The organism is Rathayibacter sp. AY1C4 (assembly GCF_002932195.1).
In the GTDB taxonomy this organism is placed as follows: Bacteria; Actinomycetota; Actinomycetes; order Actinomycetales; family Microbacteriaceae; genus Rathayibacter.
This window is the reverse complement of record NZ_PSWE01000026.1, coordinates 1-50,516: the sequence shown is the minus strand read 5'-3', so window position 1 is coordinate 50,516 and position 50,516 is coordinate 1. Positions and strand designations below refer to the sequence as shown.

The following is a 50,516-nucleotide window of genomic DNA, read 5'->3' as shown; positions in this document are numbered from 1 at the left end:
CGCCGTCGTGCGGGCTCCCCGTCACAGTGCCGTCCCGCTCCCGCCCGCGGTCTCCCGCGCAGCCTCCTCGAGCGGCGTCCTCGCCGAGACCGGCCCCGTCGAGCCGACCGCCGTCGCACCCTCGCGCCGCCGGCCGATGGGCGACTCCGGCCACGACCTCTTCCCCTTCGTGCTCGACGCGGCGGCCCTCGGCCGCGACGACGGTGCCGCGCTGCTCGAGCGCTACGCGGCGTGGGGCGGCAACGGCGTCGTCGTCACCGACTCGAGCCTCGCGGAGGGCGTCGGCGGCTGGCCCGCCGGACACCGCGACCGGGACCGCTTCCTCCTGATCGGCCGCTTCGCCGCTCCGGTCGGCGCGCCCGCGACGCCGCGTGCGCTGGTGGACCGTGTCGAGGGGGCGCTGCGCCGCCTCCGCACCGATCGCCTCGATGTGCTGGCGGTCCGCCCCGACGGGGCCGGACGCCTCGACGAGCTCCTCAGCGCCGTCGACGTGCTGCTGGCGCGCGGGCTGGTGCGGTCGGTGGTCGCCTCCGGGTTCTCCCCGGAGGAGCTGTTCGAGGCGCGCGTCCTGGCCGCCCACGGGCTGCCCCGCCTCGCCGGCGCGGAGGTCCGCTGGAACCTGCTCGAGCGGCCCGGCTCGGAGGGCGATCTCGGCCTCGTCGCCGCCGGCCAGGGACTCGCCCTGCTCGCGACCGTCCCCCTCGCCCACGGGTTCCTCCGCGGCGCCGAGCGCACCCGCCGCGAGCTCGGCCGCCTGCCCGACGGGGCACTCGCCGCCGCCCACCTCGGGCGCCGCGGACGCCGGGTCCTCGCCGTCCTCGACGCGATCGGTGCCGAGCTCTCGGCCGCTCCCGCCGCCGTCGCCCTGGCCTGGCTGCTCGGCCGGCCGCGGCTGACCGCCGCGACGGTCGCCCCGCGCTCACCCGCCGACGTGGACGCGCTGGTGCGCGCGGTCTCGCTCGAGCTCGACCCCGGACACCTGGCCGCGCTGGAGCGCGCGCGCCGCTGACCGCGCCCGTCCGCGACGCCCCCTGCACCTCTCCCGCCACGGCGCGACAGCCCGGCTCGGGCCGCCGTCGCGGTGGCCTAGGGTGGGCACGATGAATCACGGAGTCGCACTGCCCCTCGACCAGCCGGAGACGTCAGTCCGGGCCGCAGGCGGATCCACGGTCCGCCGCTCCGTCCTCCCGAGCGGTGTCCGCATCCTCAGCGAATCGGTGCCCGGCGCCCGCAGCGCCACGATCGGCTTCTGGGTCGCCGAGGGTTCTCGCGACGAGCGGCCCGGCCGCCCCGCGACCGCGGGCGAGCCCGCCGTGCCCTCCAACGTCGGCTCGACGCACTTCCTCGAGCACCTGCTGTTCAAGGGCACGCAGAAGCGGTCCGCCCTCGACATCGCCGTGTCCTTCGACTCCGTGGGCGGGGAGCACAACGCTCTCACCGCCAAGGAGTACACCTGCTACTACGCCAAGATCCAGGACCGCGACCTCCCGATGGCTGTCGAGGTGATCGCCGACATGGTGACCTCGAGCCTGATCGATCCGGACGAGTTCGAGACCGAGCGCGGGGTCATCCTCGAGGAGCTGGCGATGGCGGACGACGATCCGGCCGACGTGGCGGGCGAGAAGCTGTTCGAGGCCGTGTTCGGCGACCACCCGCTGGGCCGCCCGATCGGGGGCACCGCCGCGACCATCGGCGAGGCCACCCGGGACGCGGTCTGGGCGCACTACCGCGCCGCCTACCGCCCGCGAGACGTGGTGATCACCGTCGCCGGCGCCGTCGACCACGAGGCGCTCGTCGCGCTGCTCCAGCGGGTCCTCGTCGCCGACGGCTGGGACCTCGGCACGGCGGCCCCGCCCGTCGAGCGGCGCGTCGGCGGCCGTGCGTCCTACACCCGCGGCAGCGCCCTGTCGGTGGTGCACCGCCCCACCGAGCAGGCGAACCTGCTGGTCGGCTTCCCCGGTCTCGCCGCGGGCGACGAGCGGCGGATGACGATGGGCGTCCTCAACTCGATCCTCGGCGGCGGCATGTCCTCGCGGCTGTTCCAGGAGGTGCGCGAGAAGCGCGGCCTGGCCTACTCCGTCTACTCCTTCGCCCCGTCCTACTCGGACGCGGGCCTCTTCGGGCTCTACGCCGCGTGCACCCCGGCGAAGGCGGGGACGGTCGCCGAGCTCCTGCTCACCGAGTTCCACCGCCTCGCCGAGGACGGCGTCACCGACGACGAGCTCGCCCGCGCCCGCGGCCAGCTCTCGGGAGCGGCGGCGCTCGCGCTGGAGGACTCCGACACCCGGATGTCGCGCCTCGGACGCGCCGAGCTGACCTTCGGCGAGTTCGTCGACCTCGACGAGAGCCTGCGCCGACTCGCCCTCGTCGGCGCGGAGGACGTCCAGGCACTCGCGGCAGACTTGGCCCGGGGGCCGTCGTCGATCTCGGCCGTCGGCGCGGTCGACGAGTCGGCCTTCGCCGGGATCGCCGGGATCGAGAGCGCCTCCGCGATCTGATCCGATCGTCGAACGCCCGCTGACCGCGCACCGCCGCGCCGCACCAGGGAGGACCCCGTGTCCCACTACATCTACCTCGTCCGCCACGGCGAGCAGCAGGACGCCGAGCACGGCATGCCGGACGGCCCGCTCTCGGCCCGTGGTGAGCGCCAGGCGAGGCTCATCGCCGAGCGGCTCGGCGGAGTCCCCTTCACCGGAGCGTGGCACTCGCCGCTGCGCCGGGCCGAGGAGACGGCCGCGCGCTTCCAGACGCTTCTGCCGAGCCTGCCGCTCCAGCCGTCCTCGCTGCTGTTCGACTGCATCCCCTCGGGGCCGACCCCGGACATGCCCAAGGCGTTCGAGCCCTTCTTCGGCAGCGTCACCGCGGCCGAGATCGAGGCGGGGCACGCGCAGATGCAGGACGCGGTGGCCGAGTTCCTGGCGCCGTCGCGCGAGGACCGCCACGACCTCCTCATCACCCACAACTTCGTGATCGGCTGGTTCGTCCGCCACGTGTTCGACGCTCCCGACTGGCGGTGGCTGGGCCTCAACCAGGCCAACTGCGGGCTGACGATCATCCGCGTCCGCTCCCGCAAGCCGCCGGTGCTCGTCGTGCACAACGACCTCTCGCACCTGCCCGTGGAGCTGCGCACCGGCCTGCCCGAGGCCCAGCCGTACTGAGCCGCGGGCTACGCTGAGTCGGTGACTACCTCCGTCGCCGTGGTCGGCGCGTCCGGCCGACTCGGCTCGTTCACCTGCTCGCTCATCGAGGCGTCGAGCGAGTTCTCGCTCGTCGCGCGGCTCGGCTCGCGGAGCGATCCCGCCGAGATGCTCGCGGCCGACGTCGTCGTCGACATGACCGTGCCGGCCGTCAGCCAGCAGATCGTCGACTTCGCCGTGGCCAACGGGAGGAAGGTGCTCGTCGGCACCTCCGGCTGGACCGGCGACCGGATCGCGGCCCTCCGGCGCAGCGTCGCCGAGCAGCCGGAGGCCGGCGTCGTGATCATCCCCAACTTCTCGCTGGGCTCGGTGCTCGCGACCGCGCTGGCCACCGTGGCCGCGCGCTTCTTCGACGCCGCCGAGATCGTCGAGACCCACGGCGCCCGCAAGGTCGACTCGCCCTCCGGGACCGCGGTCCGCACAGCCGAGCTGCTGCTGCGCGCCCGGGCCGAGCTCGGTCCGGTGCAGGCTCCGCACACCGACCAGCGGGCCCGCGGCCAGCAGGTCGCGAGCGTCCCGGTCCACAGCCTCCGCCTGCCCGGAGTGGAGGCGCGCCAGGAGGTCGTCTTCGGCGGCACCGGCGAGACGGTCACCATCCGGCACGACACCACCTCGCAGGCGTCCTACGAGCAGGGCGTCCTGCGCGCTCTCGACGCGGTCCGGACGACCACGGGCGTGGTGGTGGGCCTCGACGCGCTGATCGACCTGCGCGCCGCCTTCGACGCCGCGCCTCTCGACGAGCGGCCGGTCGACGAGCAGCCCGTCATCGACCGGGCTCCGTCCGGCCAGGCCGCCGCAGCGACGAGCACCCCGTGAGGACCCGCATCGGCGTCGTCCTGATGGCGGTCCTGCTCGCCCTCTACCTGTTCGTCTGCCTGCAGTACTCCGTCGTCGCCTTCGCCGCGGCGACGGTGCCCGGCATCGTGATGGGCGTCGGCCTGCTGATCCTCGGCGCCGTCGGCGTCTGGGGGCTCGTGCGCGAGCTGCTGTTCGGGCTCCGCGCCGAGAAGCTGGCCCGTCGGCTGGAGGGCGAGAACGCGCTGCCGCAGGAGGTCCTCGACTCGCGGGCCAGCGGGCGTCCGCTCCGGGAGGAGGCGGACGCGCTGTTCCCGCAGTACGCGGAGGAGGTCGACGCGCAGCCCGGGAGCTGGCGTGCCTGGTACCGCCTCGGCCTCGCCTACGACGCCAGTGGCGACCGCAAGCGCGCCCGAGGCGCCATCCGCCGGGCCATCGCGCTGGAGCACGAGGCTCCGGCCTGACCGCTCGGCCGCGACTCGAGCGCGGCTCTCCGGGCGAGGACCGCTCAGGCGGCCGGGATCAGGCGAGCACCCACTCCAGCGCCGCGCCGACCGTGCGGTGGCGGAACTCGAAGCCGTCGTCGAGCAGCCGCTGGGGGACCAGGCGCTGGCTCGAGAGCAGGAGCTCGTGCCCGGCGTCGCGCAGCGCGAGCTCGATGATCTTCTCGGGGACGGCCAGCTTGAACGGGCGGTGCAGCTGCTCGGCGAGGGTGCGCATCACGTCGTTCGCGGTCGCCGGCACCGGTCCGGCGAGGTTCACCGGGCCCGAGAGCGAGGACGTGAGCAGGTGGCGGATCGCCGCGGCCTCGTCGTAGAGGCTGATCCAGGGCCAGGCCTGGTTGCCGCTGCCGAGGGGTCCGCTGAGGCCGAGCTTCGTCAGGGGCAGGAGCGGCTTGAGCGCGCCGCCGTCGCCGAGGACGAGCCCGGTGCGAGCGGTGACCACCCGCGTGGCCTCGGGCGCGAGGTGGGCGGCCTTCTCCCAGCGGTCGACGACGTCGGCGAGGAACCCGTCGCCGCGCGAGGACTGCTCGGTGAGCTCCTCGCCCGGGCGGTCTCCGTAGTAGCCGACCGCGGAGGCGTTGATCAGCGTCGTCGGCGGGGTCGAGGACATCCGCATCGCGTCGGTGAGGGTCTGCGTGGACTGGATCCGCGAGTCGAGGATCTCCCGCTTGTAGGACGCGGTCCACGGCAGGCGGCTGATCGAGGCGCCGGAGAGGTTGATCACGGCGTCGACGCGGTCGAGCACGCTGAAGTCGAGCATGTGCGAGGTGGGCGCCCAGTGGAACTCGTCCGGGCTCGACGGCGCGTGGCGCACCAGGCGCAGGATCTCGTGCCCCTCGGCGCGCAGCTGGCGGGTCAGCTCGGAGCCGATCATCCCGCTGGCGCCCGAGATCAGGACGCGGAGCCGGGGAGCGGACGCGTCCGGCCGGGCCGAGGGCAGCTCGGACGGCGTCGACACGTGCTCGCCCGGCGTGCGCGCGGCGCGTCGCGGCGAGCCGGAGTCCGTGGTCCCGTCGTGGTCGGAGTGCCGTGCGGATGAGTCGCTCATGGTGCCTCCCGGAGCCGGTCGCGGGCCGCCCGCGAAGCGGACCCAGCCTAGAGCCTCACGCCCGGGAGCCGGCCGAGCGCCCGACCAGGCCGGCCCGCGCGAGCACGAGGTAGAGCTCGCAGCCCAGGCAGAGGCCGAACACGGCGTTGAGGAAGGCGGCGAGGAAGGCGACGGCCGCGGCGACCGGAACCGATCCCGGGACGCCGGCGACGTGCAGGAGGACGCCGGCGCCGGTCACCACCAGGCCGATCAGCTGGGCGAAGCGCGGCGGGCGGGCGTCCTCCCACTCGCGCGGCGGTGCCAGGTGCGGCCGGACCACCCGGCGGAACAGCACCGCCCAGGGGCCGGAGCCGACGCCGCGCGCGGCCGACCAGGCGAAGAGGGCGGCGAGCGCGAGCAGCAGGAGGAAGCCGGGCTGGGAGAGCCGGCCGTCGAGGTCGGCCCGGGCCGCGGCCGCGAGCCCGAGGCCCACGGCCGTGAGGAGGAGTGCGGCGGTGACTCCGGCGGCGACCCTCGGGCCGCGGGGATCGACGGTGCCGGACGGGGGAGTGGCGCCGGTGGTGGAGGGGGAGCGGGTGCTCATCATGTCTCCTGGAGTCGGTCGAGCTCGATGGTCAGGGCGGCGCGGGTCGGAGCGCCGCCGATGCGGCTGCGCGGCACTCCGTCTCGATCGAGCAGGAGGAGCGTGGGCGTCTGCCGGACGCGGAAGCGCGCCGCGAGGTCGGGGCGGTGCGTCAGATCGACGTCGAGGTGCGCCAGCCCGGGCCGCTGCTGGGCGAGCTCCCCGAGCATCCGTCGCACTGCAGGGCACCGCGTGCAGACGTCGGTCGAGAACTGCACGACTGTGGCCCGGGTCCCGAGCACTGCGCCGGGGACGAGCTCGCCGGGGTCGATCGCGGGGTCCTGGCGCGAGGGGGCGCTCGCGACGCGCCCGGAGCGGGCCCGATGGACAGCCCCGAGGACGACGCCCAGCACGACGAGGCCGAGCAGTGCGGCGAGGATCGTCACGGGCTCCATCCGGGAAGCGTAGGTCGGCGCGGGCGCTGCGCGGACGACTGTTTCGGGATGTGACGACGGCCGCGGTCGGAGCGTGGTCTAGGTTCGATCCGTGACCGAACAGAGCAGCCTCAGCGCAGACCCGAGTAGTCCCGTCTTCCGCAGTGATGTCGTCGTCGAGCTGGTCCGCGCGAGCGCCCACGACTCCGACGTGCTGTTCGCGGCCCGCGTCTCGACCCAGGGCGAGAAGACGCTCGCCGAGGCGCTCGACGGCGAGGAGTCCGACGCCGAGCTGCAGCGCAAGCGCGACCGCGGCCTGATCAACTACCTCATGCGCGACCGCCACGGCTCGCCGTTCGAGCACAACTCGATGACCTTCTACGTGCAGGCGCCGATCTTCGTCTTCCGCGAGTTCATGCGGCACCGCATCGCCTCCTACAACGAGGAGTCGGGCCGCTACCGCGAGCTCCGTCCGGTCTTCTACGTGCCCGGCCCCCGCCGCAACCTCGTGCAGGTCGGCAAGCCCGGCGCCTACTCCTTCGAGCCCGGCACCGCGGAGCAGGCCGAGCTCGTCGCCGAGGAGACGCGCCGCGTCAGCACGCAGGCCTACGAGTCGTACCGGCGGATGCTCGGCGAGGGCGTCGCCCGCGAGGTCGCCCGGATCGTCCTCCCGCTGAACATCTACTCGTCGATGTACGTCACGCTCAACGCCCGCTCGCTGATGAACTTCCTCTCCCTGCGCACCAAGCGCGAGGACTCGACGTTCCCCTCCTTCCCGCAGCGCGAGATCGAGATGGCGGCCGAGCAGATGGAGACGCACTTCCAGGAGCTGATGCCCCTCACGGCCGCCGCCTTCACAGCGAACGGCCGCGTCGCTCCGTAGCCCGCCGCCCGGCGAGGACGAGCGGGCCGTCCCGCCCGATCCGCCTGCTGCCGTCCGCGCGGGCGGCTCCGGGAACCTCCTCCCGGCGGCGCGGCGGCGACCCGCTACCCTGGCAGCGTGTCAACTCCGGAGAATCCCTTCGGCCAGGTCCTGGTCGCCCTGGTCACCCCGTTCACCGCCGACGGCGAGGTCGACTGGCCCGGTGTCGAGGAGCACATCGACGACTGCATCGCAGCGGGCGCGGACGGCATCGTGGTCACCGGGACCACGGGCGAGACCAGCACCCTGACCGACCCGGAGAAGATCCGCCTCGTCGAGGTCGGCCGCTCGGTCGCCGGGGGCCGCGCCAAGATCATCACGGGAGGCGGCTCGAACGAGACCGCCCACGCCATGCAGCTCGCCCGTCAGAGCGAGAAGGCCGGCGCCGACGGCAACATGATCGTCACCCCGTACTACAACAAGCCCACGCAGGCGGGCGTGCTCACCCACTTCCGGATGATCGCGGATGCGACGGACCTGCCGGTGATCCTCTACGACATCCCCGGCCGCACCGGCGTGCCGATCCGCTACGAGACGATCCTGCGGGCGGCCAAGCACCCGAACATCCTGGCCGTGAAGGACGCGAAGGGCGATCTCTCCGAGGTCAGCCGCGTGCTCAACCAGACCGACCTGATGTACTTCTGCGGCGACGACGCGAACGTGCTCCCCGAGCTCGCCATCGGCGCCACGGGGCTCATCGGCGTCACCGCGAACATCGCCGCCGCGCCGTACCGCACGATCGTCGACGCCGTGAACGCGGGCGACCTCCACGCGGCCACCCGCGCGCACCAGCAGCTCGAGCCGCTCGTGCGCGCCGTGATGACGCACGTCCCCGGGACCGTCGCCGCGAAGTACATCCTGCACGGCCTCGGCCGCATCTCCTCGCCGCGCGTGCGGCTGCCCCTGGTCGGCCCGGAGGAGTCGGAGGCGGCGCTCATCGAGGACGAGCTCGGCCTGGTCCGCGACATCCCGGGCGTCGACTTCCGCAACTTCCGGCCCGACCGCAACGCCGCGGCCGGCGGCGCCCTCCCGAAGGTCGCCGGCACCACCCGCTGAGCCCGAGCGGCACGTCCCGAGAAAGCACCGCTGGAGAAGGAGGGCGCATGCCCGGTCCCGTGATCATCCCCGCCCCGCTCGCTCCGGGAACGCTCCGGATCATCCCCCTCGGCGGCCTCGGCGAGATCGGCCGCAACATGACCGTCTTCGAGATCGACGGCAGGCTCCTGGTCGTCGACTGCGGCGTGCTCTTCCCGGAGGAGGACCAGCCGGGCGTCGACCTGATCCTCCCGGACTTCACGCCCATCCGGGACCGGCTCGACGACATCGTCGGAGTGGTCCTCACCCACGGCCACGAGGACCACATCGGCGCCGTCCCCTACCTGCTCCGCCTGAAGCGCGACATCCCGCTGATCGGGTCCACCCTCACGCTCGCCCTCGTCGAGGCGAAGCTCAAGGAGCACCGGATCACGCCGTACACGCTCACGGTGAAGGAGGGCGACGTCGAGAACCTCGGGCCCTTCGAGCTCGAGTTCGTCGCCGTGAACCACTCGATCCCGGACGCGCTGGCCGTGTCGATCGTCACCGACGCCGGCTCGGTGCTGCACACCGGCGACTTCAAGATGGACCAGCTGCCGCTCGACGGCCGGATCACCGACCTGCGCGCCTTCGCCCGCCTCGGCGAGGAGGGCGTCGATCTGTTCATGGTCGACTCCACCAACGCCGACGTCCCCGGCTTCACGCCGAGCGAGCGCGACATCGGCCCGGTCATCGAGAGCGTCATGGCCAGGGCGACCCGCCGCGTCATCGTCGCGAGCTTCTCCAGCCACGTGCACCGGGTGCAGCAGGTGCTCGACGCGGCCCACGCCACGGGCCGCCGCGTGGCGCTGCTCGGCCGCTCCATGGTCCGCAACATGCGCATCGCCGCGGATCTCGGCTACCTGCACGTCCCTCCGGGAGTCCTGGTCGACATGAAGAAGTCGGGCGACGTCCCCGAGGACAGGATCGTCTACATGTCCACCGGGTCGCAGGGCGAGCCGATGGCCGTCCTCAGCCGGATGGCCAACCTCGATCACCAGATCGAGCCGGGGGAGGGCGACACCGTGATCCTCGCCTCCAGTCTCATCCCCGGCAACGAGAACGCGGTGTACCGGGTCATCAACGGGCTCACCCGGCTCGGAGCGACCGTCGTGCACAAGGGCAACGCGAAGGTGCACGTGTCCGGGCACGCCGCGGCCGGCGAGCTCCTCTACTGCTACAACATCCTCAAGCCGCTGAACGTGATGCCGGTGCACGGCGAGTACCGGCACCTGGTCGCGAACGCGCAGCTCGCGCGTGAGACCGGGATCGCGGAGGAGAACACGATCATCGCCGAGGACGGCACCGTGATCGACCTGCTCGACGGCAGGGCGACCGTCGTCGGACGGCTCGACCTGGGGTTCGTCTACGTCGACGGATCGTCGGTGGGCGAGATCACCGACGCCGACCTCAAGGACCGGCGGATCCTCGGCGAGGAGGGCTTCATCTCGATCATCGTGGTGGTCGAGGCGGGCACGGGGCGGATCGTCGTCGGCCCCGAGATCCACGCGAAGGGCTTCGCGGAGGACGACAGCGTCTTCGACGAGGTCAAGCCGCGGATCGCGGCCGCGCTCGAGGAGGCGGTGCGGAACGGGGCGAGCGACCAGCACGCGCTGTCGCAGGCCGTCCGTCGCGTCGTCGGCCGCTGGGTCAACACCTCCTACCGCCGCCGGCCCATGATCGTGCCGCTCGTCATCGAGGCCTGAGCCTCCCGGCCGGCGGCGGATCGGCGCCGGCCGTCGCGGCGCGGGTCACCGGCCCTGACGGGGGCGGCGGGTACGGTGGCCTCATGGCGACCAGTACCAAGACGACCTCGCGCGGGCGCGGCAGCGCGACTCCGCGCTCCGGCGCGCCGCGATCCGGCCGGGGCTCGGGCAAGGCGGCCGCTGAAACGAAGACGGTGGCCTTCGAGTCCGCCCCGCGCACCAACCCCGCCGTGCGGCTCTGGATGGCGCTGGCCCACCTCGCGGGCGGCGCCGCCCGCGCCCTCGGTCCCGAGCGGCTGGCGAAGGAGGAGCGCCGCGACGGCGTCCCCTTCCTGCTGCTGCTGCTGGCCGTCGCGGGCGCGGTGGTCGAGTGGTTCCTCGCGACCGACCCGGTCGCCCTGGTGCTCGACGCGTGGAGCTTCGGCGGCTTCTTCGGCCGTGTCGCCTACGTGCTGCCGGTCGTCCTTCTCCTCTTCTCCCTCTGGCTCTTCCGGCACCCCCGGTCCGTCGACGACAACGGGCGGATCGGCGTGGGCGTCATCACGCTGCTCGTCGCCTCCGCCGGCATCTGCCACGCGCACCTCGGCCTGCCGCAGCCCGGCCAGGGAATCGAGACCATGGCGGCCGCGGGAGGCGTCCTCGGCTGGCTGGTGGGCGCCCCGCTCGCGGCGATCGCCACCGTCCCCGGCGCGACCGTGCTGCTGTCGCTCGTGATCCTGCTGTCGCTGTTCATCATCACCAAGACCCCGCCGAACCGCATCGGCGCGCGCTCGCGGGAGCTCTACGGCTACCTCTTCGGCGCCCCCGTGCTCGACGACGAGGAGCGCGCCCGCCTCAAGGCCGAGCGGGCCGCCGCCAAGGCCGCGGCGAAGGCGGAGGCCGAGCAGGAGGAGGACGCGCAGCAGGACGGCGGAGAGCTGCCCTGGTGGCGGCGCACCGAGTCCGGGCGCGAGGACGAGCCGACCGTGCAGACCGAGCTCCCGATCGACTCCTTCACCGAGGTGCTCGAGGGCGCCGCGCCCGCCCGCGGCCGCGCGAAGGGCTTCGACACCGCGCTCGAGGAGCGCGACGACGAGGCCCACCCGCCGACCCGCTCCTACGCCACCGAGGTGCTGGCCGAGGCCGAGACCGCCGAGGCGGCGCTCGCCCGCTTCGAGCAGACGGGCGCTTCCCGCGGCGCGACCGGCGTGGTCGACGACGACGCGACCGAGGTCATCCGGCTCGACCGCCTCGACGTGGCGCCCGCCGTCCCGGTCCCGCCCGTCATCGAGACCGGCCCGATCGCGCCCCTCGCCGAGGAGGACCCGACCGCCGGGTTCGACTCCTCGTTCGAGGACGACGCGCCGTACCGCCTCCCCTCGGCGGCCGCCCTCTCGACGGGCACGCCCTCCAAGGCGCGCTCGGCGGCCAACGACGAGATGGTCCGCGCCATCACCGAGGTGCTGCAGCAGTTCAACGTGGACGCGACGGTCACCGGCTTCTCCCGCGGCCCGACCGTCACCCGCTACGAGATCGAGCTCGGCCCGGGCGTCAAGGTCGAGCGCGTCACCGCGCTCAGCAAGAATCTCTCCTACGCCGTCGCCAGCAACGAGGTCCGGATCCTCTCCCCGATCCCGGGCAAGAGCGCGATCGGCGTCGAGATCCCCAACACGGACCGCGAGATCGTCTCCCTCGGCGACGTCCTCCGCTCGCCGGCCTCGACGACGTCCACGCACCCGATGACCATCGGCGTCGGCAAGGACGTCGAGGGCGGCTACGTCGTGGCGAACCTCGCCAAGATGCCGCACCTCCTGGTCGCCGGCTCCACCGGCTCCGGCAAGTCCAGCTTCGTCAACTCGATGATCACGAGCCTGCTGATGCGCGCGCGCCCGCAGGACGTGCGCATGGTCCTGATCGACCCCAAGCGCGTGGAGCTCACCATCTACGGCGGAGTGCCGCACCTGATCACTCCGATCATCACGAACCCCAAGAAGGCCGCCGAGGCGCTGCAGTGGGTCGTGAAGGAGATGGACATGCGCTACGACGACCTGGCGTCGTTCGGGTTCCGTCACATCGACGACTTCAACGCGGCCGTCCGCGCGGACGAGATCAAGCTCCCGGCGGGCAGCAGCCGCGTCCTCAAGCCGTACCCGTACCTCCTCGTGGTGGTCGACGAGCTCGCCGACCTGATGATGGTCGCCCCGCGCGACGTCGAGGACTCGATCGTGCGGATCACCCAGCTCGCGCGCGCCTCGGGCATCCACCTCGTGCTGGCCACGCAGCGGCCGAGCGTCGACGTGGTGACCGGCCTCATCAAGGCGAACGTGCCCAGCCGCCTCGCCTTCGCGGTGACCAGCGTGACCGACTCGCGGGTCATCCTCGACCAGCCGGGAGCCGACAAGCTCATCGGGCAGGGCGACGGCCTCTTCCTCCCCATGGGCACCAATAAGCCGATGCGCGTTCAGGGCGCCTGGGTCCGCGAGGACGAGATCGCGAAGGTCGTCGAGCACGTCACCCGTCAGGCGCAGCCCGAGTACCGCCAGGACATCACCGTGCAGGCGCAGCGCAAGGAGATCGACTCCGACATCGGGGACGACCTCGAGCTGCTGGTCGCGGCGGCCGAGCTCGTCGTCAGCACGCAGTTCGGCTCGACCTCGATGCTGCAGCGCAAGCTCCGCGTCGGCTTCGCCAAGGCCGGCCGACTGATGGACCTGCTCGAGTCGCGCGAGGTCGTCGGCCCCTCCGAGGGGTCGAAGGCCCGCGACGTGCTGGTCACCGCCGAGCAGCTGCCGGGCGTCCTCGCGCGCATGCGCGGCGAGGACCCGGGCGAGGGGCCGGCCGCGCCGTCCTCGGTCGCCCCGGACCCGTACGCGGATCCGCTGGCCGAGCCGACGGGGCCCGCCGCCACCGACTACCACGACGACGACGAGGGGTCCGGCGAGGACGCCTGGACGCTGACGGGACGCGAGTGACCGTCCCGGTCGCCCGCACTGCGAGGAACGGCGGAGCACGATGACCCACCCCACCGCACCGGCTCCGGCCGCGTCGGGCAACTGGAACCTGCCGAACGCGATCACGGTCGTCCGGATCCTGCTGGCGCCCGTCTTCTTCTGGCTCCTGCTGGCCGACGGGGGGCAGGACGGCGGGATCCGGATCGCCGCGGCGCTCCTCTTCATCGTCGCGATCGCCACGGACGGCATCGACGGGCACATCGCCCGGAGCCGGGGCCTCGTGACCGATCTCGGCAAGCTCCTGGATCCGATCGCCGACAAGGTGCTGACCGGTGCGGCGCTCGTCGGGCTCTCGATCCTCGCGGAGCTGCCGTGGTGGGTGACGATCGTCATCCTGGTGCGCGAGATCGGCATCACCGTCTTCCGGATGGCCGTGCTCTCGGACCGGGTGATCCCGGCGTCACGGGGCGGCAAGCTCAAGACGATCGTGCAGTCGATCGCGATCTCCCTCGCTCTGCTGCCGCTCTGGGCCGTCCTCGGCGAGTGGGTCCACTGGCTGAACGGGATCACGATGACGGCCGCGGTGGTGCTCACGGTCGCCACCGGGATCGACTACCTCGCCGACGCCGCCCGCCAGAGCCGGGCCGCCCGGTCGACGCGGTGACGGCCGCGCAGCTGATCGCCGAGCTCCGGCGGCGGGGTGTCGACCTCGCCGTCGCGGAGTCGCTCACCGGCGGCGCGCTCAGCTCCGCCCTCGTGGAGGTGCCCGGCGCCTCCGCCGTGTACCGCGGGGGAGTGGTGAGCTATGCCACCGACCTCAAGGACCGGCTCCTCGGGGTCGACGCGCGCGTCCTCGGCGAGCGGGGGCCCGTCGATCCCGGAGTCGCCGTGCAGATGGCGCGCGGAGCGTCCTCGCGGCTCGCAGCCGACGGGCGTCCGACGCTCGGCCTGGCGACGACGGGGGTCGCCGGTCCGGATCCGCAGGGGGATGCGGCCGTCGGCACCGTCTTCGTGGCGGCCGTCCTCGGCGAGGACGAGCTCGTCCGTGAGCACCGGTTCGACGGCGACCGCGCCGCGATCCGCGCCGCCTCGGTCGACGCGGCTCTCGCCCTCGGCGCGGAGCTGATCTCCCGCGGCGCATGAGGCGGATACCCAGCGAGGGCCCTCCGGGAATCGGAATGCGCCGCATTGCGGCCCGGTTACAACTGGTGTCGCTCACACGCAAAGTCCAGTCATCCGGTATTAGAGTCGACACCATACGAACCGGGTAGTGAACAGCTATCCGGTTCTCTCGTCCCAGCCCCCCGATCACCCGCTCCGGAGAATCTCCGGCGCTCGTGCTCGCGGTGCAGGTGCACGACATGCGGTTGACGTGGAGAAGGAGGGTCCAGTGGTTCTAGTTCGTCAGGAGATCGGCGATGTCCTCAGGGACTTTCGCCTGCAGAAAGGTCGTACGCTCCGTCAGGTGGCGAGCAAGGCGAGCGTTGCGCTCGGCTACCTGAGCGAGGTCGAACGCGGTCAGAAGGAGGCCTCCTCGGAGATCCTCGCCTCTGTCGCCGACGCCCTCGACACCCCCATCTCGGTGATCATGCGCGAGGTCGGCGATCGTCTCGCCGTCATCGAGGGCATCGACACCATCCCCGACACCATTCCGGCCGACATGGTCGCCGGCTTCGACGCGGACCTCGTCACGCAGTAGTCGGCCCCCGTCCCCTCCACTCACCGCACCCGTTCCACGCGAAGGGCGCCCAGGCTCCGGCCGGGCGCCCTTCGGCGTTCCCGGGGGAGTGCGGCCTCCGGGCAGCGGCTACCGTGGACGCATGCGCTTGAGCGAGTTCCGGCAGCTGGTGGACGACGAGTTCGGCGGCGCCTATGCCCGTGTCCTGGTCTCGGACCTCGTGCTGACCGAGCTCGGGGGCCGCACCGCCGAGCGCGCCCTCGCGGACGGAGCGGAGCCGCGCGAGGTCTGGCTCGCCCTCTGCCGCGCCAACGACGTCCCGGAGGCCCGGTGGCACGGCGTGGATCCGCGGAAGCGCCACCGCTGACGCTCCCGTCGCCGAAGCCGTGTTCGACACGCCGACGGCTCGTGCTCGAATCCGTGTTCGAACGGGTCTAGGCTCCTCCACAGAAGCAGGAACGGCCCCGTCTCCACGGAGTCGCTCTCGCTCGGCCCCGATGTCGGTGGTCGGGCGTACCGTCGGAGACACCTGAACGGACCTGCTTCACCGCCTTGTCGCAGCCGGCCGGCACTGTCACTCCGACAGCCACCGGCATGTCGCGACAGCCTGTAGGCGACACCACCACGAACACGAGAGCGAGACGGCCATGCCCAGTTCCTCCGACCGCGAGAAGTCCCTCGAGACCGCACTCGCCCAGATCGACCGCCAGTTCGGCAAGGGCGCCGTCATGCGCCTCGGAAGCGACGACCGCGCTCCCGTCGAGGTGATCCAGACCGGTTCGATCGCGCTCGACGTCGCGCTCGGGATCGGCGGGCTCCCGCGTGGCCGCATCGTCGAGATCTACGGCCCCGAGTCCTCCGGAAAGACCACCCTCACGCTGCACGCGATCGCGAACGCGCAGCGCAACGGCGGCATCGCCGCCTTCATCGACGCGGAGCACGCGCTCGACCCCGAGTACGCCAAGAAGCTCGGCGTCGACATCGACTCCCTCCTCGTGTCGCAGCCCGACACCGGAGAGCAGGCGCTCGAGATCGCCGACATGCTCGTGCGCTCGGGCTCGATCGACCTCATCGTGATCGACTCCGTCGCGGCCCTCGTGCCGCGTGCCGAGATCGAGGGCGAGATGGGCGACTCCCACGTCGGCCTGCAGGCCCGCCTCATGTCCCAGGCGCTGCGCAAGCTGACCGGCGGACTGAACACCACGAACACCACGATGATCTTCATCAACCAGCTGCGCGAGAAGATCGGCGTCTTCTTCGGAAGCCCCGAGACCACGGCGGGCGGCAAGGCGCTCAAGTTCTACGCGTCGGTCCGCCTCGACATCCGCCGCATCGAGACGCTGAAGGACGGCACCGACGCGGTCGGCAACCGCACCCGCGTCAAGGTCGTGAAGAACAAGATGGCCCCGCCCTTCAAGCAGGCCGAGTTCGACATCCTCTACGGCGTCGGCATCTCCCGCGAGGGCAGCCTGATCGACTTCGGTGTCGAGCACGAGATCGTCCGCAAGTCGGGCGCCTGGTACACCTACGACGGCGACCAGCTCGGCCAGGGCAAGGAGAAGGCGCGCCAGTTCCTCATCGACAACCCCGATGTGGCCGCCGAGATCGAGAAGCGCATCCTGGTCAAGCTCGGCGTGATCGTCGACCCGAACGCGGCCGTCGAGGCTGCGCCGGTCGCGATCGAGACCAAGCAGCCCGTGCGCAAGGGCGCCTAGCCCGTGGCGGAGAAGGCCGCGGAGGGGGCGAAGGGCCGCCCCGTGGCCTTCCTGCCCTGGGTCGACCGGGGTGCGGCGGGCGACGAGGGCTGGGCTCCGGAGGCGCCGGACGCCGACGGGGCCGGGTCGCTTCCGGAGCCGTCCGGAGCCGGGACGCCGAGCACCAGTGCTCCCCGGACGGTCGCAGGAGAGTCGGGAGGCTCCGCCCTCGGCGGCGCCGCGTCTCCGGCCTCCGAGCGGATCGCCGAGCTCTCGGCTCACGTCGCCCGGCGCACGCCGGCGTTCGTCGAGAAAGCGGACGACGAGGACGACGACGACGCGATCGCGATCCCGGAGGAGATCGATCCCGAGCAGGTCGCGGATCGGATCGTACGGGGGCTCTCCCGCAAGAGCCTCTCGGTCGCCGAGGTCGAGGCGCGCCTCTACACGGAGGGCGTCGCCGAGAAGGACGCCCTCGAGATCCTCGAGCGCTTCACGCGCTTCGGCTACCTCGACGACCTCCGCATGGCGGAGCAGCTGGTCGTCTCGCTCCGCGACCGCAAGAAGCTCGGCCGCTCCTCCATCCAGCAGGAGCTGCGCGCGCGGAAGATCGACCCCGAGGCGATCGCGTCAGCGCTCGACGAGCTGGACGGCGACGACGAGTACCGCACGGCGCTCGAGCTCGCGCGCAAGCGCCTGCCGAGCCTGCGCTCGCTCTCCGACGAGGTCGCCGAGCGCCGGCTCACGGGATTCCTCGCGCGCCGCGGCTACGCCGGCGGACTCGTGCAGCGCGTCGTCCGCGAGACGATCCGCAAGCCGGGGTCGAGCGTCCGCTTCCGCTGACACGGCGAGCCGGGAGCGGTCCGACCGGAGCGTAGAATCCCACACCATGAGCACGCTCGGTACCGCCCCGTCGCCCGTCGCCGAGACCCGGCCGAGGACCTACGAGGTCCGTACGTTCGGATGCCAGATGAACGTGCACGACTCCGAGCGGCTGAGCGGTTCGCTCGAGGCGGCGGGCTACGTGTCCGCCGATGGAGCCGAGGCCGACGTCGTCGTGATCAACACCTGCGCGGTGCGCGAGAACGCCGACAACAAGCTCTACGGCAACCTCGGCCACCTCGCGTCGGTGAAGCGCCGACACGAGGGGATGCAGATCGCGGTCGGCGGCTGTCTCGCGCAGAAGGACAAGAACGTCATCCTCGACCGTGCCCCGTGGGTCGACGTGGTCTTCGGCACGCACAACATGGGCGCCCTCCCGAGCCTGCTCGAGCGCGCCCGCCACAACGACGAGGCGCAGCTCGAGATCCTCGAATCGCTCGATGTCTTCCCCTCCACGCTCCCCACGAAGCGCGACTCGACCTACAGCGGCTGGGTCTCGATCTCGGTCGGCTGCAACAACACCTGCACCTTCTGCATCGTCCCCTCGCTCCGCGGCAAGGAGAAGGACCGGCGTCCCGGCGACGTGCTCGCCGAGATCCAGGCGCTCGTGGACGACGGCGCGATCGAGGTCACCCTTCTCGGCCAGAACGTGAACTCCTACGGCGTCGAGTTCGGCGACCGCCAGGCGTTCTCGAAGCTGCTCCGCGCGGCGGGCACCATCGACGGGCTCGAGCGGATCCGCTTCACGAGCCCCCATCCCGCGGCCTTCACCGACGACGTGATCGACGCCATGGCCGAGACGCCGGCGGTGATGCCGCAGCTGCACATGCCGCTCCAATCCGGCTCCGACCGCATCCTCAAGGCGATGCGCCGCTCCTACCGCTCCGAGAAGTTCCTCGGGATCCTCGACCGGGTCCGCGATCGCATCCCGCACGCGGCGATCAGCACCGACATCATCGTGGGCTTCCCCGGCGAGACCGAGGCCGACTTCCAGGAGACCCTGCGGGTGGTCGAGGCGGCCCGCTTCGCCTCCGCCTTCACCTTCCAGTACTCCATCCGACCCGGCACCCCGGCCGCGACGCTGCCCGACCAGATCCCCAAGGCGGTCGTCCAGGAGCGCTACGAGCGGCTCGTCGCCCTGCAGGACGCGATCAGCGAGCAGGAGAACCGCGCAGTCGTCGGCCGAGAGGTCGAGGTTCTCGTCGCGACCGGCGAGGGCCGTCGCGACACGGAGACGCACCGGCTGAGCGGACGCGCCGAGGACAGCCGTCTGGTGCACTTCGACGTGCCCGAGGGCTCCGAGCAGCCGCGTCCCGGAGACGTGGTCTCCGTCCGGGTCACCCGTGCCGCCCCCTTCTACCTCCTGGCGGATTCGCCCGACGGCGCGCCGCTCCGCATCCGCCGCACCCGCGCGGGCGACGCCTGGGACCGGGCGCAGACCGAGTCCTGCGGAGTTCCGGCCGCCCCGGGCGCGAGCGGGGCGCCCCGGGTCTCGCTGGGCCTGCCGTCGCTGCGCGTGCGCGACGCCGGCACGCTGACGACGCCGATCTACGACGCCCTCGATGGCGAGCGCTGAGACCGGAGCCCCCGATACCGCGCCGGAGCTCATCGCGGTCGTCGGCGCGACCGGCACGGGCAAGTCCGACCTCTCGCTCGAGCTCGCCGAGGCGATCCGGCAGGACGGCGGCGCCGCTGAGATCGTGAACGCCGACGCGATGCAGCTCTACCGCGGGATGGACATCGGCACCGCGAAGCTGCCCGCCGACGAGCGTCGGGGCGTCCCGCACCACCTGCTCGACGTCCTCGACGTGACGGAGGAGGCGTCGGTCGCCCGCTACCAGCGCGAGGCGCGGCGCGTGATCGAGAGCGTGCTGGCGCGCGGGGCGACGCCGATCCTCGTCGGAGGCTCCGGTCTGTACGTCTCCAGCGTCGTCTTCGAGTTCTCGTTCGCGGGCACCGACCCGGCCGTCCGGCGCCGGCTCGAGGAGACCGCCGAGCGGGAGGGCCTGGGCGCCCTCGTCGAGCGGTTGCGCCGGATCGACGCCGGAGTGGCCGAGCGGATCGGTCCGCACAACGCCCGGCGCATCGTCCGCGCGCTCGAGATCGCGGAGCTCACCGGCGGGAGCACGCACAGCGCGCTGATGTCCGACGAGCCGGTTCCGTGGCGCCCCGCCTCGATCCTGTTCCTCGAGGCTCCGCGGGAGGAGCTGGTGCAGCGCCTCGACCGGCGGGTGGAACGGATGTGGGCGGCCGGGATGCTCGACGAGGTCGAGCGGCTCGTCCCCCTCGGCCTGGAGCGCGGCGTCACCGCCGGGCGGGCCATCGGGTACGCCCAGGCGCTCGCCCAGCGTGCCGGCGTCCTCCGCGAGGAGGAGGCGATCGCGGCGACGCAGGCGCTCACGCGCCGCTACGCACGTCGGCAGAACAGCTGGTTCCGGCGCTACGCCGGCGCCCACCGGCTCCCGTACGACGCGCCGGACCTGGTGTCGCGGGCGCACTCCGCCGCCCAGGCCGCCGCTCCCGCTCCTCGCTAGGCTGTGCGCCATGACGATCGAGCTGCACTTCACCAAGGGCCAGGGCACCGGCAACGACTTCGTGCTCTTCAGCGACCCGGACGGTGAGGTCGACCTCTCGCCCGCGCAGATCGCGATGATCTGCGACCGCCACTTCGGCGTCGGCGCCGACGGCGTCATCCGTGCCGTCCGCTCCCGCGCGATCCCGGAGGGCGCCGCGGCTCTGGCCGAGGAGAGCGAGGCGGAGTGGTTCATGGACTACCGCAACGCCGACGGCTCGATCGCCGAGATGTGCGGCAACGGCATCCGCGTCTACGCCGCGTTCCTGCTCGCGGGCGGCCTCGCGGCGCTCGAGCCCGGCGACACCCTGCCGATCGGCACCCGCGCCGGCGTCCGCGACGTCACCCGCAGCGGTGCCGGGTTCCAGGTCGACCTCGGCCGCTGGGAGCTGGCGGGCGGCGAGCCCCTGGTGCGGGCGAAGGAGCTCAAGGTCGCGCGCCCCGGTCTCGGGATCGACCTCGGCAATCCGCACGTGGTCGTCGCCCTCAGCAACGACGAGGAGCTCGACTCCGCCGACCTCTCCTACATCCCGCAGCTCGACCCGGAGCCCGAGGACGGCGCGAACGTCGAGTTCGTGGTACCCGGCGAGCCCCTGGTCCACGACGGCATCGGGCGGATCCGGATGCGCGTGCACGAGCGCGGCAGCGGCGAGACCCTGAGCTGCGGCACGGGTGCCGCAGCGGCGGCACTGGCGGTGCGCTACTGGGCGGGAGCCCGCGCTCCGCAGGCCTGGCGCGTGGAGGTCCCGGGCGGCACGCTCGGCGTGACGATGTTCGCGGCGGAGGAGGGCGAGCACGTCGGGCTCTCCGGCCCGGCCGACCTCGTCTTCACCGGGACGATCCGGATCGACTGAGGACCCGGTCAGGCCCGGCGGGTCGTCCGGAGCACGCGGAAGCCCTTCGCCGAGGAGACGCGCTCCACGTCGAGCCGCCCGGCGAACGCGGCGCCCAGCCAGGTCTGGAGCGAGTCTGAGCCGAGGTTGCGCTGCACGACGAGCCAGGCGTCCGCGCCCTCCTCGAGCCGCGGCAGCCAGCGTTCGAGCAGGAGATGCAGCTCCTCCTTGCCGATGCGGATCGGCGGGTTCGACCACACGGTGCGGAAGCGGACGTCGTCGGGAACATCCTCGGGCAGCACGGCGTTGACATTGAGGACGCCGAGTTCCTCGCAGTTGCGACGGACCAGCTCGAGCGCCCGCTGGTTGACGTCGACCGCCCACACCCGGGCGTCGGGGGAGGCGAGGGCGAGCGCGAGGGCGATCGGGCCCCAGCCGCAGCCGAGGTCGAGCAGGTCCCCGTCAGCGGGGGCGTCGGGCACCGCGTCCAGCAGGACGCGTGTGCCGAGATCGACGTGACCGGGGCTGAACACCCCTCCTGCCGTCGTGACCTCGAGGTCGCGGCCGGCCAGGCGGGCCTGGATCCTGCGGGGCCGGAGGTCGCCGTCGGGAGTACTCGAGAAGTAGTGCTCGGCGGCCATGAGAAGTGAACCTATCAAGACCTGAGGAGTTAGTGTTATCCGGATGACGGAAGACCTGAACGAGACCGACACGACCGAGGCCGTGGACGTCGTCTCGAGGGTCCTGGCGAACGCGCAGTCGCGTTCGGCAGGGTACTCGCGCTTCGTCGCGGGTGGAGCCCAGGCGCTGCAGAGCGCCGGCCACGAGGGCGAGAACAGCGACGGCGAGCAGTTCGACCGCGACGACCGGCAGGCGCTGCGACGCGTCGCCGGCCTCTCGACCGAGCTCGAGGACGTCACGGAGGTCGAGTACCGCCAGCTGCGCCTGGAGAACGTCGTGCTCATCGGCGTGTACTCGCAGAATTCGCTGGAGGACGCGGAGAACTCGTTGCACGAGCTCGCCGCGCTCGCGGAGACGGCGGGAGCGACGGTCCTCGACGGCCTGCTCCAGCGCCGCCCGCACCCCGATCCGAGCACCTACCTCGGCAAGGGCAAGGCCCAGGAGCTCGCGGGGCTCGTCGCGGCCCTCGGCGCGGACACGGTCGTCGCCGACACCGAGCTCGCACCGAGCCAGCGGCGTGCGCTGGAGGACGTGGTGAAGGTCAAGGTGATCGACCGCACCGCGGTGATCCTCGACATCTTCAGCCAGCACGCGAAGAGCCGTGAGGGCAAGGCGCAGGTCGAGCTCGCGCAGCTCGAGTACCTGCTCCCGCGACTGCGCGGCTGGGGCGAGTCCATGTCCCGCCAGGCCGGCGGCCAGGTGGGCGCGGGAGCCGGAATGGGCTCGCGCGGTCCGGGTGAGACGAAGATCGAGCTCGATCGTCGCCGCATCCACACCCGCATGGCGCGCCTGCGCAAGCAGATCACGGCGATGAAGCCCGCCCGCGAGGCCAAGCGCGCGAACCGCAAGCGCAACGCCGTCCCCTCGGTGGCGATCGCGGGGTACACGAACGCCGGCAAGTCGAGCCTGCTGAACCGGATGACGCACGCGGGCGTCCTCGTCGAGAACTCGCTCTTCGCGACCCTCGACGCCACCGTCCGCAAGGCCCAGACGAAGGACGGGCGCCTCTACACGCTCGCCGACACGGTCGGCTTCGTGCGAGCGCTTCCGCACCAGCTCGTCGAGGCCTTCCGGTCGACGCTCGAGGAGGTCGCGGACTCCGATGTGATCGTCCACGTCGTGGACGCCTCCCACCCCGATCCGGCCGGGCAGATCGCCACCGTGCGCGACGTGATCGGCGAGGTGGGCGCCCGCAGCATCCCCGAGATCATCGCCTTCAACAAAGCCGATCTGGTGGACGAGGGCACGCGGCTGGTGCTGCGCGGTCTCGCTCCCGACGCGGTCTTCGTGTCGGCGCGCAGCGGCGAGGGCATCGACGAGCTGGAGGCGCGGATCGCCGAGATCCTGCCCGAGCCGGACGTCGAGATCGACCTGCTCGTGCCGTACGACCGGGGCGACGTGATCTCGCATCTGCACCGCAGCGGCCGGATCCTGTCGACGCAGTACGTCGAGGGCGGCACCCACGTGGTCGCCCTCGTGCACGCCGACCTGGCGGGCTCGCTCGCCGAGTTCGCGGTTCCGCGCGCGGCCGTCGAGGCCTGATCGCCACCACCCGAGCGCCCGTCTCCCCGTCCGGGAGGCGGGCGCTCGGCGCATCCGGGAGGGGGTGCGGCGTCCCGCACCACCGACCGGCGGCGGCCGGAGGGTTCGGCGACGGGGTTTCGGCGGCCTTCCTCCGCCTTCCCGTGACCGCGACGGAGGGGCGCGCGCCCCGATCGCCGGTGCCCGTCGAACGCAGGAGGGGCCCGGCCGGCTGCACGCCGGTCGGGCCCCTCCTGCGTTCCCGGTGTCAGACCGAGCGGAGGACCGCCACGATCTTCCCGAGCACCTCGGCCTCGTCGCCGAGGATCGGCTCGAAGTTGGAGTTGCGGGGCAGCAGCCAGGTGTGGCCGTCGCGCTGGCGCAGCACCTTGACGGTGGCCTCGCCGTCGAGCATGGCCGCTACGATCTCGCCGTTCTCGGCGGTGCGCTGCGAGCGGACCACGACCCAGTCACCGTCGCAGATCGCGGCGTCGATCATCGACTCGCCGACGACCTTGAGCATGAAGAGCTCGCCCTTGCCGACGAGCTGCCGGGGAAGCGGGAACACCTCGTCGATCTGCTGGTCGGCCATGATCGGCACACCCGCCGCGATCCGGCCGACGAGGGGGACCATCGCCGCGTCGCCGACCGTCGCGGTCGACTCGAACGACCCGTCGTCCTCCGTCGAGCTGGGGACGTCGATGAGGATCTCGAGGGCGCGGGGCCGGTTCGGGTCACGGCGCAGGTAGCCGCTGAGCTCGAGCTGGTTGAGCTGGTGGGTGACGCTCGACAGCGAGGCGAGGCCGACCGCGTCGCCGATCTCGCGCATGCTCGGCGGGTAGCCGCGGCTCGACACCGAGCGCTGGATCGCGTCGAGGATCGCGAGCTGCTTGGCGCTCAGGCTCTTCCGGCGTCGGCCCGCGGCCGCCTTCGTCTTGGCGGCCGGGGTCCCGGCCCTCTGCGCGTCGCTCACGATGCTCCCTCTTCCCGGTGCGCACGCCGCGTGCGCGCCCGCCCGGTCGCGACCCGACAAGGAATGTCGGTGGTCGCTGCTCTACTACGACCAGGCTCTCGAAACTGTATCCGCCGGAACTCACGACTCGGAACATTCGTTCGAGTGTGTCGCGCGCGAGTCCGCCCGCGGATCAGCCGAAACGGTCTCTTGACCGCTTCATCGTTCGAAGATATGTTCGGTACAGGCGTTCGGGGCGGCCCTCCCGGCCGAGGGCCTCCCCGAATCCCTGTTGAAAGGAGCGATCCCATGACCGCACAGCTCACCTCCCGCCCGCTCCAGCGCTCGTCCGCGGCCCGGCCCGTCGAGGTACTGCCGTCCGCTCCCGAGCCGATGAACGCGTTCGGCGAGGCGCGCATCGTCCGCACCCGTCTGCGCCTCACGCGCCGCGGCCGCGCCGTGGTGGCCGCTCTGGGGGCCCTGCCGATCGTGGCGGGCGCCTTCGCCTTCGGGCTCAACGGCGGTGGAGCGGTCGCGTCGAGCGACGCCGCTGCAGTCGAGTTCCAGTACGTCACCGTCCACGCGGGCGAGTCGCTCTGGTCGCTCGCCGAGGAGCTCGCCCCGCAGGCGGACCCGCGCGACGTGGTCGACGACATCCTCTCCCTCAACCAGCTCTCGAGCGCGGGCGTCGAGCCCGGGCAGCGCCTCGCCGTCCCGGCCGAGTACGACATCGCTCGCTGAGCCGGGCTGCCCGGTCGTCCGCGTCGGGCGCTTCGCTACCATTCCCTGGTGACGACTCTCGACGACCTGCCCCTCCGCGACGACCTCCGAGGCAAGCACCCGTACGGCGCACCCCAGGCGGTCGTGCCCGTCGCCCTCAACGTCAACGAGAACACCCACCCGGTCCCGGACGACGTGATCGCCGACATCGTCGGGCGGGTCACGGAGGCGCTGCGCACCGTCAACCGGTACCCCGACCGCGAGTTCCGAGAGCTGCGCGACTCCCTCGCCGGCTACCTCGGTCACGGGCTCACCGCGGACGGCGTGTGGGCTGCGAACGGATCGAACGAGGTGCTCCAGCACGTCCTTCAGGCGTTCGGCGGTCCCGGGCGCTCGCTGCTGGGGTTCGCGCCCACCTACTCGATGTACTCGATCCTCGCGTCGGGGAGCGGAACGGAGTGGATCCCCGCTCCGCGCGAGGCGGAGTTCGAGATCGGAGCCGAGCACGCCGCGGAGCAGGTGCGCCGGGCCTGGCCCGACATCGTCTTCCTCTGCGCGCCGAACAACCCGACCGGGACGCCGCTCGACCTCGCCGTGATCGAGGCGGTCTACGACGCGACCGACGGCATCGTCGTCGTCGACGAGGCGTACGCCGAGTTCGCCGGCAGGGGCGCTCCCACCGCGCTGAGCCTCCTCCCCGGGCGACCGCGCCTGCTCGTGTCCCGCACCATGAGCAAGGCCTTCGCCTTCGCCGGTGTCCGCCTGGGCTACCTCGCCGCCGACCCCGCGGTGATCGACGCGCTCCGCCTCGTCCGCCTCCCGTACCACCTGTCGGCCCTCACCCAGGCCGCCGCGACCGCCGCCCTCGCTCACGCCGACGAGATGCTCGCCATGGTCGGCGAGATCATCGTGCAGCGCGACCGGATGATCGACGGACTGCGCGCCCTCGGCTACCGCCCGTACGCGACCGGCAGCAACTTCGTCCTCTTCGGCGGTGTCGCGGATCCGGCCGCCGTGTTCGAGGGCCTGCTCGCCCGCGGCGTCCTCATCCGCGACGTCGGCATCCCGAACCACCTCCGTGTCAGCGCCGGCACCGAGGAGGAGACGACCGCGTTCCTCGAGGCGCTCGCCTCCCTCCCCGCACCGTCGGCCGACCCCACGGTGGCGCTCTCGCGCGAGTGAGCTCCGCCCGGGGGCGGCGACGCGGCGCGAATAGACTGGGAGGCATGACCTCCCCGAGCGCCGCACCCGGGCGCACCGCCTCCCTCAGCCGTGCCACCAGCGAGTCGAGCATCGAGCTCTCCCTCGACCTCGACGGCACGGGCGTCGCCGATCTCGAGACCGGCGTGCCCTTCTTCGACCACCTGCTGACGGCGTTCGCGAAGCATTCGCTCACGGACCTGCGCGTCCGGGCCCGCGGCGACATCGAGATCGACATCCACCACACCGCGGAGGACATCGGCATCGTACTCGGCACGGCCATCCGACAGGCTCTCGGCGACAAGGCCGGGATCTCACGCTTCGGCGACGCGCTCGTCCCCCTCGACGAGGCGCTCGTGCAGGCGGTCGTCGACATCTCGGGGCGCCCCTACGTCGTGCACACCGGCGAGCCGGAGGGCTTCGCGCTGCACCTGATCGGCGGCCACTTCACCGGGTCGATGGTGCGCCACGTCTTCGAGGCGATCGCGTTCAACGCCGGCCTCACCGTGCACGTCACGGTGCTCGGCGGCAGGGACCCGCACCACATCGCCGAAGCGGAGTTCAAGGCGTTCGCCCGCGCCTTCCGTCAGGCCAAGGCCCTCGACCCGCTCGTCTCCGGCGTGCCGTCGACGAAGGGCGCGCTGTGAGCTCGGCCCGCCCCTCCGTCGTGGTCTACGACTACGGCTCGGGGAACGTGCACTCCGCCGTCAAGGCGCTCGAGCTCGCCGGGGCCGACGTCGAGCTGACGGGGGACCGGCAGCGGGCGCTGGAGGCGGACGGCCTCCTCGTGCCCGGCGTCGGCGCCTTCGACGCCGTGATGTCGGCGCTGACCCGCGCCCGCGGCGGCGAGATCATCGAGAAGCGCCTCGCCGGCGGGCGCCCCGTCCTGGGCATCTGCGTCGGGATGCAGGTGCTCTTCGAGCGCGGCGTCGAGCGCGGGGTCGAGAGCGAGGGCCTGGGCGAGTGGCCGGGGACGGTGGACCTCCTCCCGGCCGAGGTCGTCCCGCACATGGGCTGGAACACCGTCTCCGCTCCCGAGGGCTCGGTGCTCTTCGACGGCATCGCCGAGGAGCGCTTCTACTTCGTGCACTCCTACGGCGCCCGCGAGTGGTCGCTCGACGTGATGCCCCCGTTCCCGCGTCCCGCGGTCACCTGGGCCGATCACGGAGGCCCCTTCATCGCCGCGGTCGAGAACGGGCCGCTCTCGGCCACGCAGTTCCACCCCGAGAAGTCGGGGGCCGCCGGGCTCCGGCTGCTGGCCAATTGGCTGGGCACCCTCCGCACGAACTAGGATCGGCCGGTGGTCGGCGCCTCCAGGGGCCGGCACCGGCTCCGAGACTGAGGATGACGATGAGCGAGTTCACCAAGGCCCCGGGCCTGGTCCTCCTGCCCGCGATCGACGTGGCGGGCGGCAGGGCCGTGCGGCTCACGCAGGGCGAGGCCGGGACCGAGACCAACTACGGCGACCCGATCGACGCCGCGGGCGACTGGGCCGACCAGGGCGCGGAGTGGATCCACCTCGTCGACCTCGACGCCGCCTTCGGCCGCGGCGACAACCACGGCATCATGAAGAAGGTCATCCGGCAGGTGAAGGGCGTCAACGTCGAGCTCTCCGGCGGGATCCGCGACGACCGCAGCCTCGAGTCCGCGCTGAGCGCCGGCGCGAAGCGCATCAACCTCGGCACCGCGGCGCTCGAGAACCCCGAGTGGGCCGCGAGCGTCATCGCGCAGTACGGCGACCAGATCGCCGTCGGTCTCGACGTCCGGGGCACCACGCTCGCCGCGCGCGGCTGGACCAAGGAGGGCGGCGACCTCTGGCAGGTCCTCGACCGCCTGGAGGAGGCCGGCTGCACCCGCTACGTCGTCACCGACGTCACGAAGGACGGCACGCTCAAGGGCCCGAACCTCGAGCTCCTCGAGCAGGTCATGGCCCGCACCCACCGCCCCGTGATCGCCTCGGGCGGCATCTCGAACCTCGACGACATCGCCGCTCTGCGCGACCTCGTGCCCCAGGGGCTCGAGGGCGCGATCGTCGGCAAGGCGCTGTACGCGGGCGCGTTCACGCTCGCGGAGGCCCTGGATGTCGCATCCGAGTGAGCCCCGCCCGCTCCCGGCGCATCTGACCGACTCGGCCGGCACCCCCTGGGCGGGCCGGCACTTCGAGCCGAGCGCAGCGCCGGAGGACGACGGAAGCGCCCCGGAGGCGCTGGTCGCCGCGCTCGAGTCCTTCGCCGGTGGCACTCGCGGCCCGGAGGCCGTGGTCGACGCGATCCGCACGTCCCGCCTGCTCATCCCGCTGGTCGCCCGCCTCGGCGAGGAGGCGGAGGGGGTCGGGGGACTCCGGGCGGACAAGACGCAGGAGCTCGCGATCGTCACGGTCGCCGGACCCGACGGCCGCACGGTGCTCCCTGTCTTCAGCGGCGTCGAGAGCATGCGCCGATGGGACCCGGCCGCCCGTCCCGTCCCGGTCGACGGGCGCCGTGCGGCCCTGGCGGCCGTCGCGGAGGGCACCGAGGTGATGGTCCTCGACCCCGCGTCCGAGCGGGAGTTCGCGGTCCGGCGCCCGGCGCTCTGGGCGATCGCGGAGGGCGGCGACTGGCGGCCGGCCCCCGCCGATGCGGAGGTGCTCCGGGCTCTGCGCGCGGCTGCGGAGGGGGAGCGGGCGGTCGCCTCGCTCGAGGTGCGCGCGGGAGACCCGGAGCAGCGCCTCGCGGGCCCCGAGCTCGTGGTGGTCCTGAGCCTGCGCCCGGGGCTCGATCAGGACGCGCTCGGCGCCCTCGTCGCGCGCCTGGGGGAGCGGTGGGCGGCCGACGAGACCGTCGCGCAGCGCGTCGACTCGATGACGCTGCAGCTCGCCGCCGCCCACTGACCCCCGATCAGGTGACCGGGCCGGTCCACTTCTCGCCCGGGCCCTTGCCGATCGGGTCGGCGATGGGGGACGCCTCACGGAACGCGAGCTGGAGGGTGCGGAGGCCGTCGCGCAGGCTCCGGGCGTGCATGTCGCTGATGTCGGGCGCCCCGGCCGTGACCAGGCCCGCGAGCGCGTTGATGAGCTTGCGCGCCTCGTCGAGGTCGACCTGCGCTCCGGGCTCGTCGGCGAGTCCGCACTTGACGGCGGCCGCGCTCATCAGGTGCACGGCGGCGGTGGTGATGATCTCCACCGCCGGGACCTCCGCGATGTCGCGGGCGGCCTCCACGTCGGAGGCTCCGCCGTCCTCGCCGAATCGTCGCGTGTAGTCGTCGTCGTACTGGGCCATGGGTCCTTCGTTCGTCGTGCGTGGTGGAGGGGCGCGGCCGCCGGAGCAGCGGATCGAGGGGCGGCCGGATCCGCTCTGTCGGGCGGGCCGCCGGTCTGCTATGGTTGTCCGGGCTCCGAGGCATGTCCTCGGTTCGAAAGTGGAGATTCTCCCACCCGCGCTTGACCGCTTCACAAGGTTACCGGGTCAGAAGCACTCCGCCCCCGAGGGTCGTCAGACCACCGGAGGCAGGGCTGCGGCTCTCGAGGTCCGCCTCGGGAATCGCGTCACAGGGTGCGAGCGCCGTGCTGCAGGCACGACGTGGACGGGACGATCACCTCTCTCGGGTGCGCTGGAGAAGACTCCGGCAGCGCAGCTGCACTCACCGAGATCAGAGGAGAAACGCAATCAGCGATCCCCGTACCAACGACCGTATCCGCGTCCCCGAGGTCCGCCTCGTGGGTCCCGCAGGAGAACAGGTCGGCGTCGTCAAGATCGAGGTCGCCCTGCGACTCGCGCAGGACGCAGACCTGGACCTGGTCGAGGTCGCCCCCAACTCCAAGCCGCCCGTAGCCAAGATCATGGACTACGGGAAGTTCAAGTACGAGCAGGCTCAGAAGCTCAAGGAAGCCCGTCGCAACCAGGCGAACACGATCCTCAAGGAGGTCCGTTTCCGCCTGAAGATCGACAAGCACGACTACGAGACCAAGCGCAAGCGCGCCGAGGGCTTCCTGAAGGCCGGCGACAAGGTCAAGGCGATGATCCTCTTCCGCGGTCGCGAGCAGTCGCGCCCCGAGATGGGCGTCCGTCTGCTCCAGCGCTTCGCGGAGGACGTCGCCGAGTTCGGCCAGGTCGAGTCCACCCCGACCATCGACGGTCGCAACATGGTGATGGTCATCGGCCCGCTGAAGAACAAGTCCGAGGCGAAGGCCGAGGCCAATGCGGTCCGCGCCGCTCGTCGCGAGGCCAACACCCCCGAGGACACGGCCGAGGCCGAGTCCGTCTAGTACTTCGCCGCCCCGGCCTCGGGGCCGGTGGACGCCCCGCTCGCGGGGCACCGGTTTCGCCCCGCCGAGCGCGGAGTGACGTTCACAAGGAGAGAACATGCCCAAGATGAAGACCCACTCGGGTGCCAAGAAGCGCTTCAAGGTGACCGGCTCCGGCAAGGTCATGAAGCAGCAGGCCGGCATGCGCCACAACCTGGAGTCCAAGTCCAGCGTTCGCACGCGCCGCCTCAACCAGGACCAGGTCCTCGCCCCGCAGGACGCCAAGGTCGCCAAGAAGCTTCTCGGTCTGTAGCCCACCGCCGGCGCAGCCCGCTGCGCCGCGTGGTCGCTACTCAGCCGACACGGATCGATAGGAAGAAACAGCAATGGCAAGAGTGAAGAGGGCCGTCAACGCCCACAAGAAGCGTCGCGTCATCCTCGAGCGCGCCTCGGGCTACCGCGGCCAGCGGTCGCGCCTCTACCGCAAGGCGAAGGAGCAGGTCACCCACTCCCTCGTCTACTCGTACCGCGACCGCCGCGCCAAGAAGGGCGAGTTCCGTCGTCTCTGGATCCAGCGCATCAACGCCGCGTCCCGCGCGAACGGCCTGACCTACAACCGCTTCATCCAGGGCCTCGCCCTGGCCGGCGTCCAGGTCGACCGCCGCATCCTCGCGGACCTCGCGATCACCGAGCCGGCCACGTTCGCCTCGCTCGTCGCGACCGCGAAGAGCGCGCTGCCCGCCGACACCTCGGCGCCCAAGGCCGCAGCGTAGTCAGCACGGCTTCCCGGAGGGGGTCGCGACCGAGAGGTCGCGGCCCCCTCCGTCGTCCGCAGGCCCTCCCGCGCCGTGTCTGCGGGGGCGGCGATCACCGCGCCGATAGGCTCGCCGCATGCTCGACAACCCCCGCTCTCCCCGTGTCCGCTCCGTGGCGAAGCTCACCCGCCGCCCGGCCCGGCTCGAGACGGGGCTCTTCCTCCTCGAGGGCCCGCAGGCACTCTCCGAGGCGCTGCAGTACCGACCGGAGCTGATCGTCGAGTCGTTCGCGACTCCGACCGCTCTGGAGCGGCACCCCGAGATCGTCGCCGCGGCCGCCGAGGCGGAGGTGGAGATCGAGTACGTGACCGAGGACGTCCTCGACGCGATGGCCGACACCGTCACTCCGCAGGGCTTCGTCGCGGTCTGCCGTCAGTTCCCCACGTCGCTCAAGGACGTCGTCGCCTCCGAGCCGCGCCTCGTGGCGGTGCTCGAGGAGGTCCGCGATCCGGGCAATCTCGGCACGATCATCCGTGCCGCCGACGCCGCCGGCGCTGACGCGGTCGTGCTGTCCGGCCGCTCGGTCGACCTCTACAACCCCAAGGTCGTGCGCTCCACGACCGGCTCGCTCTTCCACCTCCCGGTCGCGGTCGGCGCCGACCTCGCCGACGTGCTGGGCCGGCTCCGCGGCGTGGGACTGCGCTCCGTCGCGGCCGACGTGAAGGGGGAGGACCTGCTCGACGTCCGCGCCCGCGGGGACCTCGCCCAGCCGACCGTCTGGGTCTTCGGCAACGAGGCGCGCGGCCTCGAGGACGAGTCGCTCGCCCTCGTCGACGGCGTGGTCGCGGTGCCCATCTACGGGGCGGCGGAGTCGCTCAACCTCGCGACCGCGGCCTCCGTCTGCCTGTACGAGAGCGCCTTCGCGCTGCGTTCCTGAGAGGAACCGGGCCGAGGGTGCTGCGAACCTGGGGAACAGGGCGCGTTGTTACCCTTCGGTTAAGAATTCCCTCATGATTTGACCGGCCCATCCCCGTGTGCTTCTCTGACGGCATGGTCACAGCCCCGCAAGACGAGCGCGCCGCCGCTCCCGCCGGTGAACCCCTCGTCGTCCTCTCCGGGGTGCAGAAGCACTACGGCGACTTCCAGGCTCTGAAGGACATCGATCTGACGGTGCACCGGGGCGAGGTCGTCGTGGTCCTCGGCCCCTCCGGATCCGGCAAGTCGACGCTCTGCCGCACGGTCAACCGGCTCGAGACGATCTCGGGCGGCACCATCACCATCGACGGGCAGAAGCTCCCGGAGGAGGGCAAGGGCCTCGCCGCGCTCCGCGCCGACGTCGGGATGGTCTTCCAGTCGTTCAACCTCTTCGCGCACAAGACGATCCTCGAGAACGTCACCCTCGGCCCGATCAAGGTCCGCGGGCTCTCCCGCAAGGACGCGGAGGCCCAGGCCACGGCGTTGCTCGACCGGGTCGGCGTCGGCCACCAGGCCGCCAAGACCCCGGCCCAGCTCTCCGGCGGGCAGCAGCAGCGCGTCGCGATCGCGCGGGCGCTGGCGATGAAGCCCAAGGTGATGCTCTTCGACGAGCCGACCTCGGCGCTCGATCCCGAGATGATCAACGAGGTCCTGGACGTGATGGTCGGGCTCGCCAAGGACGGGATGACGATGATCGTCGTCACCCACGAGATGGGATTCGCCCGGAAGGCCGCCGACCGCGTCGTGTTCATGGCCGACGGCGAGATCCTCGAGGACACCGACCCGGAGTCGTTCTTCACCGCGCCCCGCACCGACCGGGCCAAGGACTTCCTCTCCAAGCTCATCACGCACTAGAAGCGCGATCAGCAGCCACCAGGCAGGTCGGACCCGTGACCCGGGAGCCGACCTGACATCGCCCGCTCCGGCGGGCCGAACCCCAGGAAGGACGATCATGCGCACCAGGCTCATGTTCATGACCGCGGGACTCGCAGCAGCGACCCTCGCCCTCGCCGGCTGCTCCGGCGACTCCGGAACCGCCGGCGGCGGCGCCGGTGGAGGCTCCGAGGGAGGGACCTCCGCGTACGAGGTCGCCTCCGACGTCACTCTCGAGGGCAGCCCGACCTTCGACGCGATGACCGCGGACGGCAAGGTCGTCATCGGCGTCAAGGAGGACCAGCCGGGGCTGGGCTACCTCGACGCGGCGACCGGCGAGCGCTCCGGCTTCGACATCGAGATCGCGAAGTGGACCGCCGCCTCGCTCGGCTTCGCGGCCGACGCCATCGAGTTCAAGGCGATCCCGTCGGCCAACCGCGAGGCGTCGATCGTGAACGGCGACATCGACTACTACGTCGGCACCTACTCGATCACCGACAAGCGCAAGGAGCAGGTCGGCTTCGCCGGACCCTACTTCGAGACCGGCCAGCAGCTGCTCGTCGCGGCCGACAACGACACGATCACCGGACCGGACGACCTCACCGCCGACACCACGGTGTGCTCGGCCACCGGCTCCACCCCGATCCAGAACATCCGCACCAACTACCCCGAGGTGAAGACCGAGGAGTTCGACACGTACTCGCAGTGCGTGGACGCCCTCGCCGACGGCACCGTCGACGCCGTCACCACCGACGGCGCGATCCTGATCGGCTACGCCGCTCAGCGGCCCGACGAGCTCAAGGTCGTCGGAGAGCCCTTCAGCACCGAGCTGTACGGAATCGGCCTGCCCAAGGACGACGACGCCCTGCGCCACTTCGTCAACGGCATGCTGACCGACGGCGGCGAGACCTGGAGCGCCATCTACGACGAGACGCTCGGCCAGTCCGGCACGACCGTCACCCAGCCGGCGGTGAACGACTACTAGGAGGCGCCCCGGGCGGCCCGACCGCCGCCCGGGGGTCCCCTCTCCTCGACCACCACCACCGCTCCGACAGAAGGGCCAGCCGCATGGATGTCCTGTTGAACAACCTCGACGTCTACGTCCCGGCCTTCGGCAACACCCTGATCCTCTTCAGCGTCTCGCTCGTGTTCGCCCTGCTGATCGGCACGGTGGTCGGCGCGATGCGCGTCTCGCCCGTCCCGATCGCCCGCGCGGTCGGCACGGTGTACGTGAACACCATCCGGAACACCCCGCTCACGCTGGTGATGTTCTTCTTCGCCTTCGGCTACCCCAAGCTCGACCTGCCGCAGGTGGACTACACGAACCTGGCGATCTGCGCCCTCAGCCTCTACACCGCGACCTACGTCGCGGAGGTGCTGCGCTCGGGCATCAACACCGTGCCGATCGGCCAGGCCGAGGCCGCCCGCGCGATCGGCCTCGACTTCGGCCTCACGATGACGCAGGTCGTCCTGCCCCAGGCCTTCCGCTCCGTGATCCCGCCGCTCATGAGCGTCCTGATCGCGCTGCTGAAGAACACCACCGTCGCCGCCGGCTTCTCGGTCGCGGAGGCGGGCACCATCGTCCGCGTCCTCAACGAGCGCGGCGAGAACAGCCTCATCGTCGTCCTCTGGGTGGCCCTGGTCTTCGTGGTCCTGGTCACCCTGCTCTCGCTCGTCCAACGTCAGCTCGAGAAGAAGTGGAGGGTCGCCCGATGAGCTCCGTCCTCTTCGACAACCCCGGCCCCCGGGCCGTCGTGCGCAACCGCGTCATCGGCGTCGTCGTCGTCCTGCTGATCGCGGCGTTCCTCGGCTTCGTGGTCTGGCGCTTCGCGGAGTCCGGCCAGTTCGACGCCTCCAAGTGGCGCGCGTTCGGCTACCCGCTGGTCTGGCAGAGCATCGGCGGCGCCCTCGGCCGCACGCTCGCGGCCTTCGCCACGGCGGGCGTCGCCAGCCTCGTCCTCGGCCTCCTCCTGGCGATCGGCCGGCTCTCGGACCGGCGCTGGATCAAGGTCCCCGTCACGCTCTTCATCGAGCTGTTCCGGGCGATCCCCGTCCTGATCCTGATGATGCTGATGTACTACGGCCTGCCGTTCGCTGGCCTCAAGCTCAGCCCCTACCTCGCCGTCGTCATCGCCCTGACCCTCTACAACGGCTCCGTCTTCTCCGAGATCTTCCGCGCCGGCATCGAAGCCCTCCCGCGAGGACAGAAGGAGGCGGGCTACGCGATCGGCCTGCGCAAGTCCGGCGTGATGCGGCTCATCCTGTTCCCCCAGGCGATCCGCTCGATGCTGCCCGTGATCATCGCCCAGCTCGTCGTCGCCCTCAAGGACACGGCGCTCGGCTCGATCATCACCTACAACGAGCTGCTGTACTACGCGCGCTACCTGGGCAACCAGTCGAGCCTCGACAGCCCGATCATCCCGGCGGCGATCGTCATCGGAGCGATCTACATCGGCATCTGCCTCCTCCTCTCGGGGCTGGCGAAGTGGATCGAGATCCGCACGAAGAGCGGCGGACGCGGCGGCCGCACCATCGGCGGCCACCCCGCAGCCCGCGCGCAGACGGACACGCAGCTGATCGCTGTGCAGGATTGAACTGTGAGGATCGCCCGAGGGCGATCCTCACCGCGGTCGGCTTCCTGACGGGGTCGGGTTCCGCAGAGCGTCCTGCGTCCGGCTAGGAGGAATCGCTCGCACGCGATTCCTCCGTTCGCCTCGAGGGTCCGGCGATCGCTCAGCGCATCGAGCGGTGGTGCTCCGCTCCGGCGTCGTCGACGCGGAGGCGGTGGTGATCGGGGAGTCGCGATCGATCCGGGCGTCTTCTCGTCCTCCCGCCCGGCGGTGCCCCCCCTCCTGCCGGTCGAGCAGCCTCCGACCCCGGCGTAGCGAGAACCCCGCCCCTGCTGGTCGAGCAGCGCCGGCGGCGGGGCTTCGAGGGCCGTCGGCGCAGACGGTGGCCTGGCCGCGGGCGAGCGCGACGAGCACCGCGCGCGGGCGGCGGGAGGGGGCGGAGGCCCTCGCCTACACTGGGGGATCGTGTCAGACAGCAACCCGATCACCGATGAGGCCGTCTCCGCGGCGGTCGCCGACGCCCTCGCCGCCATCGGCGCGGCGGGCGACTCCGCCGCTCTGAAGTCCGCCCGAGCCGCCCACCTCGGCGAGGGGTCCGCCCTCGCCCGCCTCAACGCGCGGATGCGCTCCGTCCCGCCCGAGCACAAGGCGGCGTCCGGCAAGCTCGTCGGCGGTGCCCGCAAGCAGGTGGGCGACGCCTACGCCGCCCGCGAGGCCGAGCTCGTCGAGGCCGAGGACGCGGCCGCGCTCGAGGCCGAGCGCGTGGACGTCACCGCCGGTGCCAGCTTCGTGCGCCGCGGCGCCCGCCACCCCCTCTCGCTGCTCCAGGAGTCGATCGCCGACGTGTTCGTCGGGATGGGCTGGGAGATCGCGGAGGGGCCGGAGCTCGAGAACGAGTGGTTCAACTTCGACGCCCTGAACTTCGACGAGGACCACCCGGCCCGAGCCATGCAGGACACCTTCTTCGTCGACCCCGTCGACTCGCACCTGGTGCTGCGCACGCACACCTCGCCGGTGCAGATCCGCTCGATGCTCGAGCGCCCGCTGCCGCTCTACGTGATCGCTCCCGGACGGGTGTACCGCACCGACGAGCTCGACGCGACGCACACGCCCGTGTTCACGCAGTTCGAGGGCCTCGCCGTCGACCGCGGCCTGACCATGGCGCACCTGCGCGGCACCCTCGAGCACGTCGCGCGGATCCTCTTCGGCGACGACGCGCGCATCCGCCTGCGCCCGAACTACTTCCCCTTCACCGAGCCCAGCGCCGAGCTGGACGTCTGGCACCCGACCTTCGTCGGCGGTGCCCGCTGGATCGAGTGGGGCGGCTGCGGCATGGTGAATCCGAACGTGCTGCGCGCGGCCGGGATCGACCCGGAGGAGTACTCCGGGTTCGCCTTCGGCATGGGGATCGAGCGGACCCTGATGTTCCGCAACGACGTGAAGGACATGCGCGACATGGTCGAGGGCGACGTCCGCTTCAGCGAGCAGTACGGGATGGTGATCTGATGCGCATCCCGCTGAGCTGGCTGGGGGAGTACGTCGACCTCGAGCAGGACGTCACGACGGAGTCCGTGCACGCGGCCCTGGTGTCGGTCGGCCTGGAGGAGGAGGACGTCCACCGCTTCGAGGTGACCGGCCCTGTCGTCGTCGGCGAGGTGCTCGACCTCGCTCCGGAGCCGCAGAAGAACGGCAAGACCATCAACTGGTGCCACGTCCGCGTGGCTCCGGAGGGCGGGCGGGCCGCCGACGGCGGAGAGGACGTCCGCGGCATCGTCTGCGGAGCCCACAACTTCGCGGCCGGCGACAAGGTCGTCGTGTCCCTGCCGGGTGCGGTCCTGCCCGGGCCGTTCCCGATCTCCGCGCGGAAGACCTACGGGCACGTGTCCGACGGGATGATCGCCTCGAGCCGCGAGCTCGGCCTCGGGGACGACCACGAGGGCATCCTCCGCCTCGCCTCGCTCGGGCTCGACCCGGAGCCGGGCACGGACGCCGTCGCGCTCCTCGGTCTCGACGACGCCGCGGTCGAGGTCAACGTGACGCCCGACCGCGGCTACGCCTTCTCGATCCGCGGCATCGCCCGCGAGTACGCCCACGCCACCGGAGCCGCCTTCCGCGACCCCGCTCGGGCGCTCCCTCCGCACGAGCGCACGGAGACGGCGCCCGTCTTCCCCGTGTCCGTGGCCGACGAGGCGCCGATCCGCGGCCGTGTCGGCGCCTCCGTGTTCGTCACGCGCGTCGTCCGGGGCGTCGACGTCTCGCGACCGACGCCGCCGTGGATGCTCGCGCGACTGCGCCTGGCCGGCGTCCGCTCGATCTCGCTCGTCGTGGACATCACCAACTACGTGATGTTCGAGCTGGGCCAGCCGCTGCACGGCTACGACCTGGCGACCCTGCAGGGCGGCATCGTGGTGCGGCGCGCCGCGCCGGGGGAGACCCTCGAGACGCTCGACGGCCAGACCAGGCGCCTGCACGCGGAGGACCTCGTCATCGCCGACGACGGCGGGGCGATCGGCCTCGCCGGAGTGATGGGGGGCGCGCGCACCGAGATCTCGGACGCCACGTCCGACGTCCTGCTCGAGGCGGCGAACTTCGACCCGGTCTCGATCGCCCGGACGGCTCGCCGGCACAAGCTGCCGAGCGAGGCGTCGCGGCGCTTCGAGCGCGGCGTCGACCCCGAGGTGGCCTCGGTCGCCGCGGCCCGGGCGGTGCAGCTGCTGGTGGAGCTCGCCGGCGGCACGGCGGACGAGCTCGGCTCGGTCCTGGCCGACCCGCGCACGGCGGAGCCGGTCGAGCTGCCGGACGGCTACGTCGCAGGCCTCATCGGCGTGGAGTACACCCCGGAGGAGATCCGCGGCGCGCTCGTCGAGATCGGCGCCTCCGTCGAGGCCGGCGGAGCGGGCCTGCTGGTGACTCCGCCGAGCTGGCGCCCGGACCTCGTCGACCGCGCCTCGCTCGCGGAGGAGGTCGCCCGCATCACCGGGTACGACCGCATCCCGGCGATCCTGCCCGTCGCGCCTCCCGGCCGCGGTCTGACCCCGGGCCAGAGGCTGCGCCGCACCCTCGCCCAGGCGCTCGCCGCCGCGGGTCTGACCGAGGTGCTCTCGTACCCGTTCCTCTCGCGCTCGATCAACGACCGGCTCGGCTCGGTCGACGGGGAGCCGCAGGAGCAGATCACGCTCGCCAACCCGCTCGACGCGACCGCGGGCCAGCTGCGGATCTCTCTGCTGCCGGGTCTCGTGCAGGTCGCGGCCCGCAACCGCTCGCGCGGCCTGACGGATCTCGCGGTCTACGAGATCGGCTCCGTCTTCCTCCCGGCCGCCGGCGGCCCGTTCGGCTCCGGGGCGCTCCCTGCGGGCGGGGCGCGTCCGTCCGCGGAGGTCGAGGCCGAGCTGAACGCGGGCATCCCACCGCAGCCGCGGCACCTCGCGGCGCTGCTCACGGGTGCCGCCGTCGTGCGCCAGCCCGGTGTCGCCGGCCGTGACGTCGACTGGCGCGACGCCCTCGACGTGGTCCGCGAGGTCTCCGCGGCGACCGGCACCGAGCTGGTGCTGCGCCAGGGGGCCCACGCCGCGCTGCACCCGGGTCGCACCGCCGAGGTCGTCCTCGACGGCGCGGTCATCGGCCACGCGGGGGAGCTGCTCCCGGCGCTCGCCGAGGAGCTCGACCTGCCGCGCCGCGTCGCCGTGGTCGAGCTCGACCTGGAGCCGCTGCTCGCGCGGGCCGGGAGGGTCGTCGTTGCCCGCCCGGTGGGCGCGCTGCCCGCCGCGACCCAGGACCTCTCGCTCGTCGTACCGGTCGGCACCGCGGCCGCCGACGTGCGCGCCGCCGTCGCCGAGGGGGCGGGCGAGCTGCTCGAGGCGATCCGCCTGGTCGACGACTACCGCGGCACCGGGCTCGCCGAGGGGACGAAGTCGCTGACGTTCGCGCTGCGCTTCCGCGCGCCGGACCGCACGCTCACCGCGGCCGAGGCGACGGCCGCGAAGGAGAACGGCGTGGCCGTGGCGGCGGAGCGCTTCGGCGCCCGACTCCGCGAGTGAGGCCGGGGGTCCCGTCCGGCTCGGCCGGGCGGGGCCCCGCACCCGCACCGGCTAGGCTCTCGGGCATGACTTTCTCCGTGGCGGTGGCCGGTGCGAGCGGCTACGCGGGCGGCGAGCTGCTGCGACTGCTCGCCGACCACCCCGAGTTCGAGGTGCGCACGGTGACGGCGCACGCCAACGCGGGTCAGCCCCTCATCGCCGTGCACCCGCACCTCCGCTCGCTCCGCGACCTCGTCCTCGTCGACACGACGACCGGGAACCTCGCCGGGCACGACGTCGTCTTCCTCGCCCTCCCGCACGGGAAGTCGGGCGAGATCACCGCGACCCTCCCCGAGGACGTCCTCGTCGTCGACTGCGGCGCCGACCACCGCCTGACCGACCCGCAGGACTGGGCCGACTTCTACGGGGGCGACTTCGCCGGGGCCTGGCCCTACGGGCTGCCGGAGCTGCTGATCGGCGGCGGCGGACGCAAGCAGCGCGAGGCGCTCGCCGGAGTGCGGCGCATCGCCGTCCCCGGCTGCAACGTCACGGCGATCACGCTCGGCCTGGCCCCCGGCCTGCACGCCGGAGTGATCGAGTCGTCGGACCTCGTCGCGGTCCTCGCCGTCGGACCCTCGGGTGCGGGCAAGAGCCTGCGGACCGACCTCCTCGCCAGCGAGCTCCTCGGCTCCGCGCACGCCTACGGCCTCGGCGGAGCGCACCGCCACAATCCCGAGATCCGGCAGAACCTCCTGCTCGCCGGAACCGGACCCGTCTCGATCTCGTTCACCCCGGTCCTCGTGCCGATGTCCCGGGGCATCCTGGCGACCTCGACCGCGCGCCTCGCTCCCGGCGTCTCCGCGCAGGACGTGCGCGCCGCGTGGGAGACCGCCTACGGCGACGAGACCTTCGTCCAGCTGCTCCCGGAGGGCTCCTTCCCCCGGACGGCCGACGTGGTGGGGGCGAACACCGCTCTGATCGGACTCGCCGTGGACGAGCGGGCCCGCCGCGTCGTGGTCGTCTCGGCCATCGACAACCTGGTCAAGGGCACCGCGGGCGCGGCCGTCCAGTCCACCAACATCGCCCTGGGACTCCCGGAGTCCCTCGGCCTGAGCGTGAACGGAGTCGCGCCGTGAGCGTCACCGCAGCAGCAGGGTTCCGGGCGGCCGGAGTCGTCGCCGGGCTGAAGTCGACCGGAGCGCGCGACGTCGCGCTCGTGCAGAACCTCGGCCCGCTGCAGAGCGCCGCCGCGGTCTTCACGAGCAACCGCTGCAAGGCGAACCCCGTCCTCTGGAGCGAGCAGGTGATGCGCGACGGCGTCGTCTCGGCGATCGTCCTCAACTCCGGCGGCGCCAACTGCTACACGGGTGCTCAGGGCTTCCAGGTCACCCACCGCACCGCGGAGCTCGCGGGCGAGAGCCTCGAGGTGTCCGCCGGCGACGTGCTGGTGTGCTCCACCGGGCTGATCGGCGACCAGCTCGACCTCGCGAAGCTCACCGCCGGCGTGACCGGCGCCTCCGCCGAGCTCGCCGGGGGACCCGAGGCGGGCGAGGCGGCCGCCCGCGCGATCATGACCACCGACACGGTCCCGAAGCAGGCGGTGGTCCGTTCCGAGCAGGGCTGGAGCATCGGCGGCATGGCCAAGGGCGCCGGGATGCTCGCGCCGGGTCTGGCGACGATGCTGGTCGTGATCACGACCGACGCGGCCCTCGAGTCCGCCGCTCTCGACACCGCCCTGCGTGCCGCGACCCGCGTCACCTTCGACCGCCTCGACTCGGACGGCTGCATGTCGACGAACGACACCGTCGCACTGCTCGCGAGCGGCGCCAGCGGCGTCGAGGCCGACGCCGACGAGTTCACCGCGGCCCTGACCGCGGTCTGCCGCGACCTCACCGTGCAGCTGCAGGCGGATGCGGAGGGCGCCGCCCACGACGTCGCGATCCGCGTGCTGAACGCCGCGACCGAGGACGAGGCCGTGGTCGTCGCCCGCGCCGTCTCCCGCAGCAACCTGTTCAAGGCCGCGATCTTCGGCAAGGATCCCAACTGGGGCCGCGTCCTCGCCGCCGTGGGCACGACCGATGCGCAGTTCGACCCGTACGGCATCGACGTCGCGATGAACGGGGTGCAGGTCTGCCTCGCGGGCGAGCCGCACGAGAGCCGCGACCTCGTCGACCTCGCCCCTCGGGAGGTCGCCGTCGACATCGACCTGCACGCCGGCGACGCGACGGCCACGATCTGGACCAACGACCTCACGCACGACTACGTGCACGAGAACTCCGCGTACTCGAGCTGAGGCGGCCATGAGCGACGACACCACTCTCTCGGCCGAGAGCCGCGCCGAGCGCGACGCCGCGCCCGGGAAGGCCGCGACGCTCATCGAGTCGCTGCCCTGGCTGCAGAGCTTCCACGGGCGCACGATGGTGATCAAGTTCGGCGGCAACGCGATGGTGTCGGAGGAGCTGCAGCGCTCCTTCGCCCAGGACATGGTCTACCTGCGCTACGCCGGGATCCGCCCCGTGGTCGTCCACGGCGGCGGGCCGCAGATCTCGCGGATGCTCGACCGGCTCGGGATCGAGAGCGAGTTCCGGGGCGGCTACCGGGTCACGAGCCCCGAGGCGATGGAGGTGGTGCGGATGGTGCTCACCGGCAGCATCAGCCGCGACATCGTCCGCCGGATCAACGAGCACGGCCCCCTCGCCGCCGGCATCTCCGGTGAGGACGCGGGCCTCTTCGTCGGCCGCCGCCGCGGTGTCGTGATCGACGGCGAGGAGCACGACCTCGGACTCGTCGGAGACGTGATCGCTGTGGACCCCGCCGCCGTCCTCGCTCAGCTCGAGGCCGGCCGGATCCCGGTCGTGTCCTCGATCGCCCCCGATTCGGACGACCCCACGCAGTCGCTGAACGTCAACGCCGACGCCGCCGCCGCCGCGCTGGCCGTCGCGCTCGGCGCCGAGAAGCTCGTCGTCCTCACCGACGTGGCCGGCCTCTACTCCGACTGGCCCGACCGCGAGTCGCTCGTCTCGCACATCCGCTCGGACGACCTCGCGGCTCTGCTGCCCTCGCTCGAATCGGGCATGATCCCCAAGATGACCGCCTGCCTCGACGCCGTGCGCGGGGGAGTGCCCAAGGCCGCCATCATCGACGGCCGCATCCCGCACTCGATCCTGCTCGAGGTGTTCACCTCGGAGTGCATCGGCACCGAGGTCGTCGCCTCGCTCGACCCCCGCGACCGGGAGCGAATGTCGGGCCGCTGATCCTCAGCGGCCCCGGCTCCGAGCGCCCGTCCCGTCCGGGACGCGCGCACCGTCGGCCCTCGCGGCCGGACCGCTCCGATCGAAAGGCCACCATGTCCACCCCCACGACCGCGTCCCGCACCGGCTCGGCGCGCGACCGCTACTCCGCCGCGATGATGCAGACCTTCGCGCCGCCGCTCGCCGTGCTCGAGCGCGGCGAGGGCTGCCGGGTCTGGGACGTCGACGGGCGGGAGTACCTCGACTTCCTCGGCGGCATCGCGGTCAACTCGCTCGGCCATGCGCATCCCGTGTTCGTCGAGGCCGTGACGCGCCAGGCCGGTGCGCTCGCCCACGTCTCCAACTACTTCGCGACCGCCCCGCAGATCGAGCTGGCCGAGACCCTGCGCCGCCTCACCGGGGCCGGGGAGACGGGCCGCGTCTACTTCGCCAACTCGGGCACCGAGGCCAACGAGGCGGCCTTCAAGCTGGCGCGGCTGAACGCGGCCGGCGGCCGGCACCGCGTCCTGGCGCTGCAGAACGCGTTCCACGGGCGGACGATGGGCGCGCTCGCGCTGACCGGCAAGGCGGCCATGCGCGCGCCGTTCGAGCCGATGCCGGGAGGGGTCGAGCACCTCGAGGCGAGCATCGAGGCCCTCGAGGCGGCTCTCGACGAGTCCGTCGCCGCGCTGATCGTCGAGCCCATCCAGGGGGAGGCGGGCGTCATCCCGCTGCCGGCCGGCTACCTCGAGCGCGCGCGGGAGCTCACCCGCGAGCACGGCGCGCTGCTCATCGTCGACGAGATCCAGACCGGGGTCGGGCGGACCGGACGCTGGTTCGCCTACCAGGAGGCGGGAATCCTGCCCGACGCCGTCACCCTGGCCAAGGGGCTCGGCGGAGGCTTCCCCGTCGGAGCGCTGGTGACCTTCGGCGAGGCGTCCGACCTCCTGCAGAAGGGCCACCACGGCAGCACCTTCGGCGGCAATCCGCTCGCGACCGCCGTGGCCGGAGCCGTGCTCGCCGAGATCGAGCGCGCCGACCTTCTCGGCAACGCGCGGGAGCGCGGGGCGCAGATCGTCGACGCGCTGACCGCTCTCGACTCGCCCCTGATCGGAGGGGTCCGCGGCGCGGGCCTCCTCCTGGGCATCGCCCTGACCCGGCCGGTCGCCGCCGATCTCGCCGCCGCCTGCCTCGACGCCGGCCTGATCGTGAACGCGGCGAACGACTCGAGCATCCGGCTCGCGCCTCCGCTCGTGGTGACCGCCGCCGACGTCGCCGAGTTCGCCGAGCGCTTCGGCCGCGCACTGCAGACCCTCTGACCCCGTACATCCACCGAAAGCGACCAGCACCGTGACCCGCCACTTCCTCCGCGACGACGACATCACTCCCGCCGAGCAGGCCGAGATCCTCGACCTCGCCCTCGAGCTCAAGCGCGACCGCTTCTCCCGGAAGCCCCTCGCCGGGCCGCAGACCGTCGCCGTGATCTTCGACAAGTCCTCCACGCGCACCCGTGTCTCCTTCGCGGTCGGCATCGCCGATCTCGGCGGCAGCCCCCTGATCATCTCGACCGCGAGCAGCCAGCTCGGCGGCAAGGAGACCGCCTCCGACACGGCGCGGGTCCTGGAGCGCCAGGTCGCCGCCATCGTATGGCGCACCTACGCGCAGTCGGGCCTGGAGGAGATGGCGCGCAGCACGCGCGTGCCGGTCGTCAACGCGCTCTCGGACGAGTTCCACCCGTGCCAGCTCCTCGCCGACCTGCTGACCATCCGCGAGCACCGCGGTCACCTCGCGGGACTCACGCTCACGTTCTTCGGCGACGGAGCGAGCAACATGGCGCACTCGTACCTCCTGGCGGGGGCCACGGCCGGCATGCACGTCCGCATCGTCTCCCCGGAGTCGTACTCGCCGGACGCGGCGGTCCTGGCCGATGCGCAGCGCATCGCCGCGACCACCGGCGGATCGGCGATCACCACGACCGACCCCGACGAGGGCGCGGCCGGCTCCGACATCGTGATCACGGACACGTGGGTGTCGATGGGCAAGGAGGACGAGAAGGCGGCGCGCGTCGCGACCTTCGGCGCCTACCGGGTCGACGCCGCCACGATGGCCGCTGCCGCTCCCGACGCGCTGTTCCTGCACTGCCTGCCCGCGGACCGCGGCTACGAGGTGACCGCCGACGTGATCGACGGCCCGCAGAGCGTGATCTGGGACGAGGCGGAGAACCGCCTGCACGCGCAGAAGGCCCTGCTCGTGTGGCTCCTGGAGCGCGCCGGCACCGCCGACGCCGCTCAGTAGACTCGACAGCCGAACCCGAGGAGAACCATGACGGAACGACCCTCCGCCCGCGCGGGCGAGGCCGGAGCCCTCTGGGGCGGCCGCTTCGCCGGCGGCCCCTCGCCCGAGCTCGCCGCGCTCTCGAGGTCGACCCACTTCGACTGGCAGCTCGCCCCCTACGACCTCGCCGGCTCCCGCGCCCACGCCCGGGCGCTCGCCGGAGCGGGCTACCTCGACGACGCCGAGCTCACCGCGATGCTCGCGGCGCTCGACCGGCTCGAGGCTGCCGTCGCCGATGGGAGCTTCGCCGCCGACGAATCCGACGAGGACGTGCACGGCGCCCTCGAGCGCGGCCTGATGCTCGAAGCCGGTCCCGAGCTCGGCGGCAAGCTCCGCGCGGGGCGCTCGCGCAACGACCAGATCGCCACCTTCGTCCGGATGTACCTCCGCGACCACGCGGCGCTCGTCTCGGAGCTGGTGGTGCAGCTCATCGACGCCCTCGCCGCGCAGGCGTCGGCGCACCCGACGGCGATCATGCCCGGGCGCACACACCTCCAGCACGCTCAGCCCGTGCTCCTCGCGCACCATCTGCTCGCCCACGGCTGGGCGCTGCTGCGCGATCTGGAGCGCCTGCGGGACTGGGCCGTCCGGGCGGACGTCTCGCCCTACGGCTCGGGCGCCCTCGCCGGCTCGACCCTCGGCCTCGACGCCGAGGCGGTCGCCCGCGATCTCGGCTTCGCGTCGAGCGTGCCGAACTCGATCGACGGGACGGCCAGCCGCGACCTCGTCGCCGAGTTCGCCTTCGTCACCGCCATGATCGGGATCGACGTCTCGCGCATCGCGGAGGAGGTCATCCTCTGGAACACGCGGGAGTTCGCCTTCGTCACGCTCGACGACGGCTACTCGACCGGGTCCTCGATCATGCCGCAGAAGAAGAACCCCGACATCGCCGAGCTCGCCCGGGGGAAGTCCGGCCGGCTGATCGGCAACCTCACCGGGCTGCTCGCGACCCTCAAGGCGCTGCCGCTCGCCTACAACCGCGACCTGCAGGAGGACAAGGAGCCGGTCTTCGACTCGGTGACGACCCTCGAGGTCCTGCTGCCCGCGTTCAGCGGCATGATCGCGACCCTCACCTTCCACACCGACCGGATGGCGGAGCTCGCGCCCCAGGGCTTCTCCCTCGCGACCGACGTGGCCGAGTGGCTCGTGAAGAAGCACGTGCCCTTCCGGGACGCCCACGAGATCACCGGTGAGCTGGTCAAGCTGGCGGAGTCGCAGGGGAGGGGGCTCGAGGATCTCGACGACGCCGCGCTCGCCTCGGTGTCGCCGCTGCTCACTCCAGACGTGCGGTCCGTCCTCAGCATCGAGGGATCGGTGGCGAGCCGGGACGGTGTCGGCGGCACGGCTCCCGACCGCGTCGCGGAGCAGCTCGCCCGGCTGACCGAGCGCGTCCGGGTCGTGCGCGGATCCCTCCGAGGGGAACGCCCGTGACTCTTCGAGGAGCGCCGGGCGACGACGGCCGTCCGCCGCTGCGCCCCTGGCAGCAGCGGACTCTGGTGCTCGTCGCCGCAGTCGTGATCGTCGCGGTGATCGTGATCACCCTCGTGTCGGGCCAGAGCTTCTTCTGAGCGCCGACCTCCCCGACCTCGCGCGCTCGGCCCTCGAGGTGGCACCGGAGCTGCTCGGCCGCGTCCTCCTGCGCCGCACGCCGGAGGGCGTGGTCGGCGTCCGGCTGACCGAGGTCGAGGCGTACCTCGGAACCGGTGAGGATCCGGGCTCGCATGCGCACCGCGGACCGACACCCCGGACGGCTCCCATGTTCGGTCCGCCCGGGTCCGTGTACGCGTACTTCACCTACGGGATGCACACCTGCGTGAACATCGTCTGCTCCCCGGCGGGCACGGCGTCGGCGGTGCTGCTGCGCGCCGGCGAGGTCGTATCGGGGGAGGATCTCGCGATGATCCGGCGCGGACCCGTTCGCAGCCGGGATTTGGCCCGCGGACCCGCACGGCTGGCGAAGGCCCTCGGAGTCCGTCTCACCGAGTCGGGCGACCCGCTCGAGGCGGCGTTCGAGCTGCTGCCGGGGGAGAGGCCGTCCTCCGTGGCGGCGGGCCCGCGCACCGGAGTCTCGGGCCCGGGCGGCGGGGACGACTTCCCGTGGCGCTTCAGCATCCCGGGCGACCCCACCGTCTCGCCCTACCGGAGAGCAGTGCCCCGGCGGCGGCCCGGAGCTCAGCCCGCGAGGTAGAGCCGGGCGAGAACGCCGAGAGCCGCCGCCCAGGCGAGGCTCGCCAGCGTGCCGATGATGAACCGCTCGCGCGCTTCCGGGGAGGCGAGCTCGCTGAAGCGGCCGACGCCCTTGATCGCCACCACGACCGCGATCCCCTCGGGGAGACCGCTCATCAGTGCGCCGGCCGTCGCGATCCGCTCGAGGACCCCGATCGTCGTCCCCCCGCGCAGCACCTCGATCGGCTGGCCGATCGCCGAGGGCGCGCTCCCGGCGGCGGGGCGAGAGGTTCCGGCGACCATGATGCCGCCGTGGCTGCCGCTGCGGGAGTCGGCCGTCGCGAGCCGGAGGGTGAGCAGCACGACCGGCCCGCCGCCCGCGATCGCCAGCGCGAAGGCCAGCACCGCCACCAGGACGGAGTGGATCGGGGGCGCGGACGGTCCGGCGACCGCCGTGAGCAGGAAGGCGGCGGCCGCCGCCACGAGGGGGATCCAGGCGAGCTGCGGACGGCGAAGGCGCACGGCGAGCACCGCACCGGCGAGTCCGGCGAGCAGCACGAGCACCACGCCCGTCCACGAGGCGGACTGCAGCGCGGAGGCGAGGAGCAGGGCGGGGGATCCGGGGGGTGCCGTCATCGGGGTGTCCTCTCGTCGGTGGGGTCGAGCGTACGGTCGACCACTGTCAGCAGGCGCGCGAGCGCGTCACGGGCGGGAGCGTCGACTCGAGCACTCGCCGCGCGGACCCGGAGGCTGACCGCCTGCGGGCTGACGGCGAGGCGCTCGGCCGCATCCTTCTGGGAGAGGCCGCTCTCGAGCAGGTCGACGATCTGCCAGCCGGCCTCGGAGCGCGCGTCGCGCAGCAGGAGGAGCGGATCGATCAGCGCCTGGACGTCCACCGGTGCCGGCGCCGCCGTTCCCGGTGCGTCCGGATCGAGGGAGAAGCGCGTCGGCCGGCCCTTCGCCGCCTCGACCGCCCGGCGCGCCGCGAAGTACGCCTCCCCGGTCGCCGCTCTCGTGGTCGCGGGGAGTGGCCGGTCGACGGGGCCGATCCCGAGGCCGATGCTCCAGTGGCCGGTACGGTGCAGCTCGAGCACGAGCGCGACGACGGCATCGGCCCGGTCGAGCACGCACTGGAACTCGTCGCCCGCCGTCCGCTCCGGGGGCAGGACGAACGACGCCCGACCGTCGTCGATCAGGCTCGCGATCGCCTGGTCCACGCGGTCGTGGTCGTGCCTGCTGTCGCGCTGATCCGCGGTGATGACGAACATCGGACCTCCTCGATCAAGTATCGGCACTTGATCGCCCCGGATCAAGCCTGTGCGCTTGACTCCCGGAGACCGGCTCCTTCCCGCCGCGGTAGCCTGGTCGGGTGATCGACCAGCACCTCCCCGGGTCCGCGACGAGCCCGCGGCTCGACCCCGCCTTCGACTCCGTGTGGGACGAGCTGGTCTGGCGAGGCTCGGTGCACGTGTCGACCGATGCGGGAGCGTTGCGCGAGCTGCTGTCGGGGGAGCCGATCACCTACTACTGCGGGTTCGACCCGACCGCGCCCAGCCTCCACCTCGGGAACCTGGTGCAGCTGATCGTCATGCGCCGGCTCCAGCTGGCCGGGCATCGGCCGCTCGGGCTCGTCGGCGGCTCGACCGGGCTGATCGGGGATCCGCGTCCGACGGCCGAGCGGACGCTGAACTCGCGCGAGACGGTGACGGCGTGGGTCGAGCGCCTCCAGGCGCAGGTGTCCCGGTTCGTTCCCGCGGGCGGCGACAACGGGCTGCGCCTGGTCAACAACCTCGACTGGACCGCTCCGCTGTCGGCGATCGACTTCCTGCGGGAGATCGGGAAGCACTTCCGTGTGGGGACGATGCTCAAGAAGGACGCGGTCAGCGCCCGCCTCAACTCCGACGCGGGGATCAGCTACACCGAGTTCAGCTACCAGATCCTGCAGGGACTCGACTACCTGGAGCTCTACCGGCAGTACGGGTGCGTCCTGCAGACCGGCGGCAGCGACCAGTGGGGCAACCTGACGAGCGGGACCGACCTGATCCACCGCACGGAGGGCGTGTCGGTCCACGCGATCGGCACACCCCTGGTGATGAACTCCGACGGCACCAAGTTCGGCAAGAGCGAGGGCAACGCCGTCTGGCTCGACTCCGAGCTCACCAGCCCGTACGCGTTCTACCAGTTCTGGGTCAACACGGACGACCGTGACGTCGCCGACCGCCTGCGGATCTTCACCTTCCTGCCGCGCACGGAGATCGAGCGCCTGGAGAAGGCCGCTGCCGACGAGCCGTTCCGCCGGGAGGCGCAGCGCGCGCTCGCCTGGGAGGTCACGTCGCTGGTGCACGGAGCGGAGGCGACGCGCTCGGTGATCGACGCCTCGGCCGCGCTCTTCGGCAAGGGCTCGCTCGAGGGGATCGACCCGGTCATCCTCCGCGGCGCACTCGAGGCGGTGCCCTCGATGGAGGCGACCCCGGAGACGCCGGCGCTGCAGGCGTTCGTCGAGACCGGACTCGTCGCCAGCACGGGGGAGGCGCGGCGGGCTCTCGCCCAGGGCGGGCTCTCGGTGAACAACACCGCCCTCCCGTCCGAGACCGTCACGCTCGGCGAGCTCCCGTTGATCGATGGGATCGCCGTCCTCCGTCGCGGCAAGAAGAGCTTCGCCGGGGCCTTCGTCCGCTGACCGCGTGCCCGCTCTCCTCGAGCGGACGCGGATGATGACGGCGTCGGCGGTCTCATCAACACGGTGTCCCGTGTCCCGTGTCCGGTGTCCGGTAGCCGGTAGCCGGTAGCCGGTAGCCGGTAGCCGGTAGCCGGTAGCAGGTAGCCGGTAGCCGGTAGCAGGTAGCCGGTAGCCGGTGTCCGGTAGCCGGTGTCGGGTACCGAGTCGGACACTCAGCGACGCACGGCCCCTGAATCGCGACACGCCCGGGACGCAGGCGATTTGCCGCTCGGCCGAGGCCCGACGTAATGTAACTCCTCGTCACCCCAAAGGAGCGGCAAGCGGGAGTCAGGCGCAGAGCGTCGAGACCAGCTGGCCCACCTCAAGCGGGGACCATCCCCTCGCTCCCAGGCCTGTTAGAGATTCGTCTCTTGAAGACTGCGGGATCGCGAGCGTAAGATGCAAAGCCTCCACGGGACACGGTCCCGGCTTCGTTGCAAGGCCTCACGGCCGAGCCCGGTGCAGCGGTGCGGTCCTCGATCGTGCAGCGAACACCACGAAGAAGCCGGACTTGACACGGCCTGCGGATGTGCTAAGTTAGTCGAGTTGCCACGGAGGCGATCGGGACTTCGGTCCTGACAAGCCTAACCGGTCTCGGCAAGCAAGACAAATCGAGTGGCTCACGCCCTCGTACAGCAAACCTCGATCACTTTCGTTGTGAAGCACCGTTCTGGTGTGGAGGCGGGATGTGTCCGATTCTTGAGAACTCAACAGCGTGCACTATGTTCAATGCCAATTTTATACCCCGGCCT

52 protein-coding genes are annotated in these 50,516 nt (G+C 72.3%); 44 read left to right on the top strand and 8 right to left on the bottom strand.

Features of this window, described 5'->3' with window-relative positions:
• The 5 genes from C5C99_RS13095 to C5C99_RS13075 form a co-directional block, all read left to right on the top strand.
• Positions 1-1,009 (top strand): aldo/keto reductase (locus C5C99_RS13095; protein ID WP_146085511.1); only part of this gene is annotated, 1,009 nt, incomplete at its 5' end.
• A gap of 91 nt (positions 1,010-1,100) precedes the next feature.
• Positions 1,101-2,498, top strand: a complete 1,398-nt coding sequence (locus tag C5C99_RS13090; protein ID WP_104340213.1) for a pitrilysin family protein — start codon at positions 1,101-1,103, stop codon at positions 2,496-2,498.
• A gap of 57 nt (positions 2,499-2,555) precedes the next feature.
• Complete coding sequence (locus tag C5C99_RS13085) at positions 2,556-3,158, top strand: histidine phosphatase family protein (RefSeq protein ID WP_104224462.1); 603 nt, start codon at positions 2,556-2,558, stop codon at positions 3,156-3,158.
• 21 nt (positions 3,159-3,179) lie between these two features.
• Positions 3,180-4,013 carry a 4-hydroxy-tetrahydrodipicolinate reductase gene (gene dapB, locus C5C99_RS13080; protein WP_104250174.1) on the top strand — a complete coding sequence of 278 codons (834 nt, stop codon included), beginning with the start codon at positions 3,180-3,182 and terminating at the stop codon, positions 4,011-4,013.
• Positions 4,010-4,456, top strand: a complete 447-nt coding sequence (locus tag C5C99_RS13075) for a hypothetical protein (protein WP_104250175.1) — start codon at positions 4,010-4,012, stop codon at positions 4,454-4,456. Before dapB ends, C5C99_RS13075 begins: the two co-directional genes overlap by 4 nt.
• 58 nt (positions 4,457-4,514) lie before the next feature.
• On the opposite strand, the gene C5C99_RS13070 is transcribed toward C5C99_RS13075, so the two are convergent.
• The 3 genes from C5C99_RS13070 to C5C99_RS13060 are packed head-to-tail and all read right to left on the bottom strand — an operon-like array spanning position 4,515 to position 6,560.
• The gene (locus tag C5C99_RS13070; protein WP_104238626.1) at positions 4,515-5,543 is read right to left on the bottom strand and encodes a TIGR01777 family oxidoreductase; all 1,029 of its coding nucleotides are present in this window, start codon (positions 5,541-5,543) and stop codon (positions 4,515-4,517) included.
• Positions 5,544-5,598: 55 nt separating this feature from the next.
• On the bottom strand, positions 5,599-6,126 hold the full coding sequence (locus tag C5C99_RS13065) for a DUF4395 domain-containing protein (RefSeq protein WP_104233265.1): 528 nt from the start codon (positions 6,124-6,126) through the stop codon (positions 5,599-5,601).
• Entirely contained in the window at positions 6,126-6,560 is a 435-nt protein-coding gene (locus tag C5C99_RS13060; protein WP_104267086.1) for a thioredoxin family protein, read from the bottom strand. Before C5C99_RS13060 ends, C5C99_RS13065 begins: the two co-directional genes overlap by 1 nt.
• A 91-nt stretch (positions 6,561-6,651) precedes the next feature.
• On the opposite strand from C5C99_RS13060, the gene thyX reads away from it, so the two are divergent.
• From thyX to dapF, 13 genes are all read left to right on the top strand, one after another.
• Positions 6,652-7,422, top strand: coding sequence for an FAD-dependent thymidylate synthase (gene thyX / locus C5C99_RS13055; protein ID WP_104226301.1), 771 nt, complete (start codon positions 6,652-6,654; stop codon positions 7,420-7,422).
• A gap of 117 nt (positions 7,423-7,539) precedes the next feature.
• Positions 7,540-8,517, top strand: a complete 978-nt coding sequence (dapA, locus tag C5C99_RS13050) for a 4-hydroxy-tetrahydrodipicolinate synthase (protein ID WP_104340211.1) — start codon at positions 7,540-7,542, stop codon at positions 8,515-8,517.
• 47 nt (positions 8,518-8,564) lie between these two features.
• Positions 8,565-10,241, top strand: a complete 1,677-nt coding sequence (locus tag C5C99_RS13045; RefSeq protein ID WP_104224470.1) for a ribonuclease J — start codon at positions 8,565-8,567, stop codon at positions 10,239-10,241.
• Between the two features lie 83 nt (positions 10,242-10,324).
• A complete protein-coding gene (locus C5C99_RS13040) occupies positions 10,325-13,192 on the top strand; it encodes a DNA translocase FtsK (RefSeq protein WP_104340210.1) in 2,868 nt (955 codons plus the stop codon).
• Between the two features lie 40 nt (positions 13,193-13,232).
• Positions 13,233-13,835, top strand: a complete 603-nt coding sequence (gene pgsA, locus C5C99_RS13035; RefSeq protein ID WP_104226303.1) for a CDP-diacylglycerol--glycerol-3-phosphate 3-phosphatidyltransferase — start codon at positions 13,233-13,235, stop codon at positions 13,833-13,835.
• Positions 13,832-14,314 (top strand): CinA family protein, encoded by a 483-nt coding sequence (locus C5C99_RS13030; protein WP_104224473.1) that lies wholly within the window; start codon positions 13,832-13,834, stop codon positions 14,312-14,314. The genes pgsA and C5C99_RS13030 overlap by 4 nt, the downstream gene beginning before the upstream one ends.
• Before the next feature lie 247 nt (positions 14,315-14,561).
• Positions 14,562-14,870 (top strand): helix-turn-helix domain-containing protein, encoded by a 309-nt coding sequence (locus C5C99_RS13025; protein WP_068207524.1) that lies wholly within the window; start codon positions 14,562-14,564, stop codon positions 14,868-14,870.
• Between the two features lie 121 nt (positions 14,871-14,991).
• Entirely contained in the window at positions 14,992-15,216 is a 225-nt protein-coding gene (locus C5C99_RS13020) for a DUF3046 domain-containing protein (protein ID WP_104224474.1), read from the top strand.
• Positions 15,217-15,496: 280 nt separating this feature from the next.
• The gene (gene recA / locus C5C99_RS13015) at positions 15,497-16,564 is read left to right on the top strand and encodes a recombinase RecA (protein ID WP_104224475.1); all 1,068 of its coding nucleotides are present in this window, start codon (positions 15,497-15,499) and stop codon (positions 16,562-16,564) included.
• 42 nt (positions 16,565-16,606) lie between these two features.
• Complete coding sequence (locus C5C99_RS13010) at positions 16,607-17,386, top strand: regulatory protein RecX (RefSeq protein ID WP_181074605.1); 780 nt, start codon at positions 16,607-16,609, stop codon at positions 17,384-17,386.
• A gap of 46 nt (positions 17,387-17,432) precedes the next feature.
• A complete protein-coding gene (miaB, locus tag C5C99_RS13005) occupies positions 17,433-19,001 on the top strand; it encodes a tRNA (N6-isopentenyl adenosine(37)-C2)-methylthiotransferase MiaB (protein WP_104257216.1) in 1,569 nt (522 codons plus the stop codon).
• Complete coding sequence (gene miaA / locus C5C99_RS13000) at positions 18,988-19,959, top strand: tRNA (adenosine(37)-N6)-dimethylallyltransferase MiaA (RefSeq protein WP_104226307.1); 972 nt, start codon at positions 18,988-18,990, stop codon at positions 19,957-19,959. Before miaB ends, miaA begins: the two co-directional genes overlap by 14 nt.
• 10 nt (positions 19,960-19,969) lie before the next feature.
• On the top strand, positions 19,970-20,851 hold the full coding sequence (gene dapF, locus C5C99_RS12995; RefSeq protein ID WP_104226308.1) for a diaminopimelate epimerase: 882 nt from the start codon (positions 19,970-19,972) through the stop codon (positions 20,849-20,851).
• 8 nt (positions 20,852-20,859) lie between these two features.
• On the opposite strand, the gene C5C99_RS12990 is transcribed toward dapF, so the two are convergent.
• Positions 20,860-21,471, bottom strand: coding sequence for a class I SAM-dependent methyltransferase (locus tag C5C99_RS12990; RefSeq protein WP_104226309.1), 612 nt, complete (start codon positions 21,469-21,471; stop codon positions 20,860-20,862).
• 43 nt (positions 21,472-21,514) lie between these two features.
• On the opposite strand from C5C99_RS12990, the gene hflX reads away from it, so the two are divergent.
• Positions 21,515-23,053: a GTPase HflX gene (gene hflX / locus C5C99_RS12985; RefSeq protein WP_104340208.1), complete on the top strand. Its 1,539-nt coding sequence runs from the start codon at positions 21,515-21,517 to the stop codon at positions 23,051-23,053.
• A 247-nt stretch (positions 23,054-23,300) separates the two neighbouring features.
• Here the strand turns inward: hflX and lexA are convergent, their stop codons facing one another.
• Complete coding sequence (lexA, locus tag C5C99_RS12980; RefSeq protein ID WP_104224482.1) at positions 23,301-24,005, bottom strand: transcriptional repressor LexA; 705 nt, start codon at positions 24,003-24,005, stop codon at positions 23,301-23,303.
• 288 nt (positions 24,006-24,293) lie between these two features.
• Here lexA and C5C99_RS12975 point away from each other — a divergent pair, with 288 nt between their 5' ends.
• From C5C99_RS12975 to C5C99_RS12950, 6 genes are read left to right on the top strand one after another with little or no spacing between them, the layout of a single operon-like run.
• Positions 24,294-24,725 (top strand): LysM peptidoglycan-binding domain-containing protein, encoded by a 432-nt coding sequence (locus C5C99_RS12975; RefSeq protein WP_308470736.1) that lies wholly within the window; start codon positions 24,294-24,296, stop codon positions 24,723-24,725.
• A gap of 48 nt (positions 24,726-24,773) precedes the next feature.
• Complete coding sequence (locus tag C5C99_RS12970; protein WP_181074604.1) at positions 24,774-25,886, top strand: histidinol-phosphate transaminase; 1,113 nt, start codon at positions 24,774-24,776, stop codon at positions 25,884-25,886.
• A 44-nt stretch (positions 25,887-25,930) separates the two neighbouring features.
• A complete protein-coding gene (gene hisB, locus C5C99_RS12965; protein WP_104340206.1) occupies positions 25,931-26,551 on the top strand; it encodes an imidazoleglycerol-phosphate dehydratase HisB in 621 nt (206 codons plus the stop codon).
• Entirely contained in the window at positions 26,548-27,195 is a 648-nt protein-coding gene (gene hisH / locus C5C99_RS12960; RefSeq protein ID WP_104224485.1) for an imidazole glycerol phosphate synthase subunit HisH, read from the top strand. The genes hisB and hisH overlap by 4 nt, the downstream gene beginning before the upstream one ends.
• 59 nt (positions 27,196-27,254) lie before the next feature.
• The gene (priA, locus tag C5C99_RS12955; protein ID WP_104224506.1) at positions 27,255-28,001 is read left to right on the top strand and encodes a bifunctional 1-(5-phosphoribosyl)-5-((5-phosphoribosylamino)methylideneamino)imidazole-4-carboxamide isomerase/phosphoribosylanthranilate isomerase PriA; all 747 of its coding nucleotides are present in this window, start codon (positions 27,255-27,257) and stop codon (positions 27,999-28,001) included.
• The gene (locus C5C99_RS12950) at positions 27,985-28,773 is read left to right on the top strand and encodes an SseB family protein (RefSeq protein WP_104224486.1); all 789 of its coding nucleotides are present in this window, start codon (positions 27,985-27,987) and stop codon (positions 28,771-28,773) included. The genes priA and C5C99_RS12950 overlap by 17 nt, the downstream gene beginning before the upstream one ends.
• A gap of 7 nt (positions 28,774-28,780) precedes the next feature.
• Here the strand turns inward: C5C99_RS12950 and C5C99_RS12945 are convergent, their stop codons facing one another.
• Positions 28,781-29,161, bottom strand: coding sequence for a DUF1844 domain-containing protein (locus tag C5C99_RS12945; RefSeq protein WP_104313470.1), 381 nt, complete (start codon positions 29,159-29,161; stop codon positions 28,781-28,783).
• Between the two features lie 437 nt (positions 29,162-29,598).
• Between C5C99_RS12945 and infC the strand changes: the two genes are divergently transcribed.
• The 18 genes from infC to C5C99_RS12860 all read left to right on the top strand — a co-directional run bounded on the left by infC (position 29,599) and on the right by C5C99_RS12860 (position 47,067).
• The gene (gene infC, locus C5C99_RS12940; RefSeq protein WP_374952931.1) at positions 29,599-30,147 is read left to right on the top strand and encodes a translation initiation factor IF-3; all 549 of its coding nucleotides are present in this window, start codon (positions 29,599-29,601) and stop codon (positions 30,145-30,147) included.
• Between the two features lie 97 nt (positions 30,148-30,244).
• Positions 30,245-30,439, top strand: coding sequence for a 50S ribosomal protein L35 (gene rpmI / locus C5C99_RS12935; protein WP_055793295.1), 195 nt, complete (start codon positions 30,245-30,247; stop codon positions 30,437-30,439).
• Positions 30,440-30,512: 73 nt separating this feature from the next.
• Positions 30,513-30,899, top strand: coding sequence for a 50S ribosomal protein L20 (gene rplT / locus C5C99_RS12930; RefSeq protein ID WP_104224487.1), 387 nt, complete (start codon positions 30,513-30,515; stop codon positions 30,897-30,899).
• 118 nt (positions 30,900-31,017) lie between these two features.
• On the top strand, positions 31,018-31,818 hold the full coding sequence (locus C5C99_RS12925; protein WP_104224488.1) for an RNA methyltransferase: 801 nt from the start codon (positions 31,018-31,020) through the stop codon (positions 31,816-31,818).
• A 113-nt stretch (positions 31,819-31,931) separates the two neighbouring features.
• Entirely contained in the window at positions 31,932-32,711 is a 780-nt protein-coding gene (locus tag C5C99_RS12920; protein WP_104224489.1) for an amino acid ABC transporter ATP-binding protein, read from the top strand.
• A 97-nt stretch (positions 32,712-32,808) separates the two neighbouring features.
• Positions 32,809-33,714, top strand: a complete 906-nt coding sequence (locus tag C5C99_RS12915) for a glutamate ABC transporter substrate-binding protein (RefSeq protein WP_181073455.1) — start codon at positions 32,809-32,811, stop codon at positions 33,712-33,714.
• An 83-nt stretch (positions 33,715-33,797) separates the two neighbouring features.
• Positions 33,798-34,445, top strand: a complete 648-nt coding sequence (locus C5C99_RS12910) for an amino acid ABC transporter permease (RefSeq protein WP_104224491.1) — start codon at positions 33,798-33,800, stop codon at positions 34,443-34,445.
• Entirely contained in the window at positions 34,442-35,323 is an 882-nt protein-coding gene (locus C5C99_RS12905; protein ID WP_104340205.1) for an amino acid ABC transporter permease, read from the top strand. The genes C5C99_RS12910 and C5C99_RS12905 overlap by 4 nt, the downstream gene beginning before the upstream one ends.
• A 441-nt stretch (positions 35,324-35,764) precedes the next feature.
• Positions 35,765-36,805: a phenylalanine--tRNA ligase subunit alpha gene (gene pheS / locus C5C99_RS12900; RefSeq protein ID WP_104272763.1), complete on the top strand. Its 1,041-nt coding sequence runs from the start codon at positions 35,765-35,767 to the stop codon at positions 36,803-36,805.
• Positions 36,805-39,336: a phenylalanine--tRNA ligase subunit beta gene (gene pheT / locus C5C99_RS12895; protein WP_104340204.1), complete on the top strand. Its 2,532-nt coding sequence runs from the start codon at positions 36,805-36,807 to the stop codon at positions 39,334-39,336. The genes pheS and pheT overlap by 1 nt, the downstream gene beginning before the upstream one ends.
• Before the next feature lie 65 nt (positions 39,337-39,401).
• Entirely contained in the window at positions 39,402-40,451 is a 1,050-nt protein-coding gene (argC, locus tag C5C99_RS12890; RefSeq protein WP_104340203.1) for an N-acetyl-gamma-glutamyl-phosphate reductase, read from the top strand.
• Entirely contained in the window at positions 40,448-41,608 is a 1,161-nt protein-coding gene (gene argJ, locus C5C99_RS12885) for a bifunctional glutamate N-acetyltransferase/amino-acid acetyltransferase ArgJ (RefSeq protein WP_104340202.1), read from the top strand. Before argC ends, argJ begins: the two co-directional genes overlap by 4 nt.
• A 7-nt stretch (positions 41,609-41,615) precedes the next feature.
• Positions 41,616-42,569: an acetylglutamate kinase gene (argB, locus tag C5C99_RS12880; RefSeq protein ID WP_104340201.1), complete on the top strand. Its 954-nt coding sequence runs from the start codon at positions 41,616-41,618 to the stop codon at positions 42,567-42,569.
• Between the two features lie 92 nt (positions 42,570-42,661).
• Positions 42,662-43,864, top strand: coding sequence for an acetylornithine transaminase (locus C5C99_RS12875; protein ID WP_104340200.1), 1,203 nt, complete (start codon positions 42,662-42,664; stop codon positions 43,862-43,864).
• Between the two features lie 31 nt (positions 43,865-43,895).
• The gene (argF, locus tag C5C99_RS12870) at positions 43,896-44,840 is read left to right on the top strand and encodes an ornithine carbamoyltransferase (protein WP_104238645.1); all 945 of its coding nucleotides are present in this window, start codon (positions 43,896-43,898) and stop codon (positions 44,838-44,840) included.
• 27 nt (positions 44,841-44,867) lie between these two features.
• Positions 44,868-46,310, top strand: a complete 1,443-nt coding sequence (gene argH, locus C5C99_RS12865) for an argininosuccinate lyase (protein WP_104250193.1) — start codon at positions 44,868-44,870, stop codon at positions 46,308-46,310.
• Complete coding sequence (locus tag C5C99_RS17185) at positions 46,307-46,447, top strand: hypothetical protein (protein ID WP_160034127.1); 141 nt, start codon at positions 46,307-46,309, stop codon at positions 46,445-46,447. The genes argH and C5C99_RS17185 overlap by 4 nt, the downstream gene beginning before the upstream one ends.
• Positions 46,444-47,067 (top strand): DNA-3-methyladenine glycosylase, encoded by a 624-nt coding sequence (locus C5C99_RS12860; protein WP_104340199.1) that lies wholly within the window; start codon positions 46,444-46,446, stop codon positions 47,065-47,067. The genes C5C99_RS17185 and C5C99_RS12860 overlap by 4 nt, the downstream gene beginning before the upstream one ends.
• Here C5C99_RS12860 and C5C99_RS12855 read toward each other — a convergent pair.
• Positions 47,052-47,681, bottom strand: a complete 630-nt coding sequence (locus C5C99_RS12855) for a hypothetical protein (RefSeq protein ID WP_258059401.1) — start codon at positions 47,679-47,681, stop codon at positions 47,052-47,054. The genes C5C99_RS12860 and C5C99_RS12855 overlap by 16 nt on opposite strands.
• On the bottom strand, positions 47,678-48,313 hold the full coding sequence (locus C5C99_RS12850) for a DNA-binding protein (RefSeq protein WP_104340198.1): 636 nt from the start codon (positions 48,311-48,313) through the stop codon (positions 47,678-47,680). The genes C5C99_RS12855 and C5C99_RS12850 overlap by 4 nt, the downstream gene beginning before the upstream one ends.
• 101 nt (positions 48,314-48,414) lie before the next feature.
• Between C5C99_RS12850 and tyrS the strand changes: the two genes are divergently transcribed.
• Positions 48,415-49,725, top strand: coding sequence for a tyrosine--tRNA ligase (tyrS, locus tag C5C99_RS12845; protein ID WP_104224503.1), 1,311 nt, complete (start codon positions 48,415-48,417; stop codon positions 49,723-49,725).
• Positions 49,726-50,516 lie beyond the last annotated feature (791 nt).

Coding starts and splice junctions, on each gene's coding strand:
- C5C99_RS13090 (WP_104340213.1), top strand. CDS start 1,101: ATGAATCACGGAGTCGCACTGCCCCTCGACCAGCCGGAGACGTCAGTC.
- C5C99_RS13070 (WP_104238626.1), bottom strand. CDS start 5,543: ATGAGCGACTCATCCGCACGGCACTCCGACCACGACGGGACCACGGAC.
- C5C99_RS13065 (WP_104233265.1), bottom strand. CDS start 6,126: ATGAGCACCCGCTCCCCCTCCACCACCGGCGCCACTCCCCCGTCCGGC.
- C5C99_RS13060 (WP_104267086.1), bottom strand. CDS start 6,560: ATGGAGCCCGTGACGATCCTCGCCGCACTGCTCGGCCTCGTCGTGCTG.
- C5C99_RS13045 (WP_104224470.1), top strand. CDS start 8,565: ATGCCCGGTCCCGTGATCATCCCCGCCCCGCTCGCTCCGGGAACGCTC.
- C5C99_RS13040 (WP_104340210.1), top strand. CDS start 10,325: ATGGCGACCAGTACCAAGACGACCTCGCGCGGGCGCGGCAGCGCGACT.
- pgsA (WP_104226303.1), top strand. CDS start 13,233: ATGACCCACCCCACCGCACCGGCTCCGGCCGCGTCGGGCAACTGGAAC.
- C5C99_RS13020 (WP_104224474.1), top strand. CDS start 14,992: ATGCGCTTGAGCGAGTTCCGGCAGCTGGTGGACGACGAGTTCGGCGGC.
- recA (WP_104224475.1), top strand. CDS start 15,497: ATGCCCAGTTCCTCCGACCGCGAGAAGTCCCTCGAGACCGCACTCGCC.
- miaB (WP_104257216.1), top strand. CDS start 17,433: ATGAGCACGCTCGGTACCGCCCCGTCGCCCGTCGCCGAGACCCGGCCG.
- miaA (WP_104226307.1), top strand. CDS start 18,988: ATGGCGAGCGCTGAGACCGGAGCCCCCGATACCGCGCCGGAGCTCATC.
- dapF (WP_104226308.1), top strand. CDS start 19,970: ATGACGATCGAGCTGCACTTCACCAAGGGCCAGGGCACCGGCAACGAC.
- C5C99_RS12990 (WP_104226309.1), bottom strand. CDS start 21,471: ATGGCCGCCGAGCACTACTTCTCGAGTACTCCCGACGGCGACCTCCGG.
- hflX (WP_104340208.1), top strand. CDS start 21,515: ATGACGGAAGACCTGAACGAGACCGACACGACCGAGGCCGTGGACGTC.
- C5C99_RS12975 (WP_308470736.1), top strand. CDS start 24,294: ATGACCGCACAGCTCACCTCCCGCCCGCTCCAGCGCTCGTCCGCGGCC.
- hisB (WP_104340206.1), top strand. CDS start 25,931: ATGACCTCCCCGAGCGCCGCACCCGGGCGCACCGCCTCCCTCAGCCGT.
- priA (WP_104224506.1), top strand. CDS start 27,255: ATGAGCGAGTTCACCAAGGCCCCGGGCCTGGTCCTCCTGCCCGCGATC.
- C5C99_RS12950 (WP_104224486.1), top strand. CDS start 27,985: ATGTCGCATCCGAGTGAGCCCCGCCCGCTCCCGGCGCATCTGACCGAC.
- C5C99_RS12945 (WP_104313470.1), bottom strand. CDS start 29,161: ATGGCCCAGTACGACGACGACTACACGCGACGATTCGGCGAGGACGGC.
- rpmI (WP_055793295.1), top strand. CDS start 30,245: ATGCCCAAGATGAAGACCCACTCGGGTGCCAAGAAGCGCTTCAAGGTG.
- rplT (WP_104224487.1), top strand. CDS start 30,513: ATGGCAAGAGTGAAGAGGGCCGTCAACGCCCACAAGAAGCGTCGCGTC.
- C5C99_RS12925 (WP_104224488.1), top strand. CDS start 31,018: ATGCTCGACAACCCCCGCTCTCCCCGTGTCCGCTCCGTGGCGAAGCTC.
- C5C99_RS12920 (WP_104224489.1), top strand. CDS start 31,932: ATGGTCACAGCCCCGCAAGACGAGCGCGCCGCCGCTCCCGCCGGTGAA.
- C5C99_RS12915 (WP_181073455.1), top strand. CDS start 32,809: ATGCGCACCAGGCTCATGTTCATGACCGCGGGACTCGCAGCAGCGACC.
- C5C99_RS12910 (WP_104224491.1), top strand. CDS start 33,798: ATGGATGTCCTGTTGAACAACCTCGACGTCTACGTCCCGGCCTTCGGC.
- C5C99_RS12905 (WP_104340205.1), top strand. CDS start 34,442: ATGAGCTCCGTCCTCTTCGACAACCCCGGCCCCCGGGCCGTCGTGCGC.
- pheT (WP_104340204.1), top strand. CDS start 36,805: ATGCGCATCCCGCTGAGCTGGCTGGGGGAGTACGTCGACCTCGAGCAG.
- argC (WP_104340203.1), top strand. CDS start 39,402: ATGACTTTCTCCGTGGCGGTGGCCGGTGCGAGCGGCTACGCGGGCGGC.
- argB (WP_104340201.1), top strand. CDS start 41,616: ATGAGCGACGACACCACTCTCTCGGCCGAGAGCCGCGCCGAGCGCGAC.
- C5C99_RS12875 (WP_104340200.1), top strand. CDS start 42,662: ATGTCCACCCCCACGACCGCGTCCCGCACCGGCTCGGCGCGCGACCGC.
- argH (WP_104250193.1), top strand. CDS start 44,868: ATGACGGAACGACCCTCCGCCCGCGCGGGCGAGGCCGGAGCCCTCTGG.
- C5C99_RS12855 (WP_258059401.1), bottom strand. CDS start 47,681: ATGACGGCACCCCCCGGATCCCCCGCCCTGCTCCTCGCCTCCGCGCTG.
- C5C99_RS12850 (WP_104340198.1), bottom strand. CDS start 48,313: ATGTTCGTCATCACCGCGGATCAGCGCGACAGCAGGCACGACCACGAC.